Source organism: Bacillus sp. JJ1609 (assembly GCF_036967045.1).
Taxonomy (GTDB): Bacteria; Bacillota; Bacilli; order Bacillales; family Cytobacillaceae; genus Mesobacillus.
Genome location: NZ_JBALSS010000031.1, coordinates 1 through 57,671 on the forward strand (window position 1 = coordinate 1; position 57,671 = coordinate 57,671).

The 57,671-nt window shown below is 42.3% G+C and carries 43 protein-coding genes (1 of these 43 running past the window's edge); 25 read left to right on the plus strand and 18 right to left on the minus strand.

The genetic code is table 11. The features are described from left to right. Positions 1–22: 22 nt before the first annotated feature. Positions 23–1,792 carry a hypothetical protein gene (locus V7654_RS20265; protein WP_335432635.1) on the minus strand — a complete coding sequence of 590 codons (1,770 nt, stop codon included), beginning with the start codon at positions 1,790–1,792 and terminating at the stop codon, positions 23–25. Between the two features lie 179 nt (positions 1,793–1,971). On the opposite strand from V7654_RS20265, the gene V7654_RS20270 reads away from it, so the two are divergent. From V7654_RS20270 to V7654_RS20285, 4 genes are all read left to right on the plus strand, one after another. Further along, the gene (locus V7654_RS20270) at positions 1,972–2,271 is read left to right on the plus strand and encodes a helix-turn-helix domain-containing protein (protein ID WP_335432636.1); all 300 of its coding nucleotides are present in this window, start codon (positions 1,972–1,974) and stop codon (positions 2,269–2,271) included. Between the two features lie 528 nt (positions 2,272–2,799). Beyond that, on the plus strand, positions 2,800–5,028 hold the full coding sequence (locus V7654_RS20275; RefSeq protein ID WP_335432637.1) for a toll/interleukin-1 receptor domain-containing protein: 2,229 nt from the start codon (positions 2,800–2,802) through the stop codon (positions 5,026–5,028). A 70-nt stretch (positions 5,029–5,098) separates the two neighbouring features. Further along, entirely contained in the window at positions 5,099–5,872 is a 774-nt protein-coding gene (locus V7654_RS20280) for a hypothetical protein (RefSeq protein WP_335432638.1), read from the plus strand. Between the two features lie 19 nt (positions 5,873–5,891). Next, positions 5,892–6,359: a hypothetical protein gene (locus V7654_RS20285; RefSeq protein ID WP_335432639.1), complete on the plus strand. Its 468-nt coding sequence runs from the start codon at positions 5,892–5,894 to the stop codon at positions 6,357–6,359. Positions 6,360–6,390: 31 nt separating this feature from the next. Here V7654_RS20285 and V7654_RS20290 read toward each other — a convergent pair whose 3' ends face one another. The 5 genes from V7654_RS20290 to V7654_RS20310 form a co-directional block, all read right to left on the minus strand. Then, positions 6,391–6,675 carry a RyR domain-containing protein gene (locus V7654_RS20290; RefSeq protein WP_335432642.1) on the minus strand — a complete coding sequence of 95 codons (285 nt, stop codon included), beginning with the start codon at positions 6,673–6,675 and terminating at the stop codon, positions 6,391–6,393. 100 nt (positions 6,676–6,775) lie between these two features. Continuing rightward, positions 6,776–6,988 carry a hypothetical protein gene (locus V7654_RS20295; protein WP_335432643.1) on the minus strand — a complete coding sequence of 71 codons (213 nt, stop codon included), beginning with the start codon at positions 6,986–6,988 and terminating at the stop codon, positions 6,776–6,778. Next, positions 6,972–8,903 carry an NAD-binding protein gene (locus V7654_RS20300; RefSeq protein WP_335432644.1) on the minus strand — a complete coding sequence of 644 codons (1,932 nt, stop codon included), beginning with the start codon at positions 8,901–8,903 and terminating at the stop codon, positions 6,972–6,974. The genes V7654_RS20295 and V7654_RS20300 overlap by 17 nt, the downstream gene beginning before the upstream one ends. Further along, positions 8,900–9,664, minus strand: a complete 765-nt coding sequence (locus V7654_RS20305) for a CBS domain-containing protein (protein WP_335432646.1) — start codon at positions 9,662–9,664, stop codon at positions 8,900–8,902. Before V7654_RS20305 ends, V7654_RS20300 begins: the two co-directional genes overlap by 4 nt. 245 nt (positions 9,665–9,909) lie before the next feature. Beyond that, entirely contained in the window at positions 9,910–10,764 is an 855-nt protein-coding gene (locus V7654_RS20310; RefSeq protein WP_335432649.1) for a hypothetical protein, read from the minus strand. 298 nt (positions 10,765–11,062) lie between these two features. Here V7654_RS20310 and V7654_RS20315 point away from each other — a divergent pair, with 298 nt between their 5' ends. Next, the gene (locus V7654_RS20315) at positions 11,063–11,455 is read left to right on the plus strand and encodes a hypothetical protein (protein ID WP_335432651.1); all 393 of its coding nucleotides are present in this window, start codon (positions 11,063–11,065) and stop codon (positions 11,453–11,455) included. Positions 11,456–11,606: 151 nt separating this feature from the next. Here the strand turns inward: V7654_RS20315 and V7654_RS20320 are convergent, their stop codons facing one another. Together V7654_RS20320 and V7654_RS20325 are read right to left on the minus strand one after the other, a co-directional pair. Beyond that, on the minus strand, positions 11,607–11,825 hold the full coding sequence (locus V7654_RS20320) for a DUF2922 domain-containing protein (RefSeq protein ID WP_335432653.1): 219 nt from the start codon (positions 11,823–11,825) through the stop codon (positions 11,607–11,609). Between the two features lie 36 nt (positions 11,826–11,861). Next, positions 11,862–12,077, minus strand: coding sequence for a DUF1659 domain-containing protein (locus tag V7654_RS20325; protein WP_335376649.1), 216 nt, complete (start codon positions 12,075–12,077; stop codon positions 11,862–11,864). Positions 12,078–12,367: 290 nt separating this feature from the next. On the opposite strand from V7654_RS20325, the gene V7654_RS20330 reads away from it, so the two are divergent. The 6 genes from V7654_RS20330 (at position 12,368) to V7654_RS20355 (ending at position 19,409) form a co-directional block, all read left to right on the plus strand. Next, complete coding sequence (locus V7654_RS20330; protein ID WP_335432655.1) at positions 12,368–13,414, plus strand: autoinducer 2 ABC transporter substrate-binding protein; 1,047 nt, start codon at positions 12,368–12,370, stop codon at positions 13,412–13,414. 89 nt (positions 13,415–13,503) lie between these two features. Further along, entirely contained in the window at positions 13,504–14,991 is a 1,488-nt protein-coding gene (locus tag V7654_RS20335; protein ID WP_335432656.1) for a sugar ABC transporter ATP-binding protein, read from the plus strand. A gap of 39 nt (positions 14,992–15,030) precedes the next feature. After that, positions 15,031–16,026, plus strand: coding sequence for an ABC transporter permease (locus tag V7654_RS20340; RefSeq protein WP_335432657.1), 996 nt, complete (start codon positions 15,031–15,033; stop codon positions 16,024–16,026). A 21-nt stretch (positions 16,027–16,047) separates the two neighbouring features. Next, on the plus strand, positions 16,048–17,100 hold the full coding sequence (locus V7654_RS20345; protein ID WP_335432658.1) for an ABC transporter permease: 1,053 nt from the start codon (positions 16,048–16,050) through the stop codon (positions 17,098–17,100). Between the two features lie 31 nt (positions 17,101–17,131). Beyond that, positions 17,132–18,835: a ribulokinase gene (locus V7654_RS20350; RefSeq protein WP_335432659.1), complete on the plus strand. Its 1,704-nt coding sequence runs from the start codon at positions 17,132–17,134 to the stop codon at positions 18,833–18,835. After that, a complete protein-coding gene (locus tag V7654_RS20355) occupies positions 18,804–19,409 on the plus strand; it encodes an SIS domain-containing protein (RefSeq protein ID WP_335432660.1) in 606 nt (201 codons plus the stop codon). Before V7654_RS20350 ends, V7654_RS20355 begins: the two co-directional genes overlap by 32 nt. Before the next feature lie 42 nt (positions 19,410–19,451). Here V7654_RS20355 and V7654_RS20360 read toward each other — a convergent pair whose 3' ends face one another. After that, positions 19,452–20,438: an ABC transporter substrate-binding protein gene (locus V7654_RS20360; RefSeq protein WP_335432661.1), complete on the minus strand. Its 987-nt coding sequence runs from the start codon at positions 20,436–20,438 to the stop codon at positions 19,452–19,454. Positions 20,439–20,591: 153 nt separating this feature from the next. Between V7654_RS20360 and V7654_RS20365 the strand changes: the two genes are divergently transcribed. The 7 genes from V7654_RS20365 (at position 20,592) to V7654_RS20395 (ending at position 30,213) form a co-directional block, all read left to right on the plus strand. Beyond that, entirely contained in the window at positions 20,592–22,355 is a 1,764-nt protein-coding gene (locus tag V7654_RS20365; protein WP_335432662.1) for a cache domain-containing sensor histidine kinase, read from the plus strand. A 3-nt stretch (positions 22,356–22,358) separates the two neighbouring features. Beyond that, on the plus strand, positions 22,359–23,909 hold the full coding sequence (locus V7654_RS20370; RefSeq protein ID WP_335432663.1) for a response regulator: 1,551 nt from the start codon (positions 22,359–22,361) through the stop codon (positions 23,907–23,909). 306 nt (positions 23,910–24,215) lie between these two features. Continuing rightward, positions 24,216–24,737 carry a restriction endonuclease gene (locus V7654_RS20375; RefSeq protein WP_335432664.1) on the plus strand — a complete coding sequence of 174 codons (522 nt, stop codon included), beginning with the start codon at positions 24,216–24,218 and terminating at the stop codon, positions 24,735–24,737. Positions 24,738–24,898: 161 nt separating this feature from the next. Continuing rightward, positions 24,899–26,356 (plus strand): S-layer homology domain-containing protein, encoded by a 1,458-nt coding sequence (locus tag V7654_RS20380; protein ID WP_335432665.1) that lies wholly within the window; start codon positions 24,899–24,901, stop codon positions 26,354–26,356. Positions 26,357–26,507: 151 nt separating this feature from the next. Beyond that, positions 26,508–27,458, plus strand: a complete 951-nt coding sequence (locus V7654_RS20385) for a sensor domain-containing diguanylate cyclase (protein ID WP_335432666.1) — start codon at positions 26,508–26,510, stop codon at positions 27,456–27,458. 184 nt (positions 27,459–27,642) lie between these two features. Next, entirely contained in the window at positions 27,643–29,364 is a 1,722-nt protein-coding gene (locus tag V7654_RS20390) for a methyl-accepting chemotaxis protein (protein WP_438825330.1), read from the plus strand. Between the two features lie 168 nt (positions 29,365–29,532). Continuing rightward, the gene (locus V7654_RS20395) at positions 29,533–30,213 is read left to right on the plus strand and encodes an N-acetylmuramoyl-L-alanine amidase (protein ID WP_335432668.1); all 681 of its coding nucleotides are present in this window, start codon (positions 29,533–29,535) and stop codon (positions 30,211–30,213) included. Between the two features lie 17 nt (positions 30,214–30,230). Here the strand turns inward: V7654_RS20395 and V7654_RS20400 are convergent, their stop codons facing one another. Next, the gene (locus V7654_RS20400; RefSeq protein WP_335432670.1) at positions 30,231–31,031 is read right to left on the minus strand and encodes an alpha/beta fold hydrolase; all 801 of its coding nucleotides are present in this window, start codon (positions 31,029–31,031) and stop codon (positions 30,231–30,233) included. A gap of 254 nt (positions 31,032–31,285) precedes the next feature. After that, positions 31,286–38,119, minus strand: coding sequence for a pullulanase (locus V7654_RS20405; RefSeq protein ID WP_335432671.1), 6,834 nt, complete (start codon positions 38,117–38,119; stop codon positions 31,286–31,288). Positions 38,120–38,597: 478 nt separating this feature from the next. On the opposite strand from V7654_RS20405, the gene V7654_RS20410 reads away from it, so the two are divergent. Beyond that, entirely contained in the window at positions 38,598–39,254 is a 657-nt protein-coding gene (locus V7654_RS20410; protein ID WP_335432672.1) for a hypothetical protein, read from the plus strand. 162 nt (positions 39,255–39,416) lie between these two features. Next, complete coding sequence (locus tag V7654_RS20415) at positions 39,417–40,538, plus strand: plasmid pRiA4b ORF-3 family protein (protein WP_335432673.1); 1,122 nt, start codon at positions 39,417–39,419, stop codon at positions 40,536–40,538. 76 nt (positions 40,539–40,614) lie between these two features. Here V7654_RS20415 and V7654_RS20420 read toward each other — a convergent pair whose 3' ends face one another. The 5 genes from V7654_RS20420 to V7654_RS20440 form a co-directional block, all read right to left on the minus strand. After that, complete coding sequence (locus tag V7654_RS20420) at positions 40,615–41,367, minus strand: AAA family ATPase (protein WP_335432674.1); 753 nt, start codon at positions 41,365–41,367, stop codon at positions 40,615–40,617. 163 nt (positions 41,368–41,530) lie between these two features. After that, positions 41,531–42,490 (minus strand): LacI family DNA-binding transcriptional regulator, encoded by a 960-nt coding sequence (locus V7654_RS20425; RefSeq protein ID WP_335432676.1) that lies wholly within the window; start codon positions 42,488–42,490, stop codon positions 41,531–41,533. A gap of 67 nt (positions 42,491–42,557) precedes the next feature. After that, a complete protein-coding gene (locus V7654_RS20430; RefSeq protein WP_335432677.1) occupies positions 42,558–44,162 on the minus strand; it encodes an alpha,alpha-phosphotrehalase in 1,605 nt (534 codons plus the stop codon). 55 nt (positions 44,163–44,217) lie between these two features. Continuing rightward, entirely contained in the window at positions 44,218–47,547 is a 3,330-nt protein-coding gene (locus tag V7654_RS20435; protein ID WP_335432679.1) for a GH36-type glycosyl hydrolase domain-containing protein, read from the minus strand. Between the two features lie 80 nt (positions 47,548–47,627). Continuing rightward, entirely contained in the window at positions 47,628–49,793 is a 2,166-nt protein-coding gene (locus tag V7654_RS20440; RefSeq protein ID WP_335432680.1) for a glycoside hydrolase family 3 N-terminal domain-containing protein, read from the minus strand. A gap of 461 nt (positions 49,794–50,254) precedes the next feature. Between V7654_RS20440 and V7654_RS20445 the strand changes: the two genes are divergently transcribed. From V7654_RS20445 to V7654_RS20455, 3 genes are all read left to right on the plus strand, one after another. Further along, positions 50,255–51,520 (plus strand): sugar ABC transporter substrate-binding protein, encoded by a 1,266-nt coding sequence (locus V7654_RS20445; protein ID WP_335432682.1) that lies wholly within the window; start codon positions 50,255–50,257, stop codon positions 51,518–51,520. A 90-nt stretch (positions 51,521–51,610) separates the two neighbouring features. Then, entirely contained in the window at positions 51,611–52,498 is an 888-nt protein-coding gene (locus tag V7654_RS20450; RefSeq protein ID WP_207501175.1) for a carbohydrate ABC transporter permease, read from the plus strand. A 22-nt stretch (positions 52,499–52,520) separates the two neighbouring features. Further along, positions 52,521–53,366, plus strand: a complete 846-nt coding sequence (locus V7654_RS20455; protein WP_207501174.1) for a carbohydrate ABC transporter permease — start codon at positions 52,521–52,523, stop codon at positions 53,364–53,366. Positions 53,367–53,480: 114 nt separating this feature from the next. Here the strand turns inward: V7654_RS20455 and V7654_RS20460 are convergent, their stop codons facing one another. Beyond that, positions 53,481–54,287: a MurR/RpiR family transcriptional regulator gene (locus V7654_RS20460; protein ID WP_335432683.1), complete on the minus strand. Its 807-nt coding sequence runs from the start codon at positions 54,285–54,287 to the stop codon at positions 53,481–53,483. Positions 54,288–54,428: 141 nt separating this feature from the next. On the opposite strand from V7654_RS20460, the gene V7654_RS20465 reads away from it, so the two are divergent. After that, on the plus strand, positions 54,429–55,754 hold the full coding sequence (locus V7654_RS20465) for a 6-phospho-alpha-glucosidase (RefSeq protein WP_335432684.1): 1,326 nt from the start codon (positions 54,429–54,431) through the stop codon (positions 55,752–55,754). A gap of 151 nt (positions 55,755–55,905) precedes the next feature. Beyond that, positions 55,906–57,420: a PTS transporter subunit EIIC gene (locus V7654_RS20470; RefSeq protein ID WP_335432685.1), complete on the plus strand. Its 1,515-nt coding sequence runs from the start codon at positions 55,906–55,908 to the stop codon at positions 57,418–57,420. A gap of 75 nt (positions 57,421–57,495) precedes the next feature. On the opposite strand, the gene V7654_RS20475 is transcribed toward V7654_RS20470, so the two are convergent. Further along, positions 57,496–57,671: the final stretch of a DUF3221 domain-containing protein gene (locus V7654_RS20475; RefSeq protein WP_335432686.1), read on the minus strand. The gene runs 1,111 nt beyond the window's last position; the window shows 176 of its 1,287 coding nt (coding positions 1,112–1,287); its start codon lies off the right edge, out of view — the gene reads right to left on this strand; its stop codon occupies positions 57,496–57,498.

Sequence of the window (57,671 nt, forward strand, 5' to 3'; positions counted from 1 at the left end):
AACCGTCCCCATGTTTCATGTTTTATCTAAATTCTTTTATTTTGTTGAGCAAATTTTTCTTGTTGATCGGTTCATCATACATCCATTCTATGAGATGGACTCCATTTTGTTTGCATTTCTCTTTCTTTCGTTGGTCTCTTTTGACCGTATTTTGAAAGCCTTCTTCTCCTCCGAAATAACTGACCGGTTTGAAATGCTGGATTCCTTGATATTCTAAAGCAATGTTTAAACTGGGGATGTACACATCGAAATGCTGTGGTGATAGCCATGGCAGAGTGACATGCAGCTGAGCATCATCGAACTCTTTTTTGACTGTTTTGAACAGTTCAGCTTCAGATCGCCATTTTGCTGGCATGATTCCCTCAAGAATCAGTTCTTCTATGATTTTTGCTCGTTTCAGTTTGAAATTCTCTATTGATGAGCGGTCTTTACCTAGTAAATAATGATTAAAAAAATGATTTTTCTTATGCTTCAATTCAAGAATGGCAGCAAGGTGCTTTTCGAAAAAATAGTTTATGAAATCATATTGAGAGCCAAGGTGTAAACTGTCCTGGATTTCCTTGCATGTTTCATGGAGGCTAGTAACATACTCCAAATCTTTAAAAGTCAAACCGCTCCTGTCCCTGGATGGGTAAGCAATCGGGTTGTATCCTCTGACAGTATCAACTCCGTTAATGAGTTCTTGAATCGTATAACCATATATATTTAACTCCGAATCAGTCAGCTGTAAGAATTCGAAATACGCTTCATCATCAGGTAAAGTAATTGCTATATTCTCCCCATCATCATAGGGTAAATTGAATTGAATTTCCTCTTGCTTAAAGCCGGATGTATCTTGTATCAGTTTTTTTGCAACATAGTAATTTTGATTTTTGGTAAGATTGCTTAAGAAAAGTGTCCGCTCTGGCAGTTTTACAGAATCGGGAATAAACATATCATAATATTCCTGTTTTATTTCTTGAGTAAACTGGATGTCTGTCATCTCTTCAATCCTATTGAAGTTAAAATAATTTCCGAATACACCATTGATGGAAAATCCAAATCGGAAAATATCATCCTTTTGTTCCCGGCTGAAATATTGTCCAACACACATGTGCTTTGATTCATTCACCGAAGTGATAAAAACATCATATTTCCTATTGATGCCTCCCTCTGCCAGCTTCGTGTAGAGCAATTGGTTTCCTTGATAGTTGGTCGAGAAATCGTGTTCAACTCCATCAGTGAGGAGTACTGTTTCTCCATCTTCATATTTATAAACGCTATTGCCTTTTAGATAAAGTAAACCGAGAGTGTCTTTTTTTGTCTTAACATAGCGTATGGAAGAACGGGCAAATCGAATTCTCTCTGCAATCTTGCTCACTTCTCCGTTTTTATAACAGTAAAAATCAGATTCGTAATTTTTGTGCTCTACAGAAAAATTTATTTTAAAGGAAGTAGGGTTTAGATCAACTAATACATCTGCAAAATAGACTTTATAACGAAGGCTCACCCGTTCTTTAAGATTTTTCAAAACCGTAAGAGTCCCAATTTTGTTTTTATGGCTAGCCAGAAAAACAATTATTTCAAATTGTTCTGAGACAGCGACCAGTTTAATGTTTTTTTCCAATACTTTCTTTTTTCCATTTTCGAATAATATTAAATCGCCAGACTCAGGATCTGGTCCGCTTTTGACATATAATACTCGCTTATCGAGATCTTGATAGGCATTATGCATCACCCTCCGGTCAAGCAATTCCCTCCTGCCATCCCGATTCAATATATATAAAGATTGGTTTTCCAACAAAATTCTCATAGACGAGACCCCCAAACACAATCGTTTCTAAGTATAACGGGAAATAGAAAATGAAAAAAGGCGGAACATGGGGACGGTTCTTATGTTCCAAATTGACCACGAGAACCGTGATGTGCACCCCTTATAGTAGAGGTTGAAAAACAACCAGTTTGGAGACCATACATTGAGGGGTGATTTTCATGCTAAAAAAAGGACAATTTCACAATAACTATTCTATGGAGATCAAATTAAATGCCATTGAACTTAAAAAGGAAGGGCGTTCCTATTCGCAGATTGCGAACGAGTTGAACATAGCTAATACGGGCACAGTGAAGACTTGGTGGCATAGATACCAAAAAGACGGAAATACTTTTTACCTTGATAAACGAGGACAAAGTAAACATTATACTGATCAGGAGAAATATATCAGAAAGCTGGAATTGGAGAATGCAGTCCTAAAAAAGTTAGAGGAAATCTTGGTCAGGGAGGGAAGAAGATAAAATTTAAAGTAGTAGAAGCTTTAAGGGGTCAATTTACAGTAGAAGAGCTTTGTTGATACATTGGGGTATCTGAGAGTGGATAATACAAATTTAAAAAGAATTTACATTTTGATAAGGACTAACGGAGGGGACGTCCTTCCCTTCCTAGTTTCACATAGTTAAACGATGGTGAGCAGTCTCCATCGTTTTTTTGTAGGGGGGATTTTACACGGTATGACTCGCAAATTTCTTTGTCGGGCATTTCTTTTTTATCGAAAGAACTCCCACTCTAATTACTATTTTAATATAGTAAATACGTTAAGATACATTCCTTTGGCTACTTGCATTTAAGAGAAATACTCTGGGATGTTAAAGTTTATTTTACGTCAAGATTATTAATCTATTAGTAGTATAAACATGGTAAAATAGTAATAAAAATCTAAGATGTTATTTATATAAATCTGAGTACACTTTACGTGTAATAAAAGTGGAAGCTGGTTCATGGTATCCAGTCCTTACATAGTAAGATATATATTGGGGGAATATCGATTGTCGTTTGATGTTTTTCTTAGTCACCAAGGTGTTGATACAAATGAAGTTAAGCAGTTAGCGGATTTTATGGAACCGGAAATTGTCTGCTGGTATGCTCCAGAGAGAATTCTGGGAAGTACGCATTTCGGACCAGAACTTAATACAGGGATAGAAGAATCGAAGGTGATCCTTGTTTATTTAACGGAAAACTTCGAAAAAAAACTCGGGAATTATGTAAGAAACGAAGTTATTTATGCACGCAAGAAAGAAAAGCTTATTCTTCCTGTGTTAAAAGGAAGGGAAGATTATCCTCGGGAATTGGAAATGCACTTGAATGCCAGTCAATGGTTCAAAATCGATGATTATGAAACGGTTGAGGAAGCGTGGCGTCAGTTAAGGAGCCTCCTGCAGGTCCTATTGAAGGATGCTGGCGACGGCATGAATGCTGCCGAGTTTCTCAGCCATTCCAGGAACCGGGCTAATCGTATTCCCGACGGATTTTCACAGGTAAGTGAGAACCTGCTGTCAAAACATAAGCATGTATTTACACCGTCTTTTGATTTTAATCAGTTGAAGGTTGAGAATCCGATCCGTGTATTCTATGGAATAGACCTTGCAGAAAAGACGTCCCATGCCATCAACTTTTTAAGCGGAAAGAACAAAAAAATCCTCTTTGAGGGCCTTGGAATTGACTCCCTCAAAACTCTTGCGGCAGAACCCTTGCATGAGGATTCAGGCTATTTCATACATATTGATCGATCTGAGCTGGGAAAATTCGTTTCGGAAAGCTTCCTTGAGAATTTATCATTGCGCCTTAACAATGCGAGGGCAGAATTGGTGCTTTGTACAGATGGGCCAGTCCCCAATTTGGAAAGCAGTGAAGTATTACTGCCATTAGATAAAAAATCATACATCTTAAACCATCTAAGCTGGAATATACAGGATCCTGAGAAAATACAAATAGCAGAAAAGATCCTTTCCAAGGATAACGAACTGATCCACAACATCAATCAAAGTGATGTGCTGCTTGAACTAGTCAGCCAACTATCCAGTATCGTCAATGGAGAACAATCGGTTGAACAGTTTGCAGAAACAGTCCGTTTTCTTACCCTGGAAAGGGCGGCTTTGCCATTTGATCTCGAACGTGAAGACAATATAAATGATATTTTATATAGTTTAGCGATTGCGTTAAATCATGGCAGGAGCTATGAAAGGATCATTGAATCCTACGATTACTTGCTTACTGAATTCCAGAAAACATACCCGGCACAGCAGATTAATTATCATACCCGTTCATTCTCTACTTTAAAACGGGATTTTAATTTGAAAGTCGTGGATAAGAGGGTTAGTAATCATCTCGGAAATTATGCGGAAGAATGTGTTTATTACCAATATGAAGTGATGGCGGATAAAATCTGGCCGGCTGTATGGTCTGAATATCCTTACCGGGATTATCTAGCAGGCGTTTTAATTGGCCATTTAGGCAGCAAATATTCATTCATCGTGTCAAGAGTGGAAGACATTATGTTCTCCATCATAGATTCGCGGTTTGAGCAAGGCGTGGAACGATTGATCACCCCTTTGGCTAAATCGGACAATATGGCTGAAAACTTATTGGCGAAACGGCTGCTTATTCGATTGTACAATGATACAAAGTATAAGCTGAAAACTGTAAGGCTATTAAAAAATTGGATTTCGATCCGAAACAAAAGGTTAGAGCGTACAGCCATGCTGACAATACAATCCGAAATTGGGATCGAAAACTACCAGATGGTGCTGGAATGGCTGCTAGATTTGTTGGTGCGTAATGGAAAGCCTTCTAACACTCTTTATTTTACCCTTTCATATTTTAGCAAATATGTGTACCTGAGCCCCGAGTTAGAAAAGCTATTCTACGGGACATTGAAAGACAGGTTGGCTGAATGGAGGGAAGAAGAGGTATATCTTGATTATCTTAAGCTTTTAGCGAAGATCTTTAGAAATCATCCTCCATTGTTTTATAAGACACAATCTTCTTTTGTTGAAAGTTTCCTGTTCTTTGTCCTTGTCATTCTCGTGGAACAAGAACACCTTGAGGATGCCGCAGTTACGCTTGCAAGGCTCTTGGCCGAATACCTTACCTATCCGGACGGAAAAGAACATTACCAATCATTATTGAAAAAACTACATGCTAAACTGTCTGCCGTTCAGTTTCATAATTTGATAGAGACAGTCAAGAAAGGTGATGAAAATGTCATTAGTATATAGCGAATCCCCAGTAAAAAAGAAACCATTTTTCAGCTCAGGGGAACCTGAACCGCAACTTCGGGAGGGCGAGTTGTTCATTTATCAAAATCAGGATGGAGAGTATTTTGTCATCGGCCATGAAAAGACGCCTGTGTCAAATGCCTTTATCAAGAAAAACAATATAAATTACCGTATTAAAATGGCATCTGGACCGTTTAATTATGAACACAGCGGCGAATACATAACAGCTGAACATAGAAAATACTTTCGTGTCATGCTTACCCTGAGGCTTGAAATTGTCGATGCTGTCAAGCTTTACAATGCCAAGGTTTCGGACATTAGATCGTATCTTGATGGTGTGATTCCAGCTTTTATTTCTGGCGTTGTCCTGAACTATAATATCGAGGAAATCATCGAGTTACAACGGAAGCTTAAGGATGTGGAAGTTTTTCCAGGCCTGCTCAATGATTTAAGGGCCATCGGGCTTAGGGTTGCGTCCTACACTTCACTCGTCAAAAAAGACGCACTGCAGAACGAGCTGGATCAAGACCACCGAAAAACAGAACATGACATCGGGAAAGAAATCATGTACAAGAAGGCCCATAAGAAAACGGAGCATGATTTGAATACGATGGATGCTGTTGAAAAAGCGAAATCAATAATAGCCATCTTGCAGGCTTATGACCGCCTTTTAATTGAAGAGAGCTTAAGTCCTGATATTTTATTGGAGACAGTAGAACTAGAACACAAGGACCTTCTCCGTTCCCACTGGACAAAGAAAGGAATCTTGCTTGAAAAGCCTGAAGAGAAAGGTAAGCTGGACAGCATGATGGAAGAGATGCTTCAAGGAATCGATACAAAGTAATAGGATATAGGAGGTAAAAATGGACGGATTACTATTTTTAAAGATCATTGACTGGATCCAAACGTATGGCCTGCAGGTAATTGGAATAATTATTGTTATTATTCTTTCAAGATATTTCATTCAGACCTTGTTATGGGTAATCAGTTTGGCAGTAAAGTTAATTCTGGGAGTTATTCAAGGTCTGCTAAGCATGACTCTGATTATCCTGAACATCATGCCAGCTTCTCTCCAAGAAAAAATGAATAGACTAATTGTAAATGTGGAATCTTTTATCAGGAAAATGGAGAAGATTAACAGGATGATCAAGGGTTGGTTCGAAGGGGCCCCGAAGAAGTATGTTAAGGTCCATTTTTCGATTGTCCGGTTCATTAGATCTGCTGCAGTATTGTTCGTTGTCGCAAGTGTGCTAGTCCTTGTCGTCAATGTCTTCATTCAAAAAACCTTGACGGTCGAACAAATTCTTATGCATATATCAACGAAAGTATAGAAAAAAGCTTGAGGGCGCTGTTCCTCAAGCTTTATTTTTTATCAATTGAATAGCCAAGCAGGATGATTGTTTTTAAGGTCTCCATAGTAGTGTTACGATCATAGTCTTTATCTTCCTCAGATAAATCGTCGTATGGAACGAGATTGGGATGTTCTTTTTTATGATCATTTCGTTCAGGTCCGTATTTCCATCCCTGCTGCATGCGCTGCTGGGACCAAGTTTCGTGGATGTTCTCTGCCAGCTGTTCCTGCAAAATTTGTATTTCTTCAGGAAGGTTAATGGTGGATGTGTCTAATGGCTTTGGTCTGTAAATCAAATGTTGTCCTCCCTTGAGTGTGTCTATTTTTGGTTAGGCCCCCAAACTATTAGCGAAATTTCATTTCCTTTGAAATCATCTTGATGGCTTGGGGTACGTCTCAGTGTTTCTGCCTTTTAATCGCTAAAAGAGCGACAAGTTGGTCCGCACCGACAGCAAGTGGTGAATGTAAGACAATATTCGATTCCCCATGGGTAGATATCTGTACATCCAGCCAGCCAACACCGAGATTCCAAACTTGGTGTTGGCTGGCTGGATGATTATCCCGTTGTCCTGTTACTCCAATGATAAAGGGGTTACCTATGGTGTTCATCTTCAATAATGAATTGTTTACTTTCCGTGGCCAGTGTGTGCATTTTTTCAACAGTATCACGGTCATATTTCTGGTATGGTTTACCTGTTTCTTTTTCGGCCAGCTTCAGGTCATTCCATGCGACAAGGCAAACATGGAGCTTTCTTTGTTTGTCCTGTCCGCCCATTTGTTTCGCCAGTTCAAGAGGCAAGGTGTCCCATCCGTTGATAAAGTAAAAAGCATTCCAACGGCGATGCTCGACGATGGATAATTCTTCTAGCATAGGCAAAACTTTGCGATTAAACAAATCCGGATCAAGAAATCCGGACTCATCATCAGAGTGTGTTAATTTCAACTCTGATAGAAATAGTTTTGTTTCCAAATGATCCACCTGGGCACGATTGGAGTTTTTAGCGAAAAAGGGAAGCTTCTCCCATGGACCAATTTGTGAATATTTCTTTTCGTAGAATTCATGTACAAGCTTGGCCATGCCGTCTAGTTCTTCGTTGATAACCATTTGTTCGGTAAGAACATCTTCCCAGGTTCCGAAGCGGTACACTTTAGGGAAAGAGGTCTCTTCATGAAGCCAGTTGGCAAAATGCTGGTCGCGTTGCAGTTTTATGAAGATCGGCATTTGCTTAAAATGCTGATAGAGCCGCATCCCCTGAAGTGCATCTTGTTCATCCGTGTCCAGGCAAATATAAACATGGGTAAAATCCGGGCTTGCTCCATTGATGAAACTTACCATATCTTCAAGTTCAATATCTTGTTCGACAAAATTGATTTGGACAGCATCTTCCAGCCTTGGGATGAATTCCTTCCAATGGCGCTCGATTTTTTTTGCCGCTTTGTCGATCACCGTAATATTAAGCGGGTGTCCATGGAAATAATGGGCCCGCTGAATGGCCTGTATCGCGATTTGCTGTCCAGTCAGTCCAAAGCCGACAAAAAGGAGATGGAAAGGTTCTCCTTTCGGATCCTTTGCCCTTTTTTCATAACCGCGATAAAGCGGATACTTGTCAAGCAGCTGCCTGGCAATTAAACTATGCAAAGTGACTGGACGAATTTCCAGACTAATACCCATTTCAGACGTGACTGTTTTCTCAATGGAATCGAACAGCGACTGAGTCAAAGTGTGATTTTGCTGTATGTAGAAGGGTATCGTTTTTTCTTTCTTGCCGCTTTTTTTTATATATTGATAGACTGCCTGGGTGATATTCAGGTTAAAGGCATCTTCATCATGTAACGCAATTAGATAACAGGCGTTCTGGATTCCTGCCTTGCGATATGTACTTTCATCGAAAAGATTCCCTTTGACAATGGCAGCCCCGTTTTCTATCAGTTCAGCCTCTTCAGGGTGGTCACCATCCTGGATAATCAATACTTTTCTTTTGTTCTTTAACAAATCACGGATTAAAGTGACACTTTTGGCATTCAACCCAAAAATGACGAAATGGTTTCCAGTTAGCCAAAAATAAGTTGTCCGAAAAGAATGCCCAAAGTACTGAATAAAAATCTGCAGTATGGTTGATGCGACATAGATCGCGGCTGACCATCTGCCTATTTCAATAGAAAGTGGATAAGCAACAAACTTACTTCCATCTGGTGAAAACACCTGATCCGTATCAAGGACAAATAACCTGATTGTTGAATATAAAGCATTTGAAAAAGAATAAGGTTTATAGGATTCTGTTAAGTATCCAAATAACCCTGAAATAATTGTCAGCAGAAACGTGAAAAATTGAATGGAGTGCTTTTTTAGAAGTGGCAAAGCTACCACAGTGGTTGTAATAAGACTAAAGACCATCCAAAAATAATTTTTGCTGAATAACTCGTACTGGAAGGTGCCAGCCGCAAAAAACAATAAAAATAATATGTATACACCAATCGTTTTATAGTAAAGTAGCAAAGTTTTGCGATATTCTGCCAGACTCATTTTATCAAAACTCCCGGAGAGATTATATCGATTTCAATTAAATCCCATGGTGTAATAATTCCAAGTGGAGTTTCCACGGGTGATCCTGTTTCTGTTACAATTACAGCCTCAAGTCGCTGTTTTTTCTGAAAAGCCTCTTCGAAAATCTCCTCAAGTTCAAATATGTCCATCTTGCGATTTATGAATTTTACATTATGCTCATCCTCAAAAACTGCAAGATTATTCGCCTTAATGCCAGTCAGCCGGATCATTCCGTCCTTAATATTTGAAGAGATCCAGTTGGTAAGACCCTTCTCCGTCAATAAAAATTGAAATCTTCCCTGATTATAAACAGGAAACTGGCTGTAGGAAGAGGTTTTCATCACATGTATTACATGCTCCAATGTGGCGTGAAAATCTATTGTCACAACGGCAGAGGTTGCGATATTCAGCACCAGGGGTGGGTTGGAGAGTGAAGATGCAATTCTTTCAATTTGAAGAACTGTTTCCTCACTGGGGGTGGCGATATAAGTATGCATATTTAGTTTCTCGTGTACAAGGGCATTGCGAAGTTTGGCAAATTGCTTTAACTCATAATAAAAGGATTCGATAGAAGCGTGCTTTTTTCTAGTATCAGAAAGCAGTTTTACAAAAGCATCAACATTCTCATTTGGATTTAATCTTTTTAAGACCGCATGGATTTGGTTAAAAGCAACTTCGAATCTTTCGGACAATTCTACATGGCTGTTTTGTTCTACGACCATGGAAGGAAATTCATTCATAATAATCTACACCTCGCTGGAGTACTGGCAAATCTAGTTGGTATAACAAATATTATAGAAAATATGTTTTATTTTTCCTAGTGTATATAGAAAAAAAGTAACAGGAAAATAGAAGGATATAAGGAGTATAGATTTATAAGAAACCCAAAGGATCCATTTTTATTGATTATTTTAAGATTCTGTATTCAGAATTAAACATTGTATCATCACTAGCAGAAAAGAATCTGATTCCTTCGTAAGCCGAGTTAAAGGGCTTCAAAACTCATTTCAAACAGCTCTCCAAAGTAAACCTCCTGAAATTTCTTATTCAAAATCCCAGTATAGTAGGCGATCGGATTTTTTACCGTGGCAGTGGACTTCAGCTTACGGACGAGCTGCTTGAATGAATCGAGCGACACAGTTAATAGGGTTTCAGTTTCGTTCTCGTAATTATTGCGATAAGCGGAGATCATGGTCATTCTCCAGAATTCCTCGATTGCCTTTGCTGTCGGGAAGAAGTATTTTACTAAATCCGTGAATGATTTTGGTATCCGGTCACTAACGAATAGATGGTCTTCAAGTGCTTTTTCGGTAAATGATGTTGGCTGAGTTGCTATTTCTCTTTCAGCTGAAACAGTTGGTATTTCATTCACAGGGCTATCTTCACGTTTATTATTCTTTTTAATGTTAGTTTTAGAAGGAATGATAGTTTTATTATGGTGGTTCAATATTTCCTCATTCGGTAGTTCGTTAAGTGGAAAGCGATTGAATACATAAAGGTTGCTCGATTGTGAGCCATTCTTACGCTCTGTTTCATAGACTGTGAAAATGCCAAGTTTGCTAGCCTTGATGATCATTCTTTTAAAAGTGGAACGGGAAATCATCCCCATTTCTCCATATTCCTCATAAATCGCTTTCAGCACAGTCCCAATTTTAGCATTGGCAACTCCAGGGATCTTAGCTGCAAAACGAGCAAGACGCTTAAAGCCGATTACCTCACCCTTCGTAAAATTCTTCTTATGCTCCACCATCCACATTTCAAGATGATTATTGAATTCCCCCAGCGAAACAAACTGTGAATACCCTTCAAATCCCTCAATGACACCCGATTTAATCGTCATTTTATTGCACCACCCTTTCACTGTCTATATAAGAAAAGGGAGACAAAAAGGACATGGTCGCAGAGGGAGAATTGTGTCTGATTTGTGAAACCTTGTGAACATGGGGACGGTTCTCATGTTCACTTTTTTTAGATGAAAGATAAAGGTGTTAGCTGGATTTCAGAATATGGAGATTCATATAGGAGCCAAGAAATTTTTTATTCTAAATCAATTTTTGTTTGCTCGTTTCAATATTCTTAAACGTTTATACGGCCGAGGATGATTTCCTCGCCTATTAAATGTTGAAAGGATGAGCATGATGAATCAACGTGGAGGAATTATTTTAGCAGGGGTAAAGACTACGAAGCTGCTATTGGAGATTAAGAAGCATTTGGATTGGCTGAATCAGTTTAGGGTCGTCCATATCCCGTTGGAGTACTTTGAAGAGACTATCGGGAGTTTCTCTGTAGAAATTTTCAAGTTAGGGATTGAGGCAGGGGAAAAGAAAAAGGAGTTTCGTGAAGGAATAATTTTAGCAGGGGAAAAGACGGTAAAGTTGCTATTTGAGATTAAGAAACATTTGGATTGGCTGAACCAGTCTGGGGTGATCCATATCCCAATGGAGTATTTCGAAAAGTTGATTGGGGACTTCTCTGTTGAGATTTTTACCTTAGGGGTTGAAGTCGGGAAGAGTGAAGAAGGGGGTAAGTGAATTTCAGGTCTTAACAATGAAGAAAGCCAGTCGGCTTTAATAGTCAATTATTAGTAGGGGGCTGACTCGGTTCTCGTGTTTTTGAAACACGAGAACCGTCCCCATGTACCAAAGCCGGTCACCCAAGAGGATGGCCGACTTCATTTATTTATTAAACTATCTCATATTCAGTTACATTACGCTCAACAACGCGGGCACTGCTGACGCTGACAAGGGTGCCGTAATTGCTCTGGAACGCATTTGAAGCGATGATTTGATCCATTGCCAGCTTGACTACTGCTGGATCAATTGGCTCCTTTGGATTATCTACCGTCAGCTTGGTTGTTTTGCCAAGATCGGTGACAAATTGTAATTCAAGTGTTTTTGCCATGTTTTACACCTCCTATTAGATTAGTTGAATGTTAGATTAGATAATTTCAAAGCTGTCGTTACGCTCAACAGAGTTAAGTAAGTTTGCACTAAGACCGCCCAGCGCTTTTGCAGCCTGGTCCACCTGGTCTGCAGTCGCTTCTTTGCGGATGTTTGAGTAAGTCTTGCCCTTGTAGATCGGCTCGCCCTTCTCATTCATGCCAGTTTCGAACTCAAGTCTAATTGATGAATCCTTCAGCATAGCCATTGCCATTTTTTCCTCACCACCTTTCACTCTCTATATACAATGGGGAGAACGAAAAGGACAGGGTGGGAAGAAAAAAATGAAGGAACATAAACACGGGGACGGTTCTCGCGTTCCAAAGTGGAACATGAGAACTGTCCCTATGTTTCTTTTTAAAGAATATTTAAACATCTTTAAAGAATCCTTTATTAACTCTCGATCTCCTAGATTGTAAGATTGTTTCAACGGAAACGGGTGCTGGAATTTTTTGAACAGTAATTTGTTACCGCTTACAAATTTAATTTTTAGGGGGAATTGAGTTGAAAAGGATTTATAAGCGTCTTTCTTTAGTTTTTATTACACTTTTATCTTTGTCTCTCATCGTTGGATGTGCGGGCACAGGTATTACGGATCAGTCTTCTGCTAAATCTTCAGGAGATAAGAAAAAAGATGGCAAATACAAAATTGCAACCGTTGTCAAATTGAGCAATAGTGCATGGTTCGAGCGAATGGAAAATGGCGTTAAGAAGTTTGCTGATGAAACGGGTGTGGATGCCTACCAAATTGGGCCTCAAAAAGCGGATGCTGCCTTGCAGGTTCAGATGATTGAAGACTTGATCGCACAGAACGTCGATGCGATTGTTGTTGTTCCTTTCTCACCTGAAGCTCTTGAGCCTGTACTTAAGAAAGCTAGGGATAAAGGGATTGTTGTTATCAGCCATGAGGCGTCAAACTTAGAGAATGTTGACTATGATATCGAAGCTTTTGACAATGCTGGATACGGTGAACATTTAATGGATAAGTTAGGTCAGCTGACAAATGGAAAAGGCGAGTATGCTACCTTCGTTGGAAACCTGACAACAAAATCACATAATGAGTGGATTGACGCTGCGGTTAAACTGCAGGAAGAGAAATATCCAAGTATGAAGCTGGTCTCTGACCGTAACGAATCAAATGATGACCAGAAGACAGCTTATGAAGCAACAAGAGAATTGCTTAAGAAATATCCTAACCTAAAAGGAATCCAGGGAAGCGGAATGCCGGATGCGGCTGGTGCGGCACTTGCTGTCGAGGAAATGGGCTTGACTGGCAAAGTCAAGATCGTTGGTACTAGCCTTGTATCTGTTGCTGGAAAGTACCTGGAAAGTGGTTCATTGGATATGATTTCATTCTGGGATCCGGCGGATGCAGGATATGCTGCTAACAAGCTTGCTTACATGATCCTTGAAGGCAAAGAAGACGAGCTGAAGGATGGAGTGAACCTTGGTGCTCCTGGTTATGAAAACCTTAAGCTTGATGGCAAGGTGTTCTACGGCGAGGCATGGATTGATGTAACGAAAGAAAATATGGGTGACTACGATTTCTAAGTATCCCTGGAACTGAAAAAGCAATTATACAGTCCTCTGTATAATTGCTTTTGTTCTCAAATCATGAGCTGAAGGAGGGCAAAGCCGTTATGAGTGAACCATTTATCAAGTTAACGAAAATCAGCAAGTCGTTTGCAGGTGTAAAAGCGTTACAGGACGTCAGCATCACCATTAATAAAGGCGAGGTGCGATGCCTTGCTGGAGAAAATGGCTGCGGAAAATCAACATTAATCAAAACCATTTCTGGTGTTTATAAGGCGGACAGTGGAACGATAGAAATCAATGGGAAGCAGTATAACAATTTTACCCCAATCGATGCGATTAAAGAGGGAATTCAGGTCATCTATCAGGATTTTTCCATCTTCCCCAATCTGACCGTCGCCGAAAATATAGCTATGAATTTACAGCTGACCAGCAACAAAAAGCTGGTGAACTGGAAAAATATCTATCAAATTGCGGAGCAAGCTGTTAAGAAAATCGGGATTAATATTGATTTATCCGCAAAGGTAGAGACATTATCTGTTGCTGATAAACAGCTGGTAGCAATCTCGAGAGCACTGCTGCAGGATGCCAAGCTGATCATCATGGATGAGCCAACGACTGCACTGACGCAAAAAGAAGTAAATTCCTTGTTTCATATCATCAGGGATTTGAAGAAACAGGGAATTGCAATTCTTTTTGTCAGCCATAAGCTCGAGGAAGTATATGAAATCTGTGAGAAAATCACGATCTTGCGAAACGGTAAGAATGTAAAAGACGGTGAGGTTAGCGAGATCAACCAATCCAGCCTTGTAGAATATATGACTGGCAGAAAGATAGAAGATAAATTATTTACACCTGAATTCAAAGGGACCCGGCCACTTTTACGGACAGAAGGTCTGACAAAAAAAGGGTTATTCAATGATATCTCTTTTGATTTATTCCCTGGTGAGGTTCTCGGTATAACGGGACTGCTTGGCTCAGGGCGGACAGAGCTTGCTAAGGCTCTTTTTGGTATCCTGCCTGCAGATTCAGGGGCCATTTATATTGAACAAAAGCAGGTTAAGATTCGCAGTGTACAAGACGGAATCAAGCAGAAAATCGGTTATGTTCCGGAAGACAGGCTAACTGAGGGACTGTTCCTGCAGCAATCAATTGGTAAAAATATGGTCGTCAGTGTCATTGATAAGCTTTTAAGAAAGTCAAAGCTGGTTGACGAGCGAAAAGTCCGTTCAGAGATGGACAGATGGGTCAGGGACCTGAAAATTAAAACTCCATCACCAGACCTTCCCGTTTCTGCTTTGTCTGGCGGGAATCAGCAAAGGGTTGTACTGGCTAAGTGGCTGGCAACTAATCCAAAGATCCTCATTCTTAATGGTCCTACGGTGGGTGTCGACATTGGCTCAAAAGCGGATATTCACCAGGTGATTAGAGAGCTGGCTGCACAGGGTGTTGGCGTAATCATCATTTCCGACGATATCTCCGAAGTCATACACAACTGCAACAGAATCCTTGTCATGAAAAAGGGTGAGATTGTGAATGAATTCCAAAATACTGAACTAACCGAACAGGAATTAGGTCATCAATTAAGCAGTTAAGCAAAGCAAGTCTGACTGCTGGATGGGAGTGAAACAAAAATGAAAAAATTACTGAATACAAATGAATTCTTTGTTGGGATCACATTACTGGTACTGGCCATTGTCATTGGCGTTATCAATCCAACCTTTTTTTCGGCCGGGAATGTGATTGACCTTTTTAGAAGCAGTATCGTCACAGGGATTTTTGCGATCATAGTCATGATGGTCATTATATCCGGTGGAATAGATGTCTCCTTTCCGGCCATTGCTGCATTCTCGATGTTTGCGACAACAAAAATTTTAACAACATATGGCTATGAGGGATCAATCCTACTGGCGTTCCTAATTGCAGGTTTGATTGGCATTCTGCTTGGTTTAATTAACGCCATCTTAATTTCCCGTTTTAAGCTGCCAACCTTGATTGTCACTCTTGGAACAGCAAGTATGTTCACTGGATTTTTATTGACCTTCATAGGCTACAAGGAGATTGCCAATGTCCCGGCAGGAATGAACGAGTTTTCGAAAATGGAACTGTTCAGGGTCACAACGGAGACCGGGGTTGTCTACAGCCTGCCTTTTGCCATTATTCCATTAATCCTGGTGGCTGGTCTTGTTTGGTTCATCCTTAAGTACACGATGTTAGGCAGGGGCATTTACGCCTTAGGCGGTGATCCTGTATCTGCAGAACGGGCAGGTTTTAACATCAAGAAAATTCAATTCTTCATCTATTGCTTTACGGGCTTCCTTGCCGGAATCGCTGGAATCATCCACACTTCTTTGATGAGAAACAGCAACCCAATGGATTTCATGGGTGCTGAGATGCTGGTAATTGCCGCAGTTGTCCTTGGCGGATCAAGAATCACAGGAGGCCACGGAACGATGGTTGGAACCTTCCTTGGAGTGTTCCTTGTGCTGATCATCAATAACAGTCTCATCCTGTTAGGCATTCCTTCTTATTGGCAAAAGTTCATTGTTGGCTTGCTCATCCTGGTTGGAACAGGCATCACAGCCTATCAGACAAAGAGGTCTGCACTCAGGACCCCGAGCATCACCTAAACAGAGATAGGAGGGTAAAAAATGCAAACTGTTAAACCGAACCCTGAAAACATAGAAAAGAAAAGCATATCAGCGTTCAACATCAATTTTAGAAGCGTTCTCTCCAGGGATGGAAATTTAACTAGATTAATAGCCATGATGATCTTTGTATTTGTGGTCATGAGCATCTTGAAGCCGGATTTGTTCCCGACGATGGACAGCCTTGTATCGATGGCGTTCCAGTTTCCTGAGTTTGGAATCATGGCAATTGCCATGATGATCGTCATGATTACCGGTGGTATTGATCTCTCCATTGTGGGGATTGCCAATTTATCATCGATTCTAGCGGCTGTAACAATGGTCAACCTTCTTCCTGAAGGTGCAAGTTCTGGCCAAATCGCTCTTGTGATCCTTCTGGCCATTGCGATTGCGGTTTTGACAGGGCTGGCATGTGGTTTACTTAATGGCATAGCCATTTCTACTTTCGGAATTCCACCCATTCTGACCACGCTGGGTTCAATGCAATTATTCACTGGAATTGGAATCATCATTACTAAGGGGAAGGCTGTCTATGGTTTCCCGCTTGAGTTTACGATTCTTGGAGCAGGGTCGGTACTTTATATCCCGATTCCACTCCTGCTGTTCATGCTGTTAATTGTGATTTTTTCAATCATCCTTAAGAAGACATCATACGGTTTGAAACTGTATATGATGGGGACAAATCCAACAGCTTCTACGTACTCCGGTATCAATAATTTTAAAGTCACTCTAAAAACGTATATGTACTCTGGTGCGCTTGCAGCGATCGCAGGCTTGCTTATTGCGTCACGGACCAACTCTGCTAATGCGGAATACGGAAGCAGCTATACCCTGCAAGCCCTACTTGTGGCCATTCTTGGCGGAGTCAATCCAAATGGCGGATTTGGGAGAATAGCTGGCGTGGTTGTAGCCGTTTTAACGCTTCAATTTTTATCAACAGGTTTTAATATGCTTCATATCAGTAATTTCTTCAAAGATTTTATCTGGGGAGCGGTACTGATCATCGTCATGGTGACCAACTATATCAGCGGCCAAAAGCAAATGAAACGATCATAACAGCAAGATTCCTATAGAAGGAGGCGGAAATATGGCGAACAAATACTCTATTGGAATTGATTATGGCACTCAATCAGGACGAGTGCTCTTAGTAGATGTTGAAACAGGCAGGGAAGTGGGTACCTCTGTTACTCCATATAAGCATGGGGTGATCGAGGACCGGCTCCCTGGAACAGAGATAAAACTGGAACAGGATTGGGCTTTACAGCACCCAGCAGATTATCTTGATGTGCTGAAGACCATTCCCCAAGTGCTTGAAGCTGCCGGAGTTTCTGCAGAAGATGTGATAGGGATTGGAGTGGATTTTACATCCTGCACAATCCTGCCTATTGACGAGAATGGAACTCCATTATGTATGCTGGAAGAATACAAACATACACCAAATTCATGGGTGAAGTTATGGAAGCATCATGCAGCACAGGATCAGGCCAATAAGCTGAACGAGATTGCAGCTGAGAGAGAAGAAAACTTCCTTTCTCTATATGGCGGGAAGATTTCTTCTGAATGGATGTTCCCGAAAATTATGCAGATTCTTGAAGAGAGTCCTGAAATTTATGAGGCAGCTGATTCCTTTGTCGAAGCAGGGGATTGGATTGTCATGCAGCTGATCGGTAAAAAGGTAATCAGCAGCTGTTCAGCAGGCTATAAAGCCATTTGGCAAAAGCAAGCCGGGTATCCAGACAACTCGTTTTTTAAAGCATTAGATCCAAGGCTCGAAAATGTGGTAGACGAAAAGTTATCAAGAGAAGTTTATCCAATTGGATATCAAGCAGGTAATTTATCTAACAAAGGTGCAGATTTAACTGGATTGAGCACGAGGACAGTCGTCTCTCCATTTATTTGTGATGCCCCGGTTGCTCTTCCGGCCGTTGGTGTTACCACACCAGGGAAGATGGTCATGGTAATGGGTACTTCGCTCTGCCATTTCGTTCTTTCAGAAAGAGAAATAAAAGTGCCCGGGATATGCGGGAGCGTCGAAGATGGAGCCATGCCAGGGCTGTTTGGCTATGAGACCGGCCAAAGTGCGGTGGGGGATATCTTTGAATGGTTTATTAAAAATGGTGTCCCTGCGGAATACCATTTAGAAGCCGAAAAACAAGGCATCAATATTTATCAATTGCTGGAGAACAAGGCTTCACGATTGAAGCCAGGCGAGAGCGGGCTTTTAGCGCTGGATTGGTGGAATGGAAACAGGACACCTCTGGTAGATGCCGATTTGTCAGGGTTGATCATCGGACTTACCTTATCAACAAAACCAGAAGAGATTTATCGTGCATTAATGGAAGCAACTGCTTTCGCCACAAATCTGATCATTGAAAATTATAAGGTCGCAGGGATCGATCTTAATGAATTATATGCATGCGGCGGTCTGTCGCAAAAGAATAAACTCTTGATGCAAATCTATTCTGATTGTACCAATATGGAGATTCATATTGCAGGATCTCAGCAGACCCCGGCACTTGGTGCAGCGATTTACGGTGCAGTTGCCGCGGGTTCTGTTAATGGTGGCTTTGACAATGTTTTTGCTGCTTCTGAAAAAATGGCAAATGTGCTGGATGAAACATATAAGCCAAATAAAGAAAATCACCAAATCTACCAGCAGATCTTCAAGGAATATAAACTATTGAATGACTATTTCGGCAAGGGTTTCAACGATGTGATGAAGCGTTTAAAAAGAATCAAGCAAGGAGAGGTGAACCAACATGGAACTGAATCATTTATGGGAGCACGTTGAGCATACACTTTCAATTGAAGCTGAAACAGTTAAGGATCTTTCTTCCACTGTCGATAAAGCTCAGGTTCTAGAAGTAATCAAGGCGATCAAGGAGTGCAATGGGAGAATCATCGTTGCAGGCTGCGGAACGTCAGGGGTAGCAGCAAAAAAAATCGTCCATACATTGTGCTGTATTGAACGTCCAGCCGTTTACCTGAATCCATCCGATGCGGTTCACGGTGAATTGGGCCTCGTTCAAAAAGGAGATATTGTTATTTTAGTCTCTAAAGGTGGAAAAACAGGAGAGCTTGTAAGTCTTCTTCCAGCTTTGAAGGAAAAAGGAGTCCATATTATTACGGTGACAGAAAACCTCGATTCAATTCTTGCCAAAGAGGCAGCAACAGTCCTGAAAATTCAGGTCAAACGAGAACCCGATCCATTCAATATGCTTGCTACAGCAAGTACGCTCGCCGTGATTGCTATTTTTGATGCGATTATCATTTCCCTCATGCATGAAATGAACTATACAAAGGATCAATTCGCGGTTATTCACCCTGGTGGAGCAGTAGGGGAACTGCTGTTAAACAAAGGGTAAAACAAAATAGAGGCTGACACATATGTGTCAGCCAAAGTTATTTTAATAGGATTGATTAATATAGGTTTCAGCATTCTCACCAGTAAAGAAACGGCCTGGCTGAATGATTCTGGTTGGAATCTTCTTTCCTTCCAAATGATCTTCGATTACATCGAATGCTTTTGGACCAAGAAATGGGCTGCATTCTACCGTAGCTCCCAGCTCTCCGGCAATGATTGCCTTCAATGCATCCTTTTGGCCATCAACAGAAACGATTGTCGTATCAATGCCAGGTTTGATTCCTGCCGCTTTCAAAGCCTGGATTGCACCAATCGTACTTTCATCAGCGTGGGAATAAACAGCATTGATATTGGAATCTGCTGATTTAATAATTTGTTCCATGACCTTTTGTCCAGTTGCTCTTGAGGATTCTCCGGATTGGGACGTAATGATTTTCATATCCGGATACCGGTCAATGATATTCCTGAATCCCTCTGCCCGAAGCTTGGCTGAAGTAGAGTTTGTAGTGGCCGATATTTCAACAATATTGGCTTTTCCATTCATTTTTTCTACCAGCCATTTCGCAGCCTGTTCACCTTCCCAGATGAAATTAGCGCCAATAAAGGTGATGAAATCTTCTCCAGGAATGCCTTTTGCTTCACGGTCTATTAAAATCACTGGCACATTTTTATCCTTTGCCATTTGCAACGCCGGCGCGAGTTCATCGTATTGTCTTGGTGCAAGGATCAGATAGTCAATGTTTTTAGAGAGAATCTCTTTCACATCATTGATTTGTTTTTCGCTAGAACTTTGCGCATCTGTATAGATTAAATCAAAACCTCTTTTATTTGCTTCCTCTTTTATACTATTTGTTTCAGCAATGCGCCAAGGGTTATTATTTTCCGCTTGTGAGAAGCCTACACGCAGGATTTCGGATTGTACTTCTTTAGGTTCTTGTGATGAGGGTTTAACTGTCGGTTTGTCAGTTGCCAGGTATATTGCAATAACAATGACAAGGACAATGGGCAGTAACCACCAAGCTGTTTTCATCCAATCCCTCCCTGTAAGCGCATTCTTTTCACAATTATACAATAAAACGATAAACATAAATAGATTCAAAGATGGATGGTGAAATTTCTCCACTTTTTACATGGATATTTCTTATATAATATAAATATTAAAAAAAATTATTGGGTGGCAGCAATGAAAATACTAAAGTTCTACAACAACCTATCCATGCAGATTAAGCTGCTGATTCAATTTATTATTCTTTCCATTGTCCCCATTTTACTGATTGGGTTTGTTTCATATGCGATTACCTATAACATTACAAAAAATAATGCGATTCAGTTCAGTAAGGAGATCATCGAGCAATCGACGCAAAAAATTGATGAACTATTACTGGAGGTTAAAAAGTCCGCTGTGATGACAGCTGATGAACCAGCTGTACAAGAAACATTAAGACATCCCTTGAGTGTAGACATAGCCCAAAAATACTCGAATGAATTAGAAATTAATACCCGATTGAACTTAATCTCCAATTTTAATGAAAAGCTTTTTGGAATCTATGTAATTGGGGAAAATGGCGGGCGCTATAAATCCAATTATGGAACAGACCAGACTTATGATTTCCTTCATTCCACCTGGTATGAGGAGGTTATCCATTCTGAAGGAATTACCTGGTTCCGAACCAGAAATGGCTCTGTCATTGTAAAAACGGCTGGAGAATTCTTAGTATCAGCCGGATTCCCCATTACCGACAAAGCCAGCGGAGAGACATCTGGAATTGTTATGATCGACGTGCCTGAAAGACAGCTGTCATCGATTATTCAAGCAAAATTAGGTGATAATGGCTCTATCTTCATATTAGATGAACATAACCATGTTATTACACATCCAGATCCTAAGCTGATCACCCAGGAGCTTAAATTGGAAACTTCAAAAGAAGTAGATACATATGGAAACACAAAGGTCACCTTTACTGAAAATACCATCATGATTGAAGAAACATCTGAAGTCACTGGCTGGAAAGTTGTCGGAATTATTCCAGTTAGTGAATTAACAAAGGATAATATGATGTTTCTCAATATGATCATTCTCATTCTTATTGTAGTTTGTGGAATTGCCTTCTTTTTTGCCTGGCAATTCTCCCGGCAAACGGTTAAACCAATCAAGAATATTACAAACTCTATGAAAATAGTCGAGGATGGGATGTTCGATGTGAAGCTTCCAGTCCTTGCCAAGGATGAAATCGGCCAGCTAAGTACAGGCTTCAACGTCATGACCGGAAAAATTGAAGAATTAATGAAAAGTGTACTTTCCGAGCAGGAAGCCTTAAGGCAAGCAGAACTTAAATCGCTTCAATATCAGATCAATCCACATTTTCTTTATAACACTCTAGACTCTATTGTTTGGTTAACAAGAGCGAAAAAGAATGAAGAAGCCATTAGTATGGTAATGGCCATCACCAAGCTCTTTAGGATCGGGATCAGCAGAGGAAAGGACATCATTACACTTGAAGAGGAAATCGAGCATGTTGAAAGCTATCTAACGATTCAGCACATGAGGTATCCTAAAAAGTTTGACTATGCGATCGACCTGCCTCCACACCTCAGTCAATATAAAACCTTTAAAGTCATTTTGCAGCCGCTGGTAGAAAATGCAATCTATCATGGCATTAAGCTTAAGAAAGAAAAGGGTCATATTTGGATTACGGCTGAAGAGAAAGATGACCATCTTTTATTAAAAGTGAAAGATACAGGAAAAGGGATGGACGAGGAAACCTTAACGAAGTTAAATAACACGTTAAAGGATGGACCAGGTGAGAAGTTAAGTATATATGGGCTAAAAAATGTAGAAGAACGAATCAAACTGTTTTTCGGAAGTGGGTATGGTATTACATTTCGAAGTATTGACGGCGAAGGAACAACAGCAGAGATCAAAATACCTAAAGTGATGGGAGAATAAAAAGTGATCAAGGTTCTATTAGTTGATGATGAAGAAATGATTCGGCAGGGGATAGCAGATAGTATTGATTGGGAAAAGCTCAATATGAAGGTGATCGGACATGCTGAAGATGGGGAAGAAGCATTGGTAATATTCAACGAGCATACCCCGCAGCTGATCCTGACCGATATCAAGATGCCTTTTATGGATGGGCTGGAGTTAGTTGAAAAAGTGAAATCCCAGAATCCTGATACTTACATCATCATTATCAGCGGTTATGACGAATTTCATTATGCCCAAAAAGCGATCAAGCTAGGCGCACAGGATTTTATCCTAAAACCTATTGATCTAGACGATCTAGAGAAAATGCTCCGGAAAATTTCCCGGGATTATGACAGTAAGTTGCACAAAGAAAATGAAGAAAAGGTATTAAAGGAGAAAATCGGTAATAGCCTTCATATCCTCCAGGCCAGCTTTCTAAAGGACCTCCTTTTCTCAAATGTGGATCCAGATTCAATTGCGGAAAAAGTGAAGGAACTGCAAATGAAAGAAGCAAGCTATGGTAATGTGCTAGTGTTGAAAGTGGATGAGAATGAAAACACAAAGAATGTCTTGAGTAATTTGTATGGAGATGAAGAAGATATTTTCGTTCTTGAAATGAACAGGACAGAGTTAATCATGATTATACTGGGAGCAACTGAAGACAGCGTAAGAAGAAAGATGAAATTAGTTTTGAATAAGATCAGGACTGAAGAGCAGACAAGTTTGACGACTGCCTACGGCAATATTGCTGCTGCAATCAAGGGGCTTTCGCAATCCTATCAAGAAGCAATGGAAGCACTAGAGTATAAGTTTATTTTAGGAAGCGGGAAAACGATCTCTTTTGAAAGCGTGAAAGGAAAGGTAAAAGAATACTCAAGCATCATAAACAGCAAGGATTACGAGATAATTTATGGTTTTGATTTTACCGATAAGGAGTCAATAAAAAAAGATGTAAATGTCCTGATGGATAATATAAAAAGTGCTGGAAGAGATTCTTATCTTTATTCACAAATGATCATCAGTAATATTTATATGGAAGCGATTAAGACATTAAGGGAATATGGAGGAAGCGTGGAAGAAGTATTTGAACATCCCATCAATATGTTCAAGCAGCTGGCATCCAGGCCAACCCTTGAAATGGTCCAAGACGAACTGCTGGTCACTTTGTTCAAGATAGCAGATTACATCAATGACCGGAAACACGGCAGTTACTCCTATTTGATAGAAAAAGCCAAGCAATACATCAGCCAAAACTTTCAAAACGCCAATCTATCAATTGATACCGCCGCCCGCCACCTAAATATCAGCAACAGCTACTTCAGCATCTTATTCAAACAACAAACCAGCCAAACCTTCGTCGATTACCTAACAGCCATCCGCATCGAAAAAGCCAAAACCCTGCTCAAAGCATCCGGCTACCGAACATACGAAATCTCAGACCAAGTAGGCTTCAACAACTCAACCTACTTCAGCACCACCTTCAAAAAACACACAGGCCACTCCCCAAGCGAATACCGCAAATTAGGACAGTGAACATGGGGACGGTTCTTGTGTTTTATTTTGAGTTTGTGTGAACATGGGGAAGGTTCTTGTGTTTCACATATAATCACCTTTTTTCATTAATTTAGTTTGTTTTATCATTATATTAGTGAAGAGTCAAAGAAGCATGGGGGTGTAATGGACCCTATGTTTTTTTGTGTCGAAATAAAATAAAAAGTTTGTCGATACGGGGGCCTGGTTTTATTGGTATAATTTTCATGTAAATTGAAATATATAGCAGTACTCCTGATTGGCTTGAGAATATTAGAAATTTCAATGATGGCGAGGGATACGAACGTGTTGGAATTCTATGAAGGTTTTAAAATGGGTTTGGAATTACTATGGTCAATCTTAACAGCAGACCCTTTATTCACGGCTATATTATTGCTGTTTTTTGGAGGGGCGTTGTTATTCGCTTTTGTGACCAATCTGCTAAGAGAACAAAAACTTAGGAAATCTGGAATTTTAGAAATTGATCACATGCCCGGTAGAAAATTTGAAGAGTATCTTCAGGCTTTATTAAAAGTGAGAGGTTACAGTGTCATTCTGACACCAGCAAGTGGAGATTATGGAGCAGACCTGATTTTAACAGCAAAAGGAAAGAAAATCGTCGTGCAAGCCAAGAGATATAAGAAGAAAGTAGGTGTAAAGGCCGTTCAAGAAGTAGCTTCAGCAAAGAGCCATTACCAGGCTGATGAATGTTGGGTGATTACGAATAGCTACTTTACTGAGCAGGCAAAAAAATTAGCGCAATCCAATCAAGTCATGTTGATTGATCGAAAAACACTGATTAATTGGATGCTTGAGCAAAAAGGTGCGTAAAGGTAGACATACAATAGAAACGGAACACGAGAACCGTCCCCATGTTCCACATTACCCTTCCATTAATCTGCCAATTCTAGTAGACTAATAGAGAAGTGTAAAGAGTGCTGTGTCTCTTTAAGTTTTTTACATATATAGATTTCATCTAGGGGGAAGTTTTAATGGCGGTTTATAAAACTATTTACAAAAAGCTTCTTGCGGTAGGTACTGCTGCGGTTGTGATGGCGAGCGTAGCTGCTCCGTCTGAGTCAGAAGCGGCGATGCCTTTCACTGATGTTCCCGTTAATTATTTATCGTCGGTAGAATATCTTTATACCAATGATATTGTTAATGGGACGGGAAGTACAACCTTTGGTACAAATGATAGTATGACGCGCGGAAATACGGCAATTATGATTGAAAAGGCTCTTGGATTGGAAGCAAGGATTGCTCCGGATGCCGGGTTTATCGATGTGAGCGGGCGATATGAACATCCCGTAAATACTCTTTTTGACCTGGGAATTATAAGTGGATACACTAGCACTACATTTAACCCTAATGAGACCCTGAAAAGAGGAGCAATGGCCAAAATTTTGGTTAAAGCTTATAACATACCGATGGCTGTAAAAGATTCTCCTTTTAAGGATGCGACTGGTGCATTCGGTGATTATATTGATGCAATTTATGCAGCTGGTATCACAAATGGGGTATCTGCCGACAGTTTCGGTTCAGATGTAAAAATTACTCGTGGGCAATTTGCTATCCTTCTATCGAAAACGATTAATAGATTTGGAGCAGGGTGTGATTACGATCCACAATCTACAGTAAATCCTGATTTACAGACAATTAATTGCTTAATTACGGAAGTTGCCAGGGAATCAACATATACGATTCCACCTGAAATCGTAAAGGCAGTTGCTGAGAAAGAAAGTGACTGGCAGCAATTTGAGAATGGTCTGCCATTAAAGAACAGAAATAATGACGGCGGCATCGGTTTGATGCAGATCACTAACAAGGCAGGCTATGATGAAGATAAACTAGGATACGACATGAAGGCAAACATTAAAGCGGGCATTGACTTCCTGACGAATACTTTTTACAAGCGAACAGATCTGCCGAAAATCAACAATCATGACCCTAATAATCTTGAAAGCTGGTATTTTGCCGTTATGGCCTATAACGGAATTGTACCTAAAAACAGCCCTGTAGTTCAGGCAAGCGGAAATAGAAATGAATTGGCCTATCAGGAATTGGTTTATCCTATGTTAGAAAAAGGTAACCTGCTGGATACCAATATTGATAAGCTGGTAATGACACCGGCAGACTTTGATTATGACCCGAACTCCAGTACACCAATCAATTTTATTAAAAAATCATATCAGTTAAATGATTCTTATCTTACGCCTTCAAAACAGCTATTTAACATAGGGGAAATTGTCACATATGAAGGAAGAGGGTTACGTGCAATTCCTTCGACAAGTGGTTCTTTGATCGCAATTTCCAATGGCGCGAAGCTGAAAATCATCGGCGAACCAATGGTGGATCAGAATCCAAAGTCTGCCAACCATTTTGTATGGTATTTAGTTGAAGACCTCAACACCAAAAACATTGGGTACATTGCATCGTATCTAATAAAGTAATATATATAGGGACAGGCACCAGCCAAAAATGGCGGGTACCTGTCCTTTTTTCATTTTAGCAGTATAGAAAAACTGTCACAATTTCACTTGGATAAAAATGGTATAGTATTTATTGCATATCAAGTATACCGAAGGGATGGAAAGCGGTTCAATGTTATGGTTCTTTCTTGGTTTGGCTGTTGGGGTTTTGGGCTTTGGAATTTTTTATATGAACGAAAAGAAAAGGCTGAAGATGGAGCAAACGGAAGAGGATGAGAGATTCTCTGGCCTTGTGGCAAGTACCAAAGATATCATTTATTATTTTGAGAAAAAGCCGGGGTTTCAGTTCCGGTATGTCCTTCCGCCTTTAGAACACTTTTTTGGAGAGGAAATAGCAAAAGAGGCTTTTGTAGACCCGGAGAAATTTTTCTATTTGGTGCACCCGGATGACTTGGAGATGCTGTGGAAAAAGATCAGGGGAGAAGTCGACTACAATCAGCCGATTATCTATCGGATCAATGATCGTAAAGGCGGCTACACCTGGTATGAAGAATATACGACACCTGTGTATAAAAATGGTGAAATCGTGGCTTTACAAGGCATATTGCGAAATATAACAGAAAAGATTAAGCTGCAAGCCGAACTGGAGTATCGAATCAACCATGATGACCTGACTGGGGTATTTAGCAGGGGTTATTTTGAAAAAGAACTTGAAAAATATAATTCAGTCGAGAATAAATCAGTTGCGATTTTCATGTGTGACTTGGATAATTTGAAATACGTCAATGATCACTATGGCCATAAGGTCGGTGACCTGTTAATTAAAACAGCAGCCAATATACTAGACGGGTTTTCAAACGATCAAACAATTGTTGCAAGAATGGGTGGAGATGAATTTGCCCTGCTAATCTTAGATACAACACAAGGAGAGGAAGAGAAATTCAATCAGGAAATGGAAGCGAAAGTAAACTCCGAGAAAATCGAAACCATAGGAGTTACTATGAATCTCTCTGTCGGATATGCATACAGCCGCGATTCCCTTAATAATATCGAAAAACTCTATACCCACGCAGACCGGAACATGTATCAAAATAAGAATGAGAGAAAGCTAGTTAAACGGTGATGAACATGGGGACGGTTCTCGCGTTCCACTTTGGAACGCAAGAACCGTCCCCATGTTTTATTTTTCGACAAATTCTAAATCTATTTCTTTTTTATCCGAAATAAATAGAAAGACTGTATACAGGACAGGGGAGCGGACCATGAAATTGAAGAAGCTGAACTTCAAATTGAAAGCCGGTAAGAAAATGAAATCGAAGCCCAATAAGAAGTCTAATCGGAATTTCTCTGTAAGGGCGAAATTGCTGACAGGGTTTTTCTCGGTTTTAGCGTTGTTGGCGCTGGTCGCAATCATTACAAATTCCGAAATTAGACATGTCAATAACCAGTATTCTTCATCCATCGATGACCGTATGGAGAAGATGGATTTGATTGTGAAAATGAAGGATGCCGTCATGAGGGAGCAGCAGGCTCTATACAAGTATATGGCCAATGGTGATGGTGAAAGTATGATTGAATTTGAAGGTGCGGTTGAAAATTTTGCAAAATCCTCAAAGGAATATTTAGAAGTGACACGGTCTTCCGAGGGCAAGAAGGTTGGGGAAGCCCTTGTGGCGGCTGAGAGGGAATATTATGAGGTCGCTTCAGATGCATTTACTTTTATAAGAGACGAACAAGCAGTGAAGGTTAGGCTGTTAATGCAGGAAAAAGGAAACCCGGCCATTTTTAAGCTGAATTCTGCGGCTGAGGATGCAATGGAGTATCAACAAGATACTTTGCAGGGAACGATTGAAACTCTGACTGGGAATGTTGGGACAGTCTCAGTGGTCATCATCGCCATCAGCGTTGCTGCCTTCATTATCGGGATTGGGATTGCTATGTTCATCAGCAGGGTGATTTCGAAGCCGGTACAGCTAGTTTCACGTGCGGCTGAAGAAGTTGCGAACGGGAACCTTGCTATCGAGAAAATTAACGTGAAGAACAAGGATGAAATCGGTGAGCTGGCAGCTTCTTTTAATGCCATGACCACGAATTTGAGAGAATTGATTTTTCAGGTAAGCAGCACGTCCGAACAGGTTGCTTCATCAGCTGAAGAGATGATGGCAAGTGCGGACCAGACGAATGCAGCGACGAACCAGGTTGCTACGGCGATCCAGGAAGTCGCAAGCGGTGCTGAAATCCAAAGTAAAAACACTGAAGAAAGTGCAAGAGCAGTAGGCGAGATGTCAGTTGGAATCCAGCGTGTAGCGGAAACGACCTCCACTGTCGCTGAGTCAGCTCAGGATACGTCGAAACAAGCGTTGGTTGGTCATGAGTCGCTCGAAAAGGTTATTAACCAGATGAAGTCCATTAATCATTCAACTAATGAAACGAATGCAGTCATTAAAGATCTGGATAAAAAATCAGCCGAAATCGGCAAGATTATTGAGGTCATCACGGGGATTGCCGATCAAACTAATTTGCTTGCTTTGAATGCGGCGATTGAAGCGGCAAGAGCCGGTGAGCACGGCAAAGGGTTTGCAGTTGTAGCCGATGAAGTTAGGAAGCTGGCAGAGCTATCAAGGCAATCAGCTGGGCAGATTTCTGGATTGGTAGAGGTCATTCAAAAAGATACACACCGTGTTGTGGGAATGATGAACAAAGGAACAGTCGAAATTTCCACTGGGACACAATTAGTCGAAGAGACAGGCAAGACGTTTAACGAAATTTTGAGATCAATCGAACACGTCAGCTCCGAAATCCAGGAAGTCTCCGCGATTTCAGAAGAAATGTCCGCAAGCGTCCAGCAGGTGAACGCCTCAATCGAAGAGGTCACAAAAATCGCACGCAGTTCCGTTGCAAGCACAGGAGAAATCGCAGCTGCAACAGAAGAACAGCTGGCCTCGATGGATGAGGTTGCAACATCTTCAGCTTCACTTGCTAGGTTGGCAGAGGAGCTTAGGGAGATGGTAGGGAAGTTTAAAATCTAATGTGAACATGGGGACGGTTCTCGCGTTCCTAATGGAACACGAGAACCGTCCCCACATTTCAAAGGCACCATCTATTTTTATGGATGGTGCCTTTTTACAAACAGGAATTTTCTAATGTATAACGAATTATTTAGATATAAATAGACGCAAGACTGCTGGGGGTTCAGGATGAAAAAGTGGTATAAGCTGGTGTTTCTAGCCTTAACATTGCTGTGGGCAGGCGGCTGTTCGGATGAGAAGGCTGTGGCCAAGGGGGAACTTGAAAAAGCGGAGGTCATCCAGACAAAGATAGAAGTGCCTGTCATTAAGGACTTTTTGCAGAAGTTTGATTTTGAGCAGCGAAAAGAGAGCAAAACGCATGTAGTCCTTCATTTTACCAGCAATGCCGCATTGAACCTTGAGAACCCTTATATTTATGAAGACATTCGGAAAATTTTTAAACAGTACGATGTTTCACCTCATTATATGATCGATCGAAATGGGGTTATTTACTATATGCTGCCGGAAAATAGGGTGGCGCGACATGCAGGTAAAGGCGACTTGGAAGGGTATCCAGAGTACAAGGATCACCTCAACGATTATTCCATCGGGATCGAACTCATGGCAATCGGGACAGAAGCTGAAATGCATTCAATCATTCCTTCTGAAGATTATAAAAAGATTCCACGGGAACACATCGGCTACACAGAAGCCCAATATAAATCCCTCAATCTACTGATTGAAGACATCCTAGCACGGAACCCCAAAATCAAAAGAAACAGAACCCACATCATCGGCCACGACGAATATGCCACAGGGCGAAAAACAGACCCAGGGAGCCTGTTTGAATGGAGAAGGATTATTCAATAATGGAATTTAGAAACGTTTCAAAATGAAACGCAAGAGCCGTCCCCATGTTCCATTGAATGTTTCTGCAGAAATTCAAGTGATAACCGGTTAAATTCGTCGGCTTTTTCAATATTGCATACATGGCCGCATTGGTTAAGAATAATTATTTCGGAGTGTTGGTCCCCGTGCTGGTCAGCTCTTAACTCGTTAACAAACATATGGTCTTCTGCGCCTGATATATAAAGTTTAGGAATCTTTACACTTTGGACATTGGTATAGATTGTTTCAACTTCAGCTACGAGTTGATACCATCCAAGGAAGTTGTTCCGCAGCATTTTTTGTGCTTCATGGATGAAGAATCGTCTAGAGTGCTTATGGTTATCTTTTGGCATGAGAATCAGTGCCAGGATGCGATACAACCACATAAATGGAATCGCTCCTTTTATCAGTCCTGCTATTTTTAAAAGGAATTTTGCCATCCTGTTCAAACTGGTTATTGCTCCTCCTAATACAGCAGACCTCACTCGACCCGGTTCAGTTTTGAGTAATTGATGGAGGATGATTGACCCTAGAGAAATGCCGACAAAGTGTGCTTTGTGAATCGCGAGCTTGTCCAGCGTGTTTGCAATCTCTTTAACGATTAAATCAAAAGAGAACTTTTCTTTATAGGAATCTATGTCAGGTGAATCCCCGTGGCCTGGTAAATGAATGGCCAGGACATTAAAGTGTTTTGAATAGGCCTTTATTTGTTTGTAAAAGATTTTAGAGTTGCCGCCGATCCCATGCAGCAAAACCACGTACTCCGAGCCGTGCCCCTTATATAACTTGTAATCTAGCATTAAAATCTCCTTAAGTCGTTCTGGTTGGTAACTACATGATACCCTTGGTGCTGAGACTAGTAAACCCTTACAAGAGCATTGGAAAACCTTCTAGAGAAGAGGGGGATGCTTGTTGGGGAGAATAATTCTAAAACTTGAGAACCCACGTCTCTCAATATTGTAAAAAAACAGGCACCTCCCATTTAAAAAGGAGGTGCCTGTTCTGTTTATTTTTGGAACGCGAGAACCGTCCCCATGTTCACATCCCCATGTTTCTAGTAATTCATCAACTTCGCTTTCACTAGGAAATTAGCTAAAATTTTGGCCATTTCGTTGCGTTGGGTGTTGCCTGTTGGTGCGAATTTGGTCTTGGCTTTTCCGTTGATGATGCCTGCCTGGTAGACTGCTTCTACGTCTGATTTGGCCCAGCTGCCGATTGATCCTGCGTCTGTGAAGTCTTTTAGACTCTTGGATTTATCTAGTCCAGATAAATCGTAGTTGATGAAGTCTAGTTTCATCGCGCGGCCGATCATGGCTGCTGCTTCTGTACGGGTGATCTTTTCGCCAGGTGCGAATGTGCTGTTGCCTTTACCCTGGATGATTCCGTATTGAATTGCTGCCATCAGTGCGTTGTTGTCGTTAAACCACTCGCTGCCTTTTACATCCTTGAAGCGTGCGTCGTATTTCATGCCTGGAAGTCCAAGTGCGCGTACGAGCAATGCGGTGAATTCTGCACGAGTCAGCTGGCTTGTGCTGCCGAATGTGCCGTCGCCTTTTCCTTTGATGATGTACTTAGATGCTAAGGCTTCGATATACTGCTCAGCCCAGTCTTTGCCGTTGTTGACATCAGAGAAGGTCACATCGTTTTCAACGATTGCGTACGTTGAGTTAGTCAATGACTTGATGGTTGCTGACTTGCCTTCGAACAACGTTGGTACAGCACTGAATGTACCGTCCGCATTCAATTTCACAGCTACAGCTCTTGATGCGTTGAAGTTCTTGTCGCCAAGGATTTCGCGTTCAACATAAGTGCTGAATACCTTGATTTCTGCCTTTTTGCTGCCCGCAAACGCCTCAACTGTAAAATCAACCACTGCTGATTTCAGGTTCAGCTTCGTGCCTGCTTTTACCACGTTCACAGAAACGGTGATCTGAACATCACTTGGTGAAACGCCTAGCTTCTTAGCCAGCTCTGCCACATTGATTTCAGATACAGGAAGTGTGTAGCTTGCATCTTCTGTTACAACTTCAAGTGTTGCTTGCTTATTTTTTGTAAAAGCTTCCGTAAATAAGCTTGCAGGCAGCTGAGCTTTCGCCTTTTCGCCAGCAGCTGGCTTTTCTAGCTTGACTGCCAGGTTGTGCTTGTCAGCTGTGATTGCTTTTACGATCTCTGCTACTTTGTCAGCAGCGACCTTCGTAATCACTTCAACCATGCCAGAAGGATTCTTTTCTTTTACAACTTCAGCAGCCCATGCTGGAAGCTCAATTGTGTGAGGCTTCTCACCAGCTGGCGGGGCAGGCGGGTTACCGTTGTCTGCAGGTGCTTCTGTTGCTTTTCTGTCGAGCTTAATGACCACAGTCGTTAGTGGGTCGATTGTCAATTTGTCTCTTGTTAACTGGAAGCCAGATCTTTCAGCTACTGGTTTTACCCCAGCTTCGTCATTGTCGACAAGCACCTTGCCGCCAGAGAAGTTATAGTCTCCTAGAGTCAGTGTACGTGTTTTATTATCCGCATTCACAAACACATAGTAGTTGCCAGTGTTGTCAGTGGATAGATTTTCGTATGCAATGACTAAGTCAGAAGAATTTATTTCTGGGATGTTAAGCAAAGTTACATTTGAATCAACTAAGTCTTTTTCGCCTAAGCGAAAAGCGTTCGTTGATCTTCTTAGCTCGATCAAACCTTTTGTATAGGCTTGAGTTGTTGTGTTAACAGGGTTTTGCTCTTTGTTTGTTGCTTTCTGCCAGTCAAATTTATTGATGGCGTCAGATGAGTCATAAGAGTCGTGAATGAAATATCCAAATGGATTTCCTTGCTCGTCTTTTAACTCATGGTACTTCTGCTCAGGTACGCCTTCACCTAACCATTGCTTCGTTCTGCCGTATTCCTGGCCTGAATGTAGGAAAGCAGTTCCTTGAGATGTTAAAATAATCGAGTTTCCAATTCGGATGCGCTTGTGAATCTCTAATTCATTTTCAGGTACAGATGGATCCTTTTTGATTGATTGAGCGATGACATCGTGAAGCGTCATGTTATCATGTGCCTCGATGTACTGAACCATATCGCCTGGATCGTCGTCAGCTGTATTTCCCGGCTGACCTTTGATGTTGTTGAAGATTGTATTGATATCTCTAGCTCCGCCAGTAATGAAACGAGGCTCGCCTTCAGAACCGAAGCCAGACTTCAATTCGTTACGGATTTCATCTGAGAATACACCAACATTGTCAGTTTTATCCATCCAATCCTGGTCTGCGCCCATGCCTTTAAGTGCTGGGTCGGAAAGGTGGCCTGCAAATGTTCTCCAGCCTTCACCGATGAATAATGCATCAGGATTTACAGAAGCTGCTGCGTCATATGCGTTTTGGATAGAAGGGTAGGTTGCGTCACCCATCATATCAAAGCGCATACCATCAATCTTGTATTCGTCGAACCAGTATTTCACTGAATCGACCATTAATTTTTCAGCCATTGTATGACTTGTTGCCAGGTTGTTTCCGAAGCCGCCAAGGAAGTTTCCTTTATCGTCCTGGAACGCGTAGTAGTTTGGAACGATGTCATTCAACTGGCTGGCTTTTGCCATATGAGTGTAGACTACGTCAAGGACAACACCCATTCCGGCATTATGGATTGCGTCAATCAGCTGCTTCAGCTCTTTCACGCGCTGTTCAGGATTTGTTGCATCCTCTGAATATGCGCCGTCCGGAGAGAAGTAGCTGTGCGGGTCATAGCCCCAGTTGTATTCATTGCCACCAGCTGAGTACTCAAGCTCTCTTTGGTCCATCTTCGTTTCGTCACCGTAATACCAAGCCATTACAGGAAGCAATTGAACGTGTGTTACGCCAAGAGATTTTAGGTAATCCAGCTTGTCGATGAACGCTTTGTAAGAACCCCATCTTGCGTTCAGGTCGCCTTCGATTGAAGGGTCGGATGTGAAGTCACGGATATGAGCTTCGTAGATGACTGCGTCTTCGCGCTTTTTATATCCATCGATTTTTGCATGACTGAAGCCTTCAGGGTTTGTGCTGCTCAAGTCAATGATAGCTGCTTTACCAACAGTATCACCGTCAGGACCAGCGTTGCCTTCTGTATTTACAGTGAAGGCTGCCATTGATTTTGCGTAAGGATCTAACACTTGGCGAGTTACGCCGTCATTTGTTACATCATACTGGTAAAAATAACCCACAAGATCGGTTACGTTTTCAAGGTCGCCAGGTTTTACGTCTGCAGACCAGACACCTTTTTCACCCTTCTTTAACTCGATGCTGCCAATTTTTTCAGCGGCATTATTTTTATCAAAGAAATTAGCTACAACCTTGCTAGCTTTTGGAGCCCATAATTTAAGCGTCGCTGCTCCATCCTTGTAGGTAGCACCAAGGTCGTTTCCATCATAAGCGTACATTTCATCAAGCATTCTCCAGCCAGTTGAAGCTGAAACGGTTCTGCCTGCGTATGTCACGGATAATGGAAGTTTTTCTAAATCGAATGCTGCTTTTACTTTTGCAGAAGTTGCGCTTGTGATTTCAGCGCTTTCGATGGCAACTTCAGCACCAGTTGAATCTTTAATGGCAAGACTTGCTTTTAAAGATTCAGGCGTTAAGCCATCAGTCATTGTGAAGCCTAATAGAATCGTATTTTCAGAGATGACTTCTGCATTTGTGATTCCTGTTGCTTGCTCCCAGTATGGAGATACGTATACATTGTCATCGCCTTGTCTTACCCAAAGGTGATTGTATTTGTCCAGCAGGTTGAAGGATTTGTCGCCGCCGTCTTTTTCCTGGGTTGATTTGTTAAGTGTGATCATGCCGATTGTTTTGGCATTTTCGTTCAAATCGATATCTACATACGCACCATATCTGTCCGTGTTTGAGAATGATGGTGCATCTGATGTCCAGTTAACAGGAGCATTTTTAACATCGCCCCAGAACCATAGACCGAAGTTTTCGTAATTAGCGTTGTCACGTACGTAATGAACGCGGACTGTGTTCGCTGGAAGGTCGACTGGTTCGTATGTGTACACCTTGTCAGAACCTTGCTTGATAAAAATTTCGTTCATTTCAGATGAAGAAATTGTAAAGCCTTTGTCGCCGCCGTCTTTACCAGCATCACCTTTTGTAATATCCATAACGAGGAAGCCGATGTTCTTCGCGCCTTCTTTAAGTTCTACGTCGATGTAAGCACCATAGCTGTCTGTTTTTTCGAACATTGTAGCACCAGTCGGCCAGTTGGCAGAAGGGGAGGCTACATCGTTCCACAGCCATGCACCGTAGTTATCGTAATTGTTGTCATCGCGTTTGTAGTGGATGCGGATGTGGTTGGCAGGGATTGGTTCTACCGTTCCATCTCCATCTCCGTCGCCAGAGCCAGCAGCTGCCGCTGTGATTTCTCCGCCCTCAACCGTTAGTAAAACAGTACCGCCATCAGCTTTTGCTGGAATTGTTAATGTGATTTCGCCAGCTTCTGATGCAGTATAAGTTTTATCTGCATAGTGGTCAGTTACGACAGCACCTGCAGTAACCGTTAGTTTAACGTCTTTTGCTGTGTCAGCAACGTTCAAGCCGACATAAGCTGATTCGTTTCCATTTTTACGAGCAAAAAGTAAGAACTTATCAGCGTCAGAACCGCCAATCGTTTCACGTTCACCTTTAGCGAACACTTCTGAATGAGCGCTTCTGAAGTTTAATAGTTTTGTGTAGTGCTCAAGGACGTCGTTGTTTTCTACTTTGTCCCATGCAAGGTCATAACGGTTATCATATTGCGGATAGTTGTTTGCTCCGCTTTGGCCAAGCTCTTCACCGTAATAGATGACCGGCTGGCCTTTTGATGTTGCTTGCAGGGAAGCAGCAACCTTCAGCTTGCCTTTGTCATTTCCTTCTTTAAATAAGAATCCGTCTTCGTCATGGCTTCCAAGGAATGATCCTAAAGTAGCCGTGTTGTCGATTTTACCGTTGCGGGCAGTCAGGGCATCATTTGCTGCCTTCAGTTTGCCGTTCACGAAATCGTGCGCAATGCCTTTGAAGTCGAAGTCAAGCAGGGAGTCCATCATACCTGTTTCAAGGTATCCAAGTTGATTATTGGCACTTGCTCCCCAAGCTTCGCCGATCATTTTGTGTGTTGGCATTTTTTCAGTGAGGGCATTTTTGAATGCCATCCATGTTGCGTCTTCAACGTGCTTAACAGTGTCAACACGGAAGTAGTCAATTGTATTTCCTTTAGCTGTAGTAGCTTTCGTGATCCAGTCTGTTTGCCAGTCGATGATTGTCTGGCGGACTGCTGGATCTTCCGTTTTTAAGTCAGGAAGGTTAGCTAATTCACCAACAACCTCATCAGAGCCGACATTTGAACCCTGGCGAAGCAGGTTGCTATATGTGCTGCGTTCTGCGTCAGTTGGGTAACCGGCTGGAGTATTGGAAACTTCTCCATTGATATCTTTCAAGCCATAACCAGTGTGGTTCAATACCACGTCAACCATGATCTTGATGCCTTTTTCATGGGCAGCATCAATCAGTGTATGGAAATCTTCCATTGTCCCGAAGTGAGGGTTCAGCGCGCCGAAGTTGCTTGCCCAGTAGCCGTGGTAAGCGTAATAAGAATGTCCTTCTGTGTTGTCGTAGCGTACATCATACTTGATGTTTTCCACGATCGGGCTGATCCAGATTGTGTTGACGCCTAGCTTATCAAGGTAATCCAATTTTTGCGTGATTCCTTTAAAATCGCCGCCCTGGTACGTACCGCGGTCGTTCTTAGCTTCGTAGTTCTGGTTGTAAGGGTCGTTGTTTGATGAATCGCCATCAAAGAAACGGTCTGTCAGCATGAAATAGATAATCGACTCATCCCAGTCAAAATCATTTTCGCCGACAGCCTGTCGAGTTTTTACCTCTACTGTTGCTTTTCCGTTGTAGTAGTTTCCATATGAATCTACTACAGTCAGAGGGATTTCTTTTGTTCCAGCAGTGATATTGTCATCAACTGCAATCGTGATCGCTTTTAAGGAAGGATCGATTTCAAGCTTGTCAGATCCGCCAAGTGGAGAAATGTCTGCAGTGATTTTGCTGACTTTCAGGTTTTCCGTTAAACCTTGGATATCAAGCTTCAAGACAGCGTTTTCATTATAGTCAATCGCTGCTGGTGTAACGGAGCCTGTAACTGTCAGGTCGGCTTTTTGAAAATCGATTTCTGAAGGTGGGTTATAAGGATCACTCACTTCAGAAGTCGTGCCGTCTTTCATGGTTACAACGTAAGTGTATGACGATTTGCCATTAGGAATGTTCTCGTAAGTCGCTACGAATCTCTCATTCTCTGGTTCATACGTCATTGGTGTTGTTTCACCGTTTAATTTCAAATCTACCTTTTGGATTGTGTCCATTTGGTCGTTTGCGAAAAGGGTTTTATCACGATAGAAGAAAGTTGCGTTTCCTTTATCAATCACCGGAGCCGATCCGTCTGGAACGATCCTGATTTGCTCGACACCGCTTGTTATGTAAGCCTTGGTGAGTGTGTCGTTTTTATTGATTGGAATAAAACGATCACCGAATTCCTTTTGTGCAGTTCCCCAATCATAAGTGCTGCGAAGGACGAACCCCATTTGGGTTGTAGCGTCACTTACAGGAATGTCGACCACCGCCTTGGTGCCTTCCTTGGTTGTAAAATCAGCCTGGCCATCAGCCACGCCAGTATTCCATGTCCAGATATTCCATTCGCCGAAGTTCTGGTCTTCACGAATGTAAGTAAAACGTAACTTGCGATCAGACGCAGCTGTCGTCGATTCTCCTGTCGAAGAACCCTCAGCCGATGCTTCCGGAGCCGGTACAAAAGGCAGCCACAAACTCAAAAGCATAATCGCCGTCATGAAAATAGAAAAACTACGCTTAGACTTCCTACTCATTGACATACTTTCCCCCTTATTTATTAGTTTAATAGAGCCACAGAAGTAGTTGCTTTAACACTTAAAGCGATGGGGGTCAGACCCCCGTCAAGTTAAAGCCTTAACGCATTAGTGTGCCGGGGGTCAGACCCCCAGTACAGTGAAGCTTTAACTTGGTGCAGTATTTCTTCTGTGGCTCCATTAATGAAATCGTTTGCACAAATGAGTAAAAAAATATCTACTCACGTATGCAAACGCTTGCAACATTGTTACTTTTCAATATTACAATATTTTGAGAAATACGGCAATGCTATCCGTGTGTCGAAATGTTGAAATAGTTACAGTTACCTACTAGTAAACTTGGAAGGTACCTGTAACAGGATTTTTGATTAAATTAAAAGGTGACAAGCACCTGCCAAATTTCTGGAACAAAATTTTATGGAAAATAAACTTTCCCAAACCGAGTTTAGTCTAAATAATAAAAAGAAGGGGAGAGTCACACAAAATGAAAACTAAACTTGCCTTTATTATCTTCGGTGCCCTGTTTTTGTCTACGGCTGGTGCATTTTATTATGAAGGAACTCCTGAGGAAGTTGGCGCTTCTGAGAAAACGTACATAGCGGAGAAAGAGGGTAAATCGCTTAAAGAGGTTAATAGCGATGAAGAGTTAGTGAATGAAAGTGTTAAATCGGAAGATAAGGCAGCTGTTGTGTCGGAAAAAGAAGCGACTGAATCAAAGGATCAAGTGACTCAGCCAAAAGAAGAAAAAAACAACCAGGAAAAGGCAGGATTTAAAGATACCATTCAATATGGAGACTCGCTGTATGTCAATGTTATGAATGAACCAAAGTATCAGCGTCAGGCTAAAATCGCCAAAAAGTATGGAACTGAGCTATATGCAGTTCCAGAAACTGATTTATTTGGTTATTTTAAAGGAAAAGAAATGGTCATCAGTAAGAGTACTGGGGTGGTATCAGCCAACCCGAAATACGTTGAGATGCTAAAAGAGCTGTACTCCGGCGAGGGCTTTTTATATGAAGGAGTTATAGAGAATATCGACTTTGTAAATAAGAACGGAGCTAAGGTCACGGTCGAATTTGACCGTTATGAGGCTTATACTATTAGCAAAAAAGAGAATGGGTGGATCTTGTTGTCATGGTGACAAGTATGAAAAGGAGGTGTTAGCCGCACCTCTTTTTTAATTGAGAAAAATCTTAGTTATAATACTAGTATTAAATCAAAAAGTATCATGGGGACGGTTCTCGCGTCTCAAAAAAGTGGAACACGAGAACCGTCCCTATGTTCTTGTTAGGAGTTTAATAATATGCTAATTCACTGCTCAAAAAAGCTATTAGATGAATTGAAAATTAAACCGGAACCTGAGCTGACAGAAGAGCCGTTTTTCTCCTGGAGTGCGCATGTGCTTACGATTCAGCGTAAAAAAATGGTGGTGGCCGTAAACAATTTAAATCGGTATGCCGTGATTTTGTATGGGCTTAAGACGAAAGATTTTAAGAGATTGGATGAGCTCGTCAAGGAGGGCATACGTGAGACGTGGCGGGCAGAGGGAATAAAAGGCGATGTGATAGAGAAATATTTATCAGCTGCAGGAGAAATCCGTTTTACGAAATCGAAAGACCGCTCGTCTGTTTCAAGGTTAAATCGGGCATGTGATTTCGTTTATTTTTTGGAGGAATATTTCGACCCCTATTCACTCATAAATACTCAGCTTAGCCTAAAAGTCAGCCGTGATTTGGTTGGGGCAGGTAAAAATAAATATATCTATCCTTATAGAGAGATGTTTAAAGAGCTTGAAAACCTCACTGGTGAAGGGATTTTTAGTACAGAAGCTGTTCAGCTGAAAATCTCTTTAAAGCTGGATGATCATTCTTGTTGGCGGAGGGTAATCGTGCCGCTCACTAGTACGTTTCATGAGCTTCATGAAGTGATTAATAATTCATTCGGCTGGGGTTGCCAGCATTTGCATGCCTTTTACCTTTATCATTCAAAAAGTAGAAGGAATCTATCTCCTAACCATCCTGCATTCCACGAAGCAGGCTATGAGCCGTTACTTAATATAGTAAGCAGCCCGGAGGCCCTGGGTGTCCCGATCGATATGGATAGGCGTCTGGAACACCATGTAAAACTGTCGGAGTATATCCCGGGAGTCACGCATCTAAAATATCTATATGATTTTGGGGACAATTGGGAGCATTACATCGAGGTTGAGAAGGTCATCAGGGATTATGATACCTATCATCCCGTTTGCCTTGAAGGAGAAGGGGACAGGCCTCCCGAGGATGTTGGGGGCCGACCAGGTTACTCTGAGTATCTTAAGGTGATCAATGACCTGGAGCATCCAGATTATAAGGAAGTCAGTCGTTGGGGACAAATAAATAGCTGTCGGAAATTCGATATTGAGATGGTCAATCGATTGTTTAAGTAAAAAAAGCCTGCCAAATTTGGCAGGCTTTAACCCACAGTTTTTAGTAAAGTAAAAAAGAGCCGCAACATGGCTCCAATTATTCATCCAACAACCGATGAATCATCCGCTCCCGATCCTCAAAAAACTGCTTCATAATCATATAATGATTCGTTTCCTCCAGCTTTCGTTCATGAACGCCATCCTCGCTGAACTCGTAGATTTTAGCGTCGGGATAGGCCATGATGATAGGGGAGTGGGTGGCGATGATGAGCTGGGAGTTTTCATTGACTAAATCATGAATCCTTGTGAGCATCGACATCTGGCGCAGGGGCGAGAGGGCAGCTTCAGGTTCGTCGAGGAGGTAGATGCCATTTCCGCGGAATCGATGGATAAAAGTCGCAAAGAATGACTCACCATGGGATTGCTCATGCAGGGATTTTCCACCGAATGAATCAATTACTTTCGGTCCACCGCCTTCACGATCCATCTCCTCAATACTCGATGCCACATTGTAAAAGCTCTCCGCCCGCAGGAAAAAACCATCACGCGGCTTTTCAATCCCTCTGATGATTTTTAGATAGTCCGCTAGCTCCGAATGCGAATCGTAGGTCGAGAAATTAAAGTTCAGCGAACCTCCTTCAGGGTTAAATCCTAATGCAACCGCTATCCCCTCCAGCAAAGTCGATTTCCCCATCCCATTTTCACCGATGAAGAAAGTGACCTTCGGATGAAGGTCCAGTTGGTCCAACGTCTTCAGACTTGGAAGGTTGAAAGGGTAGTGCCTGAAAGAAGGGACTTCCTCGCGTTTTAGATTTATTCTTCTGATGTATTGCCAGCTTAGGTAGCTCATCGTTCATACCTCGGACATGTTTTTACTAATCATAACATTACAGGCACCTCCCAGAAAACTGGCAGGTGCCTGTTGTTAAATAACTGTCACTAATTTTGGAACGTGAGAACCGTCCCCATGTTCACCATCCATTTGGAACATGAGAACCGTCCCCAAGTTCCACTCACCCTACTGAATCGCCTGGTATCAGGGTTACGTAGATGCGTTCGTTTTCGACTGGTTCGTTGGCTAGTAGTTTTAATAGGTGTTCTGCGGAGACGGCGCCCCATTTTTGTTCGGAGTAGTCGATGGTTGCGAGTCTTGGGTTTGTGTATTGTGAGAGCTCGATGTTATCGAATCCGATGATATGGATGTGTTTGCCGATCTCGTATTTTGTTTTTGCGATGTAGTTGTACATGCCGATGGCCATTTCGTCGTTCAGGCAGAAGACGGCCACTGGCTCGGTGTATTCGCTGACGATTTGCTCGGCGGCTTTTTCACCGGAGGGCTTGTTAAAGTCACCGGGAATCTCACGGTATACAATATCCTTATAGCGATTAACTGCTTGGCGCGCGGCACCGATCCGCTGTGTCGCATCATAAGAGCCCTCAGGTCCAGTGACGGTGTAGATTTTCCGGTGGCCTTTTTCAATCAGGTGATCGATCGCCAGTGTGGCGCCAGATGTATTGTGCAATAATACTTGATTTATATTAGGATGCTCAAGCTCCCGGTCCATGACGACAATTTTATGTCCGGCCTCCGCATGTTTGAGCAGTTCTTCGCTTGAAAAATAGAAGTCGAGGACGATGGCCCCGTCAATCATCCGTTCCGGTATAAAGCGGTGCGATTCCTTCCCGCCGCAGACAATCATTTCGTAACCTTTGCTGCTGAGGGCGTCCTGGATGCCCTGAAGAAGCTGCCCGTAAAAGGCTCCGCCGTAATTGGTCAGGAAGACGCCAATAATTTTCGTTTCCCTTTTTTTCAAAGAACGGGCTGCCGCATTCGGAACGTAGTTCAGCTCCTTGGCGATCGCGAGGATTTTCGCTGCTGTCTCTTCTGTCACCTTCGGGCTGCCGTTCAATGCATAGGAAACAGTGGATATCGAGACACCTGCCCGTTTTGCAATATCTTTAATTCCTGCCACGATTCTCTCTCCCGTCTCTTCAGTAAACTCTACTGCTATTATACCTTGTGAGCGTTTCCATCTATAGTTAATTTTTCAGTTTATAGACAATGACCTCGTACGGCCGCAACTTTTCACCAGGGGAGTCATAGTTATGGATGACGACATCTCCGTCACATACTAGCTCACTTTTAACCTCTCTGTCGGTAAAATTGCAGACAACACGCCATTCTTCATTTTTATATGTTCGTGCGTAAGCAAAAATCTCAGGCTCACTGTCCAGAAGCTTGTAATCTCCATAAACAATCAGGTCATTTGCTTTACGCAGCTCAATCAGCTTTTTGTAAAATTGGTAGATGGACTTATCACTATTTTTATCATTCTCAACATTAATCGCTGAGTAATTCGGATTCACTTCAATCCAGGGCTCACCAGCTGTAAAACCGGCTTGGGGTTCCGTACTCCAATGCATCGGCGTCCTCGCGTTATCCCGGCCTTTTACATAGATCGATTCCATGATGTCTTCATGGGCAAAGCCTTGCTCAATCCGCTCTTGGTACATATTGAAGGTTTCAATATCGCGATACGAGTTCAATTCAGCAAACTGCACATTCGTCATCCCAATTTCTTCACCCTGATAAATGTACGGTGTGCCGCGCATCAAGTGGAGAAGGGAAGCGAGCATTGTCGCGCTCTCGTACCGGTACTCCTGGTCATTTCCCCAGCGCGAAACGATTCGCGGCTGATCATGGTTGCTCCAGAATAAACTATTCCAGCCATTGCCGGCAAGACCTGTTTGCCAGTTTGAGAGGACTCTTTTTAAATCGGCCAGTTCCAGTTGCTTTAAATCCCATTTTTGCTTTCCTTGCTGTTCGTCGAGGGCGATATGCTCGAAGGAAAACACCATGTCGAGCTCTTTTCGTTCCGGACTTGTAAAAAGAATCGCTTTTTCCAGATCGGCTCCACCGGTTTCGCCAACCGTAACAATGTCCGCACCATCGAGAACTTCACGATGCATTTCCTGCAGATACGTATGCAGAAGGGGGCCGTTGTCGATGATACCTTGCTCTAGTTCCTTCGCAATCAAATCAATGACATCAAAACGGAAGCCCTTGATCCCTTTGTTAATCCAGAAGCGCATCACATCGTACATCGCCTCGCGGACCGAGGGGTTATGCCAATTCAGGTCGGGCTGCTTTTTACTGAACATATGCAAGTAATATTGCTCAGTCGTTTCGTCATATTGCCATGAGCTGCCGCTGAAAATCGACTGCAGGTCACTCGGCGGACCACCGTCAACAGAATCACGCCAAATATAATAATCCCGGTACGGGTTATCCTTGCTGCTCCTCGATTCAATGAACCATGGATGCTCATCGGAAGTATGATTCGCAACGATATCCATCATGATGCCGATCCCGCGCCTTGCCGCCTCTGAAATGAGCAAGTCCATATCCTCCATCGAACCAAACTCCGGATGAATCTGATAATAATTGCTGATATCATAGCCATTATCATCATTCGGCGACGCATAGACCGGGCAAAGCCAAATCATGTCCGCGCCAAGCTCCTGAATATAATCGAGCTTCGAAATGATTCCTTGTAAGTCGCCAATCCCATCGCCGTTCGAATCCTGGAAGCTGCGAGGGTACACCTGGTAAACCACACTTTTATGCCACCATTTGCTGTCCATTTTTCTACCCCCAATTCTTAATTAAAAAGGAAGCGGCCGAATAGGCCGCTCTATTTTACAAATAAATTTCGATTGTATTGTTCTCAGCATTGAGCATCTCAAGCTCGTCGGCGCTGATGCGGTAGCCGCCTTCGCGATAACGGTTTGAAACCTTGTCAGCTTTTACGGCCTGCCCGTTGATCTTCGCTCCGCTTTCACTGTTAAAACGATAAACGAAGGTAACTGGCTTGCCATCAATATTGAACTGGAACTCCAGGCCATCTTTTTCCTCTGGAAGAACAGGATCAATCACAAGGTCCTGTCCGTCGCGGCGGATACCCAGTGCATTGGAGATCAGCTGGTTCATATAGATTCCAGGACCGCTTGAGTAGATGCGCCATCCGCCTTTTACAGGAGCCGAGCCGTCGCGAAGCTTTTCAAAGTTCTCCGCAGCCTCATAGCGAGTGTTAAACTTGCCGTCAGAGCTGCTGAAGTAAGCATTACTTTGACGAAGTTCTGCGTTTGGAACGACCTTCTGGATGCTGATCGGGTTAATCGTCTGCAGGCCTTTCCAAACCTCATCTGACTTGCCCAGCTTCGCCATCGCTTCAACGAAACGGATGTGGGCATGGACATACTGCAGACCGATTTCGCGTCCGAAGTTCGCTGCCTGCTCGGCGCGCTTGAAATTCGTGCTTACTCCGCCGGCATAAGTAGCAGGGCGGTCCATCAAACGCACGCCGTCCGGATGGTACAGGCGCTGTTTGATGATTTTGTAGTGCGATTCTGCTTGTTCCGGAGTCAAGAGCTCGCCGATCATACTTCGTGTCATCGGAAGCAGGCGGTACTGGATTCCTGTTTTTGTATCGGTAGGGTGGACCATCAATTCAGGCTTGTCTGACTGTTCCATGAACACGAATCCAGGGATTATTTCTGTAGAAAGCATGTATTTATTGAAATCTTCCTTGATTCCAGCTGCCATCGTGCCTAGCTCATCTGCCAGCAGTAAGTCTTCTTTTTGTAAAAGCGAAGCGAAGTGGCTTACGACCTGATACGTCAGCGCAACCGTCCAGCTGCTTGCCATATACTGCTTAAGTTGCGCGTTCGCAGGCTGGAGCGTGTCATCCCAATCGCCATCGCCGTAAGAAGACAAATACGTATCATGTAAAAAGTGATCCTTGATATACTGGATTTGCTTTTTTACATGATCAAGCAATGTTACTTTTTCCTCGGTGAATTCAAAACTGCCTTTTTCAGTATAAGGAAGCTCTTCGCTTAAGATCGAGTAATCATTCGTTGCTCTTAGGTACTCAACGATGACCTTCAATGGCCAGACGATGATGTCGCCGTGGCTTTCTTCCTGCTGGAACTTGTAATAGTTGTCGAACATGAACCACTGCGGCCAGTTACCGTCATCACTGTACTGGTGAGAGTAGACCGTCTTGATGATGTCTTTAACATTTTCATATTTTTGCGTCGCGATGAAATATTCGGTCGGACCCTGGCACACATCACGCGTTCCCCAGGCAGCGCCGCCGTACTGCTCAAGACCATGAGGTACGGAATAGTGGACGAGCATATTGTGCGTATACCACCATGCGAGCGCGTTAACCTTGCTTAACTCTTCGGTAGTTGCACCATTTTGCGTCAAATTGAACCCGTTCATTGTCGATGCGAAAAATTTGCGGTACTTCTCGATTTCCGTTTGTGCATCGGAATCTGCGAAAGGAATTTCTTTTCCATCAAGCAGACCCTGGACAGCCATACTCCACTCACTTGACTCGTTCAACTCTAAAACCGCCAAAGATGCAGCATCTGCTTCGATGTTCTCACCGAACAATCTTGAATCTTTAACTTCGAATTCACTGCCATTGATTTGCATACGGTAGCTCAGGTAAGGGAATACGGTTGTGCTATCTGCTCTTTCACCCGCTGTAAAAGTAAGGACATTACCGTCTTGCTCCATTTTGTAAGCCTGAGCATACTCGTTATTGTTCATTGATACCTGGTTTGTCACGAGATAGCGGTACGCTTTTCCGTTAGCAGAGCGAACCTGAAGTCGCAATTGCGGTGAATCCACAGCACTGTAAGTAGTGATGACGATCAGGTCATCATTCGTTTTGTAGTACCAGCGGCCATAATTGAAGCCCATTTCGAACATCGATGGCATCGTTAGCAGACGGTAGCTGCCTTCGATTTCAACATAAATCCTCTGTCCGGAAGTCTTCATTACATTCAACGCATTACGAGCATTCGTCAGCATCTTGTTGAACGAAGTGTTGCCAACAACGATGTGCGAGTTGAAAATTCCGTACATATATAAAGTCGTAGTCAGGACGTTCTTGATGTTGTCGACATTGCCGCCGCTCATAAGAATATGGCCATGCGGACGCTCAACCAATAGTTCTTTTTCCTTCAAAACAACATGCTCGTGCTGATCCGTGAAGAATGACAGCAATGAATCACCAGCCGTTTCTTCCTGGTGGCGGTTCGGGAACAGCTCGTTGATTTCTTCTTTTGTCATAGAAAGAGTTTCTAAAGGCTTTCCGATTTTAGCAGAAAGCTGAACCTGCGCTAAGTCGGCAGCTTGATCGGCTTGAAGGGACTGGACTTTCTCCCATGCTGCCGCTACTTCATCAGTAAATTCCAACTCAGTAATCGCTGTTGGGTGATTCTCTTTAAAAATGCCATAGAATACGAACTGCGCTTTACCGTTCAGGGTTACTTTTTCAGACTGAAGGGCGGTGTAGGCAAATTCATATTGATAGACTTCATTCGCTAGATTTTCCTTCGCTAGAATCTCAGGTACATCCGTTTCTTTATAAGAAAGGCCGAAGAATTGGTAGCCGTCTGTTGAGTAGCCAGTTGCTTTTGTCAGTGAACCTTGCTGCACGTATGGGAAGCAGCCGCCGCTCATCGGCTGGTTCTGGCGGGAGCAGACGACATAGCCTATTTCCGCGTCGTTAAAAGCATTGTGGTCGATGTACTGGGACATATACGCTTCATTCGTACGGACAGCGCCCTTGTCAGCAAGGCCCATATCCTGACCGTAAATGACATCAATCTTAGCATCGTTTCCTTCCACTTCAACATCCCAGAACCAAACGCCGCCCTCTGTCAGGGAAAAAGTCACCTGATACTTGAGGCCATGAGCTTCGCCCTTCCAGAAAACCTGGTCGCCAGTGTGGCTGACAGTGCTTGTTGATTTCGAACCAAGCAAAGGATAGAACTGGATTCCGTTTTCTCCGTGGATGCGTAAAAATAAGTTATTTAAAGAGCCGTCGATTTCGTTCGATAGCCACTGATTGATCATAGTCGATTTATTCGCAATCTCATAAAGATCGCCGCTATTTAAAAACGTAAAGCTCAAGTCATTAGCCTGAATGGTGAACTTTGACTGTGTCATCGGTGTCAACTTCTTTCCTTTAAGGTTTGGTATAAGAGGAAGTAGTTCATCGCTAACTACTTCCTGAATTTACTAAATGATTAGATCAATTCGAAAGGTAATTCAACCGTATCCCTGCTGTTAGGTCCAACAAAAGCGATGAACTTCCCTGGGTCGCTCTTGAAGCTTAAATCAGCGTGATGGTAGCGTAATTGCTCTTCTGTAATTTCGAACGTCACTGTCGCTTTTTCGCCAGACTCTAAAACGACTTTCTTGAAGCCTTTTAGTTCCTTCATTGGTCTTACGACTTCACCGGTTACGTCGCGTACATAGAGTTGGACGATTTCCTCGCCGGCCATTTCGCCGGTGTTTTCAACCTCTACAGAAACCGTCAATGGCTTGGAAGCTGACATAGAAGTATCGGATAATTTTACATTGCTATATTCAAAGCTTGTATAGCTCAACCCGAATCCGAAAGGAAGGAGTGGGTCGTTCGGGATATCTAAATACTGTGATACATACCGTTCCTGGGCGTCAGGCGCTCCTTGTGGGCGGCCTGTGTTGAAATGATTGTAGTAAACTGGTACCTGTCCAACAGAATAAGGGAAGGACATCGTCAGCTTCGCGGATGGGTTCGCATCGCCGAACAGAATGTCTGCCACAGCGTTTCCACCCTCTGTGCCTGGGTACCAAGCTTCTAGAAGCGCATCCGCTTCATCCCAGATGCCATGCAGGTCGAGCGGGCGTCCGTTGAATAGCACAGCCACAATTGGTTTGCCAAGCTCCTTCATTTTAGCGGCCAGTTCCAGTTGGACCTCTGGCAGGCGGATATCGGCACGGCATCCGGCTTCACCGCTCATTTCGGAAGCTTCACCAAGCGCAAGGACGATTACATCTGCCTCTTCAGCCGTTTTTACAGCCTCAGCGAACTGTTCCTCGGTACCCGTTTCAATTTCACAGCCCTTTGCTGTTAAAAGAAGGGAAGAGTCCAGCTTCGCCAGCAAGCCGTCATATAATCGAACCGCTTTTTCCTTTGAACCAAGGAATGACCAAGGTCCTAAAATATCTTCGTTTTGTGCGAATGGACCGATTAGCGCGATTTTCTTTTCTTTATTAATAGGAAGAACTCCGTTGTTTTTTAATAAAACAGAAGACTTCACAGCTAGCTCTCTTGTAGCGCCGCGGTGTGCGTCGCTCATGATTAATTCTTGCTCGAGCGCTTCGTCTGCGCCACGATATGGATTTTCAAATAATCCTAATTTATCTTTCAAAGTCAGAATTCGCATAACGGATTCATCGATTAGCTTTTCATCCACTTTTCCGCTTTCAACCTGAGCTTTTAAATGGTCGACATAGCAAGCCGTCATCATTTCGATGTCGACTCCAGCCTGGATCGCTTTGTAGGCAGCTTCCGCTTCATCCTCTGCAACTCCATGAGGAATCATTTCTTTTACAGCACCCCAGTCGGAAATGAGGACGCCGTCGAAGCCCCACTCATCGCGGAGCAGGTCGCGCATTAGTTTTACATTGCCGGTTGCCGGGATGCCGTCGACCGTGTTGAATGCCGTCATGACCATTTCGCAGCCTTCGTCGAGCGCTGCTTTGTAGGCTGGAAGATAGGATTCTCTCATTTGGCGTTCAGACATATTGACGGTATTGTAATCACGGCCTCCTTCAGCAGCACCGTATGCAGCGAAATGCTTCACACAAGCTGCTACTGATTCTTTATTATTTTTCAAGTCTTTCCCTTGGAAGCCGCGTACAAACGACTTCGCAAATTCACTATTTAAGTACGGGTCTTCACCAGTCGATTCCATCACGCGTCCCCAGCGAGGGTCGCGAACAAGGTCAACCATTGGCGCAAAAGTTACATGGACGCCCGCAGCCGCTGCTTCTTTTGCTGCGATTTCAGCGCTCTGCTCAGCCTTGTCTAAATCCCATGAACAGCCGATTGCAAGAGGTACAGGGAAAATCGTTTTATAACCGTGGATGACATCCGCCATAAATACTAGAGGAATGCCTAAGCGGTTCTTTTTCATATGGGCTTCCTGAATGCTGATTGCTTCCTTAGCTCCACCTGAAGCTCCGAGAACCGATCCGGTATTGCGGACATTTTCTTCTGTTATGTTCATAGAAGCAAGGGGACCGGTAATTTGTCCTTCATCCTTGGATCCTTCGAAAAATGGTGTAGCTAATTGAAGTAATTGTGCGATTTTCTCATCAAGCGTCATTTCTTTTAATAAAGAAGTAAGTTTCTGACTGTTCATATGGGTGAACCTCCCCGAAATATATTGAAGGAATAGAAACGTTTCGAATAAAGTTACAACTGCATTATAAGCGCTTTCTTTTTTAGAGTCAATGAATTATCGAAACGTTTCTATTAGTTAATGAAAGCGAAACCATTATTAGCAAGGATTTTAGAAAAAAAGTAATATCTAGCTCAATTTTTTACTTGAAAACGATTACACCATGAAATATAATAGCCCTATCGAAACGTTTCAACCGCTTCCAACATTTCTTTTCGAAAAAAGAGACTGGAATGTTTGAATCGTTTCTCAAGTTTCAACCTATTATTTTTTTAACAGTTTTCGAAACGTTTCACTACGAGGGGGTTTTTCGTAAACGAAGTGCCATATCGGTAGAATTTCGTCAGTTATATAGTAATGATTTGCTATAAACGGGAAAATTAAATGCAAGAACTTATTAAATTATTTTGGGGGTTTTACGAATGAGCCGAAAAATGTTTAATGTATTCAGCAAGAAGTTTGCAGCTGCAGCAATGGTAGGTACATTGGTTGTATCTGGTGCACTAGCAGGATGTTCTTCTGATTCAGGTTCTGAAAAAGACGGCAAGAAAGTCATCACAGTGTGGGGCATGGGGGAAGAAGCGAAGACTCTTCCAAAGATTGCAGATCAATTTGAAAAAGAAAATCCAGAAATTGATGTAAAAGTTCAGGCGATTCCATGGGATCAGGCGCATGATAAGCTTTTAACAGCGGTGGCTTCTAAAAAAGGTCCGGACGTTGTACAAATGGGAACAACTTGGATTCCTGAATTTGCATCTGCGAATGCATTGATGGATTTATCAGACCAGACAGAGAAATATCCAGAATTAGCTGCTGAAAATTTCTATGACGGTTCTATCGAAACAACAAAATACGAGGACAAAGTGGTAGGCGTACCTTGGTATGTTGATACTCGCGTTCTTTTCTACCGCACAGACCTATTAGAGGAAGCTGGTTATAAAGAAGCGCCAAAAACTTGGGACGAGCTTCGTGACGCTGCAAAGAAATTAAGAGAGCGCGGTGATGATAAATACGGAATCAGTATTGATACAAACGAACAAAGCTTATCGTTCATGCTGGCTCGCCAAAATGGATCTAAGCTAATCGAAGGCAACAAAGCTTCTTTTAACGAACCAGAATTCGTTGAAGCGGTTGAATACATGAATGGATTTTTCAAGGATGGCTCAGCGCCGGTTGACCTAGGACTTGACATTATCCAGGCATTCAAAGGTGACGGAATCCTTCCAATGTTTATCAGTGGCCCTTGGATGGTCAAGCTAATCAATGACCAGGCTCCTGAATTAGAAGGCAAGTGGGCTACAGCTGTACTTCCAGCGAAAGAAACGAACACATCTGCTCTAGGGGGATCGAATTTGTCAGTGTTCCAATATACAAAGAACAAAGACGAATCACTTAAATTCCTTGCATATATGAGCAAACCTGAAACTCAAATCAAATGGCTTGAAATGACCAATTCTCTACCAGCTAGTAAAGAGGCTTGGAATGATAAACAGCTTCAGGAGAACGAGTACTACAAAGTATTTGGCGAACAATTGGAAAACGCACAGCCAATGCCAATGATTAAAGCACATGAAAAAATTGCTCAGGACTTCTTGAGCAGATTCGAAAAGATTTACCGCGGCGGTGCAGACATCCAGGAAGAAATGGATGCATTTGATAAAGAGGCTGAAGAAATTTTAGCCAAATAATCTTTAAATTCAGGTTAACTAGCAGGCGGCGTGCCTGCTAGTTGCCTATATTAGTCCAGAACTTCTGGACCAAGAAGGAAGGGACTTACAATGAAAAGCTTTATGGCAAACAAGACTCCTTACTTTTTTCTAGCGCCAGCAATTATTTTACTGACTATTTTTTCGATATTGCCTATTTTTGTTGCGCTGATCATTAGCTTCACTGATCTTGATTTAGTTGGGATTGCAGATTGGTCATCTATTAGTTTTGTCGGCATGGAGAATTATAAAGAGGTTGTCAGTGACCCGATCTTTGTAAAATCTCTTTTTAACACTCTATTCTATGTAGTCATCGGAGTTCCGCTTGTCATTATTATCTCGCTGGCAATAGCACTTCTTATCAATTTTGGAAAAGCACGTATTTTCAAGGCTTTCCGGGTTGTCTTCTATATGCCTTCCATCACAAACGTTGTTGCGGTTGCTGTTGTTTGGAGCTATCTGTACAACCCTCAACTTGGATTGTTCAACCATGTATTAAACCTTCTTAACCTGCCGGATGTACCATGGCTTACAGACCCTACCATGGCAAAGGTTTCGCTTATTTTACTAGCGCTTTGGAGAGCGATCGGCATCAATATGATCATCTTCCTGGCAGCATTGCAAGGAATTCCGAAAACGTACTATGAAGCAGCGCAGCTTGATGGTGCAAACAACTGGAAGCAGCTGACGAAAATTACGATTCCGCTGCTCAGATATGCGATTTTCTTTGTTTCGATTACGACAATGATTGGCTGGCTGCAATTTTTCGAGGAGCCATTCGTCATGACAAATGGCGGTCCGCTTGACAGCACGACATCAGTTGCATTGTTCATCTATCGTAACGGGTTCCAGTTCAGCAACTTTGGTTACGCGGCAGCTGGATCATTCATCTTGTTCATTGCCATCATTATCATTACGATGATTCAATTCAAGCTTCAAAACAAACAGCAGGATTATTGATGAAAGCAGAGGTGAAAGACAAATGAAATCCAGTTCATTAAGCAGCAGTGTGAAGCAGGATAAAAGACAGCAATGGATTGTGGGGATTATCCTGGCGATTGGCGGATTGCTCGTTTCCATCCCATTTGTGTGGATGATACTATCCTCCTTCAAACCGGAAAGTGAAGTCATGCAGCTAACGCCAACGCTGTTTCCGAAGGAATTTACTTTAGAAAACTTCCAGAATCTCTTTATTAATATGAACTTCGGTCTCTATTTGAAAAATACGATCATCGTGGTTCTCTGGTCGTTCGTAGGTTTATTTTTAAATGCGATGGCGGGATACGCATTCGCCAAGTTTGAATTTAAGGGACGAAACAAATTATTCTTCCTTGTGTTAGCGACAATGATGATTCCTGGCCAGGTAACAATGATTCCAGTTTACCTGATCCTGAACCAAATGCAGCTGACGAATACAATGGCAGGGATTGTCCTTCCAGGCCTGGTCGGTGCGTTCGGAATCTTCCTGTTCCGCCAGTTCATGACCACCATTCCGGATGAATTGCTTGAAGCAGCTCGTTTGGACGGGGCAAGTGAACTTAGAGTATTCTGGCAAATCGTCCTGCCAATGACAAAGCCAATCCTTGCCGTACAGGGAATCCTAACCTTCATCGCAGGCTGGAACAGCTTCCTATGGCCGTTGATCATCGCCAACGACGAAAGCCTGTACACATTATCCGTAGGACTCTCGTTGCTGAAAGGCCAATACGGCGGCAACTTCGCCCTGCAAATGGCCGGATCCACCTTTATGGTCGTCCCAATCGTCATCATCTTCATCATCTTCCAGAAACATATTATTGATGGGTATACGATATCGGGGATGAAATAATAAAAAAAGACAGGCATCTTCTATTTTCTAGGAGGTGCCTTTCTGTGTTTAACACGTTAAAGTGCTGGGGGTCAGACCCCCAGCGCGGTGAAGTGATAAAGGGTTAGGTTCCTGTCACTTTTCGATGCTACTTAAAAAGGCTGAATAAACAAGATAGATTGAATTAATAACGGTCAACATACTGACTTCTTCCATAATAGGGGATTTATATGCTTCGATTCTGCGATTGCTGAGCAGGAGGATTTCTTCTGCATTTTTTGCTAAAAAAGAGTCAGGATTGCTTGTAATCGCGACAATCGGAATATTTCTATCTCTTAACACTTTAACAAGCCTGGTGATAAATCTTGTTTCTCCAGAAAATGATACAACGATTGCTAGATCAGATAAGGAAAGTGATTCAGCCTCTGTAATTTGGTTTTCGTGGTTGCCGTAGGCTGTTGAATATTTTCCAAGCCGGAGAAATTTAAATTGGGTATTCCGTGCCAGCAGATGGGAGAAGGTTACGCCAAAAATGGAGATCTTCTTTGTCAGGTGAATTTTTCTTGCTATATTCAAGAGTTCTTTTGATTGAAGCATTGCTGCCGTTTCCTTTAGTGATTCTGCCACATTTTCAAAGTAGTCTTTTACGATATCCTCGTTAATGCTTGCTTCTACTTTTTGATAATCCACTTCACTATCATTAAATTCTGTATATGTCCTTGCGTATTCCTTTAGTTCCTTGAACGAAATATTATCGAACTTTTTACAAAAACGGGAAACAGTTGCTGGAGAGGTGTGGCATGCTTCAGCCACTTGATAAATCGACATGCCGGGAAGCTGATGAACGTTGCGGAGGATAAACTCGGCAATCACAATTTCCGTATTGGTATGGTCGGTGGATGATTCGATAAAGTTTAGTAGTTTCGCTATGAAATTGTACATTTGCCACACTCCATCTAGATTCCTTTTAACCATTATAGACAAATTAAAAAGTTTCATAAAATGAAACTTTTGTGAGATTTGCGATTTCACTTGCTAAGATACTCATGAAAGCGATAACAAACTCTTCTAGGAGATGATCATATGAAAAAGTTTAACCTTTTAATCGTCGGTGGAGGAAGTACTTGGACGCCTGGATTGCTAAAAAGCATTTGTGTTCGCCAAAAGAGTTTTCCAATCAACCGTTTGGTGATGCTAGACGTGAATGAAGAGCGCCAGAAGGTGATTGGTGAATATGCGAAGGTATTATTCCGTGAAGAATATCCGGAGCTGGATTTCAAATATACAACGAATAAAGAGGAAGCTTTTACAGAGGATCTCGACTTTGTATTTGTACAAATGAGAACTGGCGGCTATGCAATGCGTGAAAAGGATGAAAAAATTCCGCTGAGCCTGGGAGTGATCGGGCAGGAAACTTGCGGACCAGGCGGATTTGCGTATGGGATGAGATCGATTCACGATATGGTCGAATTAGTGAACGATGTGCGAAGCGTTTCTAAGGAGGCCTGGATTCTGAATTACACAAACCCTGCGGCAATTGTTGCGGATGCTTTAGAAAGGATTTTTCCAGAGGATAAAAAAATTCTTAATATTTGCGACCAGCCGGAAAACCTTCTACGTTCATATGGAAGATTGCTAGGGTTGACTCCAAGGGATTTTGATCCTGTGTACTTTGGACTTAATCACTTTGGATGGTTTACAAATCTTTATGACAAAGAGGGCAATGACCTGCTGCCACATTTAAGGGAAATGATTTTAGAAGGCGGCTTCAGACCGGCAGACTACGAACAGCGTGATAAGTCATGGCTGGAGACATATGCAATGGTTGAGCAAATGGTAAGAGATTTCCCAGATTACTTGCCAAATACGTATTTACAGTACTATCTGTACCCTGATAAAGTGTTAAAGAAGTTGAATCCTGACTATACAAGATCAAATGAGGTTATGAATGGCCGGGAAAAGCGAGTTTTCGAAGAGTGCCGACGCGTTGCCGAGATGGGAACCTCTAGAGAATCGAACGTTGTCCATAATGACGCTCATGGCGAGTTTATCCTCATTGTCGCTGAATCAATTGCCTACAATAAGGGAGATAACTTTGTCGTTATTTTAAAGAATGATGGAATTATAGACAATCTGCCAAGCGATGCAATGGTAGAGGTCGCAGCCAGTCTGACTGCGAATGGTCCAAGACCTTATGCGGTCGGTGAGATTCCGACCTTCTATAAAGGCTTAATCGAGGGGCAGTTTGCCTACGAGAAGCTTACAGTAGAGGCTTACATGGAAGGCTCCTATCAGAAAGCGCTGCAGGCTTTGACTCTAAATAGAACGGTCGTATCAGCCGGGAAGGCTAGAGAAGTGCTCGATGCGCTGATTGAAGAAAACCGTGAATATTGGCCAGAACTGAATTAAATTGTGATTTTTCGCAGGGAGTGTCGATGCTCCCTGCAATATTAAAATAAAAAAGTATCCGCTTACACTATAGAGGCGATTAGGAAGGTAGGTTATCCATATGAAGAAATATTTCAATTTTGACTTTTTTCAGCGTATAGGAAAATCGTTTATGGTTGTTATTTCTCTTTTACCAGCAGCGGGATTGTTAATGGGAATAGGTACGACGCTTCAGTCACCATATTTAATAGATTATATGCCATTCTTGGATAGTGGCTTCTGGCATACGTTTTCTTCATTAATGAAGGGGGCCGGGAATGTAATCTTTAAGAATCTAGGTATATTGTTCGCGATTGGTATTGCCGGAAGCTGGACAGGTGGGAAGGCAGGAGCGAGTATATCTGCATTTGTTGGATATATAGTCATGCATACCGTGATTGGAATTGTCTTAGGGATTACACCGGAAAATGCTTCTGTACCAGGCAATACGTTAGAACTTGGAATCCCAACGCTTCAGATCGGTGTCTTCAGCGGTATCATGATGGGATTTGTTGCTGCAGCTCTATACCAGAAATATCATGATTTCAAAATGCCAGAAATGCTGTCTTTCTTTGGAGGGGCGAGATTCGTTCCAATCATTACAGCAGGTGTTTCAATCGTAATCGCATTAGTTTTATCTTATGTTTGGCCGCATGTGCAGGATGGAATCTTCTCACTAGGTAAGGCACTGTCAGGTCCGAATACGCCTCCGTTTTATATGTTCTTATATGGATTGGTGGAAAGGTCGCTTATCCCATTCGGACTTCATCATATCTTCTATATTCCGATTCGTTTTTCAGAGGTGGGTGGATCTTATACAACGTTGGCTGGCTCAATCGTTTCTGGCGACACAGCCATGTATATGGCACAGCTTGCTGATAAGCAGGTGAACTCTGCTATTGATATTACTGCAGGCAGATTCATGACTGGTAAATATCCATTTATCTTGTTTGGATTGCCGGCAGTTGCTTTAGCTATGTATCATACGTCAAAGCCTGAAAATAAAAAAGCAGTAGGCGGTTTACTGCTAACAGCTGCAGGTACGGCATTCTTAACAGGTATTACTGAACCTATTGAATTCACATTCTTATTTGTAGCACCATTGCTTTACGTTTTCCATGCCTTAATGGCGGGGTTATCCTTCATGATCATGTACATGCTTGATGTAAACATTGGGTATGCAGGTGGAGCAGGTGTCATTGACTTTGCCTTATTTGGAATTTTGCCAGGCGTAGGGGAGCCATGGTGGTATGTCATCCTTCTAGGACTGGCGATGTCTGTCGTTTACTATTTCGTCTTCCGCTTTGCCATCAGCAAATGGAACCTGCTTACACCAGGCCGCGGGGATGAAGACTCTAACCGCCTGTATTCAAAGCAGGATTACCAGGATCGCGGTAAAAATAAGCAGGCGCAAAGCGTATTAGCCGCACTAGGCGGAGAAGCGAATATTAACAACATCGATGCTTGCATTACTCGTCTAAGAGTCGGAGTCAAAGACAAATCACAAGTAAACCACGACGAGTTGAAGATGCTAGGAGCAAAAGGAGTATTAGAAGTCGGAAACGGTGTACAAGCCATCTTTGGACCGACAGCCGAAATACTCAAGAACCAGATCATAGAGATTATCGATAAGGATAAGTCAGCATAGCAAAGTCTGTCTTTAGTACATTAACGCGCCGGGGTCTGACCCCCGGCGCGTTAGTGTGTTATAGTATGATTCAAATTAGTCTGGTATCTTTACTTCCAGTTTCTTCTCATTAAACCCATATTGGAATTGTACTGTCCACTGTTTTGAGTCTCCATTAAATGATAGTTCCTGGATGATGAGTAACTGTTTTCCGCTTGTTTTTTTAGCATCCGTTATTGCTTTTTGGACCACCTGGGATTCTGATAGTTTGG

Bases quoted from the DNA above. Each gene is read 5' to 3' on its own strand.
- V7654_RS20265 (WP_335432635.1), bottom strand. From the start codon at position 1,792: ATGAGAATTTTGTTGGAAAACCAATCTTTATATATATTGAATCGGGAT.
- V7654_RS20270 (WP_335432636.1), top strand. From the start codon at position 1,972: ATGCTAAAAAAAGGACAATTTCACAATAACTATTCTATGGAGATCAAA.
- V7654_RS20285 (WP_335432639.1), top strand. From the start codon at position 5,892: ATGGACGGATTACTATTTTTAAAGATCATTGACTGGATCCAAACGTAT.
- V7654_RS20295 (WP_335432643.1), bottom strand. From the start codon at position 6,988: ATGAACACCATAGGTAACCCCTTTATCATTGGAGTAACAGGACAACGG.
- V7654_RS20300 (WP_335432644.1), bottom strand. From the start codon at position 8,903: ATGAGTCTGGCAGAATATCGCAAAACTTTGCTACTTTACTATAAAACG.
- V7654_RS20305 (WP_335432646.1), bottom strand. From the start codon at position 9,664: ATGAATGAATTTCCTTCCATGGTCGTAGAACAAAACAGCCATGTAGAA.
- V7654_RS20310 (WP_335432649.1), bottom strand. From the start codon at position 10,764: ATGACGATTAAATCGGGTGTCATTGAGGGATTTGAAGGGTATTCACAG.
- V7654_RS20315 (WP_335432651.1), top strand. From the start codon at position 11,063: ATGAATCAACGTGGAGGAATTATTTTAGCAGGGGTAAAGACTACGAAG.
- V7654_RS20320 (WP_335432653.1), bottom strand. From the start codon at position 11,825: ATGGCAAAAACACTTGAATTACAATTTGTCACCGATCTTGGCAAAACA.
- V7654_RS20325 (WP_335376649.1), bottom strand. From the start codon at position 12,077: ATGGCAATGGCTATGCTGAAGGATTCATCAATTAGACTTGAGTTCGAA.
- V7654_RS20335 (WP_335432656.1), top strand. From the start codon at position 13,504: ATGAGTGAACCATTTATCAAGTTAACGAAAATCAGCAAGTCGTTTGCA.
- V7654_RS20340 (WP_335432657.1), top strand. From the start codon at position 15,031: ATGAAAAAATTACTGAATACAAATGAATTCTTTGTTGGGATCACATTA.
- V7654_RS20345 (WP_335432658.1), top strand. From the start codon at position 16,048: ATGCAAACTGTTAAACCGAACCCTGAAAACATAGAAAAGAAAAGCATA.
- V7654_RS20350 (WP_335432659.1), top strand. From the start codon at position 17,132: ATGGCGAACAAATACTCTATTGGAATTGATTATGGCACTCAATCAGGA.
- V7654_RS20355 (WP_335432660.1), top strand. From the start codon at position 18,804: ATGGAACTGAATCATTTATGGGAGCACGTTGAGCATACACTTTCAATT.
- V7654_RS20360 (WP_335432661.1), bottom strand. From the start codon at position 20,438: ATGAAAACAGCTTGGTGGTTACTGCCCATTGTCCTTGTCATTGTTATT.
- V7654_RS20365 (WP_335432662.1), top strand. From the start codon at position 20,592: ATGAAAATACTAAAGTTCTACAACAACCTATCCATGCAGATTAAGCTG.
- V7654_RS20380 (WP_335432665.1), top strand. From the start codon at position 24,899: ATGGCGGTTTATAAAACTATTTACAAAAAGCTTCTTGCGGTAGGTACT.
- V7654_RS20385 (WP_335432666.1), top strand. From the start codon at position 26,508: ATGTTATGGTTCTTTCTTGGTTTGGCTGTTGGGGTTTTGGGCTTTGGA.
- V7654_RS20390 (WP_438825330.1), top strand. From the start codon at position 27,643: ATGAAATCGAAGCCCAATAAGAAGTCTAATCGGAATTTCTCTGTAAGG.
- V7654_RS20395 (WP_335432668.1), top strand. From the start codon at position 29,533: ATGAAAAAGTGGTATAAGCTGGTGTTTCTAGCCTTAACATTGCTGTGG.
- V7654_RS20400 (WP_335432670.1), bottom strand. From the start codon at position 31,031: ATGCTAGATTACAAGTTATATAAGGGGCACGGCTCGGAGTACGTGGTT.
- V7654_RS20405 (WP_335432671.1), bottom strand. From the start codon at position 38,119: ATGTCAATGAGTAGGAAGTCTAAGCGTAGTTTTTCTATTTTCATGACG.
- V7654_RS20410 (WP_335432672.1), top strand. From the start codon at position 38,598: ATGAAAACTAAACTTGCCTTTATTATCTTCGGTGCCCTGTTTTTGTCT.
- V7654_RS20415 (WP_335432673.1), top strand. From the start codon at position 39,417: ATGCTAATTCACTGCTCAAAAAAGCTATTAGATGAATTGAAAATTAAA.
- V7654_RS20420 (WP_335432674.1), bottom strand. From the start codon at position 41,367: ATGAGCTACCTAAGCTGGCAATACATCAGAAGAATAAATCTAAAACGC.
- V7654_RS20430 (WP_335432677.1), bottom strand. From the start codon at position 44,162: ATGGACAGCAAATGGTGGCATAAAAGTGTGGTTTACCAGGTGTACCCT.
- V7654_RS20435 (WP_335432679.1), bottom strand. From the start codon at position 47,547: ATGACACAGTCAAAGTTCACCATTCAGGCTAATGACTTGAGCTTTACG.
- V7654_RS20440 (WP_335432680.1), bottom strand. From the start codon at position 49,793: ATGAACAGTCAGAAACTTACTTCTTTATTAAAAGAAATGACGCTTGAT.
- V7654_RS20445 (WP_335432682.1), top strand. From the start codon at position 50,255: ATGAGCCGAAAAATGTTTAATGTATTCAGCAAGAAGTTTGCAGCTGCA.
- V7654_RS20450 (WP_207501175.1), top strand. From the start codon at position 51,611: ATGAAAAGCTTTATGGCAAACAAGACTCCTTACTTTTTTCTAGCGCCA.
- V7654_RS20455 (WP_207501174.1), top strand. From the start codon at position 52,521: ATGAAATCCAGTTCATTAAGCAGCAGTGTGAAGCAGGATAAAAGACAG.
- V7654_RS20460 (WP_335432683.1), bottom strand. From the start codon at position 54,287: ATGTACAATTTCATAGCGAAACTACTAAACTTTATCGAATCATCCACC.
- V7654_RS20465 (WP_335432684.1), top strand. From the start codon at position 54,429: ATGAAAAAGTTTAACCTTTTAATCGTCGGTGGAGGAAGTACTTGGACG.
- V7654_RS20470 (WP_335432685.1), top strand. From the start codon at position 55,906: ATGGTTGTTATTTCTCTTTTACCAGCAGCGGGATTGTTAATGGGAATA.